Source organism: Companilactobacillus bobalius (assembly GCF_009764355.1).
Genome location: NZ_LNUA01000032.1, coordinates 346,029 through 403,699 on the forward strand (window position 1 = coordinate 346,029; position 57,671 = coordinate 403,699).

Consider the following 57,671-nt stretch of genomic DNA (forward strand, 5'->3'; position numbering starts at 1 on the left):
GAACGATTTTTGAATCCTCAACGAGTGAATATGCCAGATATTGATTTAGATTTGCCTGATAATCGACGCGATGAAATGGTTATGTATATGCATGACAAGTATGGTTCTGACCATATGGCACAAATTATCACCTTTGGAACCTTGGCGGCTAAGATGGCTTTACGTGATATCGCTAGAACTTTCAGTCAAACACAATTTCAAATGTCGCAGTGGTCGAATGCTATTCCTAAGAAATTGAATATAACTTTACAAGAATCTTTTGATGAGTCAAGCACTTTGAGAAACTTGGTTAATAATTCTCGAGAAAATGAATTGATTTATCAAGTGGCCAAACGAATAGAAGGTATTCCACGTCATTATTCCAAACATGCAGCAGGAATTGTTTTAAGTAAGAAAAAGATGACTGATATTGTGGCGGTTCAGCTTGAAGATGATGGCATTAATCTAACACAACAGACAAAAAATAATGTCGAAAGTGTTGGGCTATTGAAAATGGATTTTCTAGGTTTAAAGAATTTGACGATTTTGGATAAAGCTATTCAAATAATTTCAAAGGATTATGGTCGTGAATTTATTCCAGAGAAAATACCTTTAAATGATCCTAAGACACTGGAATTATTCCAGAAAGGCGCTACAGACGGAGTTTTTCAATTTGAATCAGATGGTATTAGAAGTGTTTTAAGAAGGCTTGTACCGACTAGTTTTGACGATATTGTGGCAACTAATGCATTGTATCGTCCCGGTCCAATGCAAAATATTGCTACATTTATTGCCCGAAAACATGGTCAAGAACCTGTAACATATCCAGATAAGTCTTTAGAGGATTTGTTACGACCAACGTATGGCATTCTAGTATATCAAGAGCAAGTCATGCAGGCATCGTCGCAAATGGCTAATTTCTCTTTAGCAGACGCGGATATTTTACGTCGGGCTATTAGTAAGAAGAATGAACAGTTGATTGAAGAAAATCGACAAAAATTTATTAATGGTGCTGTCGGCCAAGGGCATAGTAAGGAATCAGCCGAAAAGGTTTATCAATATATCGAGAAATTTGGTAATTATGGGTTTAATAAATCCCATGCGGTTGCATACTCGATGATTGCTTTTTGGTTAGCCTACATTAAAGTCCATTTTGCGGATGCGTTCTTTGCCTGTCTGTTGAATTCTAATTTGAATAATGAGAATAAGGTTTCAACTTATGTGCAAGATGCCAAAGATCAACAAATTAAAATCTTGAATGTCGATATTAATTTGAGTTCCTATGAATTTAGCTCAGCTAATAAAGCAATACGTTTTGGATTGTTGAGTGTTAAAGGGATGCGTCGTGATTTAGCTCAATCGATTGTTGAACAACGAGAAAAGAATGGGCCATTTACGAGTGCTTTAAACTTTTTGCAACGAATAGATCCAAGATTTGTTAAGAATGATTATTTGGAACCATTGATTTTGGCAGGAGCTTTTGATTCATTCAATAAAAACCGCAAGGAATTACTGTATGACTTTCGAGATTTGATAGAGAGTATTCAATTGGCAGGTAGTAATTTGTCACTATTTGATGTTCTGGATCCGAAGAAACATGAAGTTGATGACTTTACTTTGACAGAGAGACTTAATCAAGAAAAAGAGTATTTAGGTGTCTACGTCTCTGGACATCCGGTTGAAAGGTATCGTAATAAGCTACTGAATATTTCTACTAAGAAGATATCTGAATTGAAAATGGTTCAGAATATTTCTGTAAAAATTTTGGGATTAATTAAAAATTTACGAGTTATACGAACTAAAAAAGGTCAGAGAATGTGCTTCATGACAATTGAAGACGAGTCAGGTAGTATATCAGTGACAATTTTTCCTAAAGTTTTTCAAAGAATTGAAAATATGGAATTAGATGGTAAAATTTTCTTGTTCGATGGTCACAGTAATGTGGGGCAACGAGGAGATTTAGAATTCATTGCTGATCGTTTAAGTGATCCTAAACAATACACTGTTCAATTACCAAGTGAAAAACTCTATCTTCGAGTTACGAAGAATCTTGATACGCCTGATAATTTAGAGAAACTGTATCGTTTGATCGAACATTACCCCGGGAAAATGCCAGTTATTATTTATCGGGATAAAAAGAAGCAAGCATTACTGTTGAAATCTAATCGTTGGATAGGCTTTAATAATAAAGTGCAGAGCCAATTGAAAAATTTCTTAGGCGAAAAAAGTGTTTTCTTAAAAAAAGACTAACAAATTTGCTTGAAAAACGTTTTCAGCTCTACAAACTAATCTATAAAAATGTTATATTTGATTAGGTTTTGTTTTAGAAACAAATAATTTTGGAGTGTGAACAAATGAAGCGTATTGGTATTTTAACCAGTGGTGGAGATGCCCCTGGTATGAACGCTGCTATTAGAGCAGTCACACGTAGAGCCATTGATAAAGGACTCGAAGTGTTTGGTATCAATTATGGATATGCTGGTTTGGTTGCTGGTGATATTTTCCCACTAACAAGCGAAGACGTATCTGACCGTATTCAACGTGGTGGTACATTCTTGTATTCTGCAAGATATCCTGAATTTGCTAACGTAGAAGGTCAACTCAAGGGTATTGAGCAATTAAAGAAATTTGGAATTGATGCATTAGTTGTTATTGGTGGAGATGGTTCTTACCATGGTGCATTGCGTTTAACAGAACATGGTTACAACGCAATCGGTCTACCAGGAACAATTGATAACGATATTCCATTTACTGACTTTACAATTGGTTTTGATACAGCCGTATCTACTGCTGTTGATGCCATTGATAAGTTGCATGATACTGCTAGCTCCCATGAAAGAACATTTATTGTTGAAGTAATGGGTAGAGGTGCTGGTGACGTGGCTCTTTGGGCTGGTGTTGCCGGTGGTGCTCAAAAGATTATCGTTCCAGAACGTGATTTTGACATCAAGGAAATTGCTGAAGAAGTTAAAGAAGGCCGTCAAAACGGTAACAAGAACATGATTATTGTTTTGGCCGAAGGTGTTATGCATGCCGATGACTTCAAGAAGGAATTAGATAAGTATGGTGATTTTGATTCACGTGCTACTGTCTTAGGACATGTACAACGTGGTGGTTCACCAACAGTTAAGGATCGTGTCTTAGCAAGTAAGATGGGTGCTTATGCTGTTGATTTACTTCTTGACGGCAAGGGTGGTCTTGCTGTTGGTATCGAAAACAACAAGATTACTTCTCATGACATTCTTGATTTGTTCGATAGCAAGCACAAACCTGATTTATCATTATATGACTTAAATGAATCTTTAAGCAGATAAGTTAAGCATATAACGTTTTAATTTGTTACAATAAACGATGAAAACAAGAAAAGGGGATTCTCGATGAAAAGAACTAAAATTGTAAGTACACTTGGACCTGCCAGTAACGATGTTGACACAATCGTTAAGTTGATTGAAGCCGGAGCTAACATCTTCCGTTTCAACTTCTCACATGGTGATCATCCAGAACATAAAGCTCGTATGGAAATGGTACACGAAGCTGAAAAGATTACAGGTAAAACTGTAGGTATCGTTCTTGATACTAAGGGTGCTGAAATCCGTACTACTGTTCAAGAAGGTAACAAGTTTGAAGCTAAGATTGGTCAAACAATCCGTATCTCAATGGATGACTCATTAACAGGTACTCCTGAAAAGATTGCTTCTACATACCCTGGTCTATACGATGATACACATGTTGGTGGTCACGTATTGATCGATGATGGTCTTGTTGACTTGAAGATTACTGAAAAAGATGACAAGAACCGTGAATTGGTTACTGTTGTTCAAAACGATGGTATGATCGGTTCAAGAAAGAGTATCAATGCTCCTGGTGTTGAAGTTCGTCTACCAGGTATCACAGAAAAAGATTCAGACGATATTCGTTTTGGTTTGGAACAAGGTATTAACTTCATCTCAGCTTCATTCGTTCGTAAAGCTCAAGATGTCCTAGATATTCGTGCAATCCTTGAAGAAAAACACTGTGAATACGTACAAATCTTCCCTAAGATCGAATCACAAGAAGGTATCGACAATATCGATTCTATTCTTAAAGTTTCAGATGGTTTGATGATTGCTCGTGGTGACATGGGTGTTGAAATTCCATTCGAAAACGTACCATTCGTTCAAAAATCATTGATCAAGAAGTGTAACGCTCTTGGTAAACCAGTTATCACAGCTACACAAATGCTTGACTCAATGCAAGAAAACCCACGTCCTACACGTGCCGAAGTTACTGATGTTGCTAACTCTGTTCTTGATGGTACAGATGCTACAATGCTTTCAGGTGAAAGTGCTAATGGTGACTACCCTGTTGAAGCTGTTGCTGCTATGGCTCGTATCGACGAACGTACAGAACAACAATTAGACAAGAACAACTCACTTGCAATCCAACGTTTCGAAGATTACAAGGGTTCAAACGTTACAGAATCAATCGGTGAATCAGTTGTTAGAACTGCTGAAGAACTAAACATCAATACAATTGTTACAGCTACTAAATCAGGTTACACTGCACGTATGATTTCTAAATACCGTCCAAGTGCTGATATCCTAGCTCTAACATTTGATGAAACTACACAACGTGGTTTGACAGTTAACTGGGGTGTTGATCCAGTTGTTGTTGACAAGCCAGAAAACACTGATGAAATGTTTGACTTAGCTGCTAAGAAAGCTCAAGAACTTGGCTTTGCTAAGGAAGGCGATTTAATTCTTGTTGTTGCCGGTGTTCCTGTTGGTGAAACAGGTACAACTAACTTGATGAAGGTTCAATTAATTGGATCAACATTGGTTAAAGGCCAAGGTGTTGGTGAAGAATCAGTTGTTGGTAACGTTGTAGTTGCTAACTCAGCTGAAGAAGCTAACAAGAAGGTTAACGAAGGCGACATTCTTGTTACAAAGATGACAGACAAAGATTACCTACCAGCTCTTGAAAAAGCTAGTGCCGTTGTTGTTGAAAACGGTGGTTTGACATCACATGCAGCCGTTGTTGGTATTGCTATGGGTCTACCTGTTGTTGTTGGTGCTAAGAATGCTACATCACTTGTTAAAGATGGTGACACTGTTACTGTTGATTCAAGACGTGGTGTTGTATACAAGGGTGCTTCACGTTCACTTTAATTTTTAAATGAAATTAAACACGCTTTAAAACATAAATTGACTGAAAGAAACTGACGAGTTTCTTTCAGTTTTTTTGTGTTTGCGTTAATATCGTATTAATAAAGATACTGAGGTGAAAAATTGTCAAATAGAGATGTTTTAGTATTTGAGATTGAGCAGGCTAAAGGGAAGCCACGAGATATTAAGAAAAAGAAAGACTATTGTCCTTTCTGTGATCGAGAAAACTTAACTAATATAATTGAACAAAAGGGGGACATGATTTGGTTAGAGAATAAATTTAAAACACTTAAAGATACTAATCAAACGGTGTTAATTGAATCTAGTGATCACTATGGTGATATTTCCAATTACTCAGTTGCCAAAAATCGAGAAGTTTTTGAATTTGTTTATAATTGTTGGAATGAAATGATTCAGAGTAAAAAATACAAGAGTGTTTTATTGTATAAAAATTTTGGACCTATGTCCGGCGGGTCTTTGCGCCATCCACATTTCCAAGTGATAGGTTTAGATAAAGTTGATGGATATAAACATATTGAGGCCGAGAATTTTACTGGAATGGATGTATTTAATTCAAAACATATTAATGTCAATGTTTCGGAAAAACCAATCATGGGTTTTGTAGAATTTAATGTTGTCATCAATAATCCTAAATATATTGACGATTTGGCTGAATTTACACGTGTAACAGTTAAATATGTCTTAGATGACCTTTATGGTGGTAAGTTTGATTCTTACAACTTGTTCTTCTATAAAGTTGGTCGAAAAATTATTTGTAAGATCGAGGCTAGATATGTAGTATCTCCATACTTTGTAGGTTATCGTTTGTCACAACGTGATGGCGATAAGCAAGTAAGAGGTATTGCGGACGTTTTATTGCAAAGACTGCAAGAGAATGTTCATAGCTCAGAAATTGAAAATCCAGAATAAATTAAAGGATGGCTCATGTGAACCATCCTTTTTGTTAGGTTTATTTTAACTTCGGAGTAGAAATGTTATGTAACTTTGATAATTAAATAAAAAAGGATTAATCAATCCAATTATTTTTTTGAGCCACATTTAGGGCTTCAATTCGAGAGTGAGTACCGGTTTTACTAAGAATTGAGGAAATATAGTTTCTGACTGTTCCATTAGAGAGAAAGACACTATCAGCGATCTCTTGGGTTGATTTTCCTTGAGAGAATTCTTTCATGATTTTCAATTCTTGAGGAGTTAAGGGGTTCTTCACTGCAGTTAAAATGGTTGAAACCAAATTTGAATCATAAATAGTTTGACCGTCTAAAATTTTATGAATTGTATCAACTAGTTTATCAGTAGGACCATCTTTCAAAAGGTATGCATCCACTTGGGCAGCTACGGCTAGTTCAAAATAAGTTTTACGAGCGAATGTCGTAAGGATGACGATTTTTAAATCCTGTTTTGTTAAACGAAGTTCGTTAGCGACCTCCAAACCAGTCATTTGAGGCATTTCAATATCGAGAATTGCTACATCTGGCTTTAAAGAAATTATTTCTTTAAGTGCTGTCTGGCCGTCAGTTGCGTTACCAATAACGGTAAAATCATCCTCTAAATTAAGGATTGCAGAAAGTGCTGAGTTAAGCATTTCTTGATCTTCAGCAATATAAATGGATGTCATAATTACTCCCTTTTTGGAACAGATATTTTTAGTGTTACACCACGTTTGGATTCTATTTCAAGTTTACCATCAATTTTATTAAGACGTGTTTTCATACCATTTAAACCAAATGTTTGACGATCATCCGATTTTTGAAATCCTATGCCATCATCTTGAATTCTTAGTAAATAATTGTTTTGATCTTCCTCAAAAATAAGATTCATCATATTAGCTTTACTGTATCGGATGACATTGGTAGTGGCTTCTTTAATAATTGCCGAAAGGACATGTTGAACTGTCTTTGGCCATTTGGCAGATATTTCTTCATTAACCGAATGTTGCCTTATATCAGCAACTTGTAAATTGTTTTCTTCTTCGATCATGGCACTGGCAATGGTTTTCTCATTAAGGTCAGCAACTATTTTACGAACCAAATTTAAATCCTCACGAGAAGTTTTAGATATATCTTGTAACTGCTGCTGGGCTTTTGTAGGATCTTTGTCGATTAATTTAGAAGCAAGTTCAGCCTTGAGGGTAATGATGGAAAAAGATTGACCAATGTTATCGTGTAAGTCTTTAGCAATTCTGTCACGCTCATTTTGTTTAATAATTGATTCTAAACGTTTATTATTTTTCTTTGCTTGGTAGCTACGACGATAACTATTGGCTAATGATCGAGCAGCAAGGGGTGAACCTATTGTAAAAGTTAAAGTAATAATTACACCTATGAATCCATAACTATTCATCACTGGACTTAAAAGGACAAATGAAGTAATGCAGCTTAGTGAAATTATTAGAAACATAGCATAATATTGAAAGAATTTTTTTGATTTCAACGGTAATGAACCGATTTCCCATGCAGTATAAATGAAGAGAGTGCCACCTCCGTCGGGAAATAAAATGACAAAATAAACAGCAATAGATAATTGTACGAGAAGATCTAGCCATAGATATGGATTAATCCAGTAGCCATCACGATAAAATTTAAGAAAAATAATCATTAAGGTTAAATGCCACCAGTTGAAATGGGGTTCATGAGCTAAGAGTTGAGTTGCCATAAGAAATAACGAAAAAACCCAAAAATAGGGCATAAAGCCCAATCTTTTTGGGAATAAAATGTGTTTTTGCATGAAATTCTTCATTGCGTAACAAGTCCTTTTTCTTTTTGAATTTTGTTTACTATAAATAGAATTAAGAAAATAATGAGGGACCAAATCAACAGGTTAATGAAAGGACCAATGTGTTGAGTTGTCTGATGTAGAATGTTTTTATCGATGACTGATAATTGATAAGTGGGCATTACTTTACCGATATTTTGTAACCAAGTAGGCATGATATTAATAGGCCACCACAATCCACTTAGAATTGCTAAAGGAAATACTATCAAGTTTGTTAGCAAATTAACAGTATTGGGCTTTTTAGCAAATGAGATCAGTACACCAATTAAAATTAATAATATAGTGCCTAGAAGATTGATTGAAATTAATTCAAATAGTAGACCAATTGAGATATTGACATGATTGACGATCATTGCTACAGCAGTAAGTGCGATAGAGGATACTAAATTCAAAGTGATAAGTACAATTGCCATGGATCCATAGTATTGAAAGTTTGAAAGGGGACTTAGTGTGACAAATAATTTAAAGTTAGACATTTCGTCTTCTAAAAGTGTATTTGCTGTAGTGATAATGCCACCTAACATGCATGCATAAATCATCATACTAACTAAATAATCTTCATTCCAAGCTTTGAGATAACTAGCAGGAACATTACTAACGAGAATTTTAGTATACAGGATATAAAAAACGATTGGTAGTAACATATCGAAGAAAAAGAAAGCCTTATTTCTGAAAACTATACGTTTGAAGTTGATTTTAGTTTGAAAGATAAATTTATTCATGATTATTCTCCTTGTAGTTAAGTAATAGCGTATCTAGAGTACTTTGTTTTACTTGTAGATTGTCAATCGCCTTTAAGTAAGGGGTCAATTCAGTGACTAATTGATTAACATTGTTAGTGATGATTTGAAAGTGATGTCCAACCAAATTGATTGAGATTACATCTGGCAAATTTTTAAAATCTATTTGATTCAGTTCACTGTCGAACTCAACCAAACTTTGACCTTCACGACTGCGAAGTTGTTTGATTGTGCCATCAAAAGCAATGATTGAGTTTTGTAAAATTAAGAATCGATCTGCAATATTTTCTAGTTCTTCTAGATAATGACTGGTAACAAAAATTGTTTTACCGGATTTTTTCAATCGATCAATTTCTTGCCAAAAATCATTCCGGGCGTTGCTATCCATGCCGACGGTAGGCTCATCTAGGAAAAGTATTTCTGGATCACCGGCCAATGCCAATGCGAAGGCCAGCCGACGTTTTTGACCACCAGAGAGTCCAGTCATTAGGTTATTTTGATGATCTTTTAGACCAGAGATATTTAGGAGTTCTTCGTAAGAAAGTGGCTTATCGAAATAACTGCGAGTTAGGTTGATAATCTCTTTAACAGTGATTCGATGTAATACGATGTTGTCTTGCATCATGACGCCGGTAATTTGTTTCCAATTTTCATTAGTTAGAAATTTTACTTGACCAGAAGTTTGAGGAATCAGATTTAGAATGATATTGATTAAAGTAGTTTTTCCAGCACCATTTGCACCAACTAAGGCAATGATGGACGATGATTCAATTTGAAGATTGATATCTTTTAAAATAATTTTTTTGCCAAAAGATTTGTTTATATGTTGAATTTCTAAAATAGTCATGTGATTAACCTCGTCTCTTAATTGAATAACTTTATTTTAAGAGAATTGGCTGTACAGTAATAGTAAGCAATGTCATTAGTTAATATGACAAATGTCATGTTAATTTGTATTATTAAATGTTTTACGAAAACATAAGCCGATAAAAACTCTCCAATCCTAAAAAAGGACTGGAGAGTTTGATGAATTATTATGCTTCAGGTTTGTAATCTTTATCAATAACCAAAACAGGTTTGATAGTCTTACCACTAACTGAATCAGCATCAGCTTCATTGATTTGGTCGAAGTCATAAAACTTCTCAGTTAGATCAAATGGGAAAACACCCATCTTATAAAATTCGATTAGACGAGGAATATCAATTTGAGGAATTGAATCACCCATATTGACACCAACGATCTTCTTGTCATCAACACAGAGATCGTTCCAAGTGCTCAAAGTAATGTTATGTGGAGTAACCGCAATAGTTGCAGTTGTACCACCTTGTGTTAAAGCAGCAATAGAGTCTTCCATAACTTTCTCAACACCAGTTGTATCAACAGCCCAGTCAACACCTAAGCCATTAGTAATCTTCTTGATAGCTTCAACAGCATCTTCGTTCTTACTATTAACAGCGTCAGTAGCGCCCATCTTCTTAGCTAATTCCAAACGTGAATCAACAATATCGACAGCGATAACTCTGACACAGCCAGAAATCTTACCAGCCATCATAGCTGCTAGGCCAACGGCACCTGTACCAAAGACAGCAATCGTATCACCAGGTTTTGGTTGAAGGGTATTGAAGACTGTACCACTACCAGTTACGTAGCCACAGCCAAGAGGTCCTAATTTTCTCAAATCAAGGTCATTAGGAACTTTAACAGCATTTCTCTGTGAGATTACTGTATGAGTTGTGAATGAAGATTGATTAAACATATCACTAACATGATGGCCATCTTCAGTGAAGTGATCAGTGCCATCAGGACGTGTTCCTGAAAGATTTGATTTAGCGTAATTACGACATTGTGTTGGTTTACCCTTTAAACAATTGTCACATTCACCGCATGAATAGAAGGACATAATAATGTGGTCACCAGGTTTGAAGTTCTTAACATTTTTACCAACTTTTTCGACAATTCCTGAACCCTCGTGTCCTAAAACAACTGGAAAACTAAAGGCGGCATCACCTTTACGTAATGCTTCATCAGAATGACAAATACCAGATGCAACAACTTTAACTTGTAGACCGTCGTCCTCAAGATCGGCCAATTCAACGTCATCTTTAATAACAAATGGATCATTTACTTTATCAACAACAGCAGCTTTAATTTTCATAACAAGGAACCCTCTTCCGTAAAATAAAATACTTTTGAAAACGTTTACTACATAAGAAATTATTTCACAATATTTAAAATAATTCAAATAGGTTTTAAAAATTTTGCTATTAAAGAGCTATATTTTATAAATTTTTATCGTGAAAATAAAATCAATCTCTTCATGAGATAGTAGGGATTTTAAAAAGAAGAATTAATTTATGAAAATATTAAAATCTTAAAAGTATTATGTAACGTAAACTGGTAAAATATAATAGCAAAGAAAATTAAAATAAAGAGTATGGTGAATATGGATATAACAGAAATGTATGGTCAAGTATTGACGGGTATTGTGACCGATTTAAACAAAGATGAAGTCTTTGTTCAAATTGACGGTAAGACGTTTGCTTTAGACTTAAATGAATTAACAGAGATCCCTGAATTGGGTGACGAAATTAGTGGTTTTCTTTATGAGAATCAAGCCCACAAAAATAAAATGACGACAGTAGTACCTTTTGTTGTGCAAGGCGTTTGGGATTTTGCTGAAGTAACTGATGTTAGAACCGATCTTGGTGTGTTTGTTAACATTGGTTTGGATGATAAAGATATTGTTGTTTCTTTAGATGATTTACCTTTTGAACATTCTGAATGGCCTAAAAAGGGCGATAGTTTAATGGTCAAATTGGATATTGATCACAAGGGAAGACTTTGGGGTAAATTAGCCGATATTGAACTTTATACGCAGATTGCTCGTAGTCCTGGTGCTGACGTTAAGAATAAGGACGAAGAAGGTACGATCATCGCTATTAGAGAGAGTGGTGCCTTTGTTATGACGGAAAGTTATTACATTGGTTTCATTCATGTGGAAGAACAATCACAACCACTACATATTGGTCAACATGTTAAAGCTCGTGTTATTGGTACTAGTCACCGTCGTTTGAATCTATCAATGAGACCTCGTGCTTATGAAGAAATTACTCCGGATGCTCAAATGATCGTCGCCGTTTTGGAACATTCTCGTGATAAGAAAATGCCTTATACTGATAAGAGTGATCCTGATGATATTAAAGAATACTTTGGTATCAGTAAGGGTAGTTTTAAGCGTGCTTTGGGTAATCTTATGAAACAAAAGAAGATTGAACAAAAAGACGGCTACACTTATCTCAAATAGAGGTAACAATTATGAGTGAGAAATTATCAATTAAGAACCAAAAGATGATTGATACGATTGCTGATTATGAGCGTTACCTTCGGTTGGATCGAGGACTGTCACAAAATACAATTGTTTCGTATCAACAAGATTTATTAGAATTCAGTAGTTTTTTGGAAAAGAAGCAAATACCTTTTTATCCAGAAGATCATTTTGTTGTAACACAATTTTTTGTTAGTCAAGATAAGGAAAATAAGTCCAAGACTTCACAGATGCGGATGTTTTCTTCGTTGAGACGCTTCTATCAGTGGATGGAAGTTATTGACAAGATTCATGCCAATCCGATGAATGAATTGGATGCTCCGAAAAAGGGAAGCCATTTACCAGTAGTTTTGTCGATGGACGAAGTGAACTCGTTGATTGAATCGCCAGATGTTTCGACGCCTTTGGGTATCAGAGATCGGACAATTTTTGAAGTGATGTATGCGACTGGCTTACGTGTCAGTGAACTGGTCAATTTGAGTATGGATGATTTACATTTGGACTTAGGATTGATCAAGACTTTGGGTAAAGGAAACAAAGAACGCCTCTTGCCAATTGGCGATACAGCAATTAAATGGTTGAAAAAATACTTTGCGGAAACTAGAAAAGATTTAGTGGCTAAATATGGTCAACAGAAAGAAGTTTTTTTGAACTTTCGTGGTAAGAAATTAACTCGTCAATCAATTTGGCGTATGATCAAAAAATATATCGCTCAAGTTGGAATTAAAAAGGATGTTACACCGCATACTTTACGACATTCGTTTGCCACCAACTTATTAGAAAATGGAGCTGATCTTCGAGTTGTCCAAGAGTTATTGGGACATTCCGACATTTCAACGACACAAATTTATACGCATGTTAATCAAACGAGAATGAAACAGGTCTATAACAAGGCCTTTCCAAGAGCTTAGATAGGGGGATAGGGATGCTTAGTAAATATAGTGATGAAAATAAGAAGATTGCTATGGGCTTTTTATCTTATATCAGTGACCTCAAGGATCTGAACAATCTGGAGCAAGAATTGCAGCTCTATTCTGAAGATGAAAACCGTCAGTTATATCTTTGGAAGAGTAATATGGAAGATTATTCAGGTATTGTAGCGTTATCATTTTCGGATAATACTGTCTTTATCGAATACGTTTCATTGAACCCTTCATATCGATCACAGAGTAATGTTTTTAAAATTTTTGACGATATTCAACAGAAGTTTCCTAATTTAGTGATTTTGGGGAATTTTAACTTGAGTAAACAGATTCAACAGTGGCGTCAAAATAAACAAAAATTAGAAAAAGATATGAAAGAAAAAGAAAACAGCTAATGCAAAAATTGAATTTAGTTTTAACTGATTTTGAAGGTCCAATTGATTTATTATTGCATTTGATTAAAGAATCCAAAGTCGATATTTATGACATTCCAATTGCACAAATTACGCAACAATATATTGATTATTTAAATAGTATGAAAGTTTTACAGTTGGATGTTGCAGGTGACTATTTGGTCATGGCGTCAACTTTGATGTCGATCAAGAGTAAAATGTTGTTACCACAAGCACCGGATGAAATTGAAGACGAAATTCAAGAAGATCCGCGTGATGAATTGGTTTCTCAACTTTTAACCTATCAAACATACAAACGAGTTGCGGCTTATTTTGAAGAAAAAGAACAAGTTAGAAAGCAACAGTTTGATAAGGAAGTCAGTTTACCTAAAGAACAATTGGATCAATTTTTAAAACCTGGTTCAGTAGTTTTAGATGATTTAGCAGCGACGTATTCTGAATTGTTACGTGCTCAAAAGAATCATCAACCAGAAATTGAAACAATTGAAAATGAAACTTTGTCAATTGAAGATGCAACTAATAATATTATGGGTGAATTGAGATCAGTTAAAAAAATGACTTTTAGAGCCCTTTTGAAATTAAATAATAATATTGAAGAAATAGTTACCGACTTTATGGCCATTTTGGAATTAGCCAGTAAACAATTAGTTTCGGTTAGTCAGGATGGTTTTCAAAGTGAACTATTCATTGAATTGAGGAATTAATGTGTATCAAGCAAAAATAATGGCATTATTATTTGTGGCCGGAGATCAAGGTATTAAAGAAAGAGATCTCGCTGGACTTTTGGAAATAGATAGTGCAGCCTTAAGACAGAATATTGAAGAGTTAAAAGTAAAATTAATGACCGATGTCGATTCTGGGGTCGAGTTAGTTGAATTTAATTCGAATTATAAATTAGTTACTAAAAATGAATTCAATGAATTATTAACCAAGTACTTTAAGACTGGCTTGGCCACTAAGTTGAGTCAAGCAGCGCTCGAAGTGTTGTCGATTATTGCTTATCGTCAACCAATCACGAGAATTGAAATTGATGAGATTCGAGGAGTACAGAGTTCTGGTAGTTTGAATACTTTATTGATGAGAAAATTAATTAAAGAAAATGGGAAAAAGGACGTTCCTGGTCACCCTAATCTTTATGTAGTAACTGATGAATTCTTCGATTATTTTGGAATCAAAGATTTAAAAGAATTGCCAAAAATAGAAAATTTTGAGGATAGTTCCGATATAGGAGATATAAATGGAGAAAGTTAGATTACAAAAATTCATGGCTGATGCCGGGGTCGCTTCTAGACGTAAATCAGAAGAATTGATTGCCAAAGGCCATGTTAAAGTAAATAACAAAGTAGTTACCGAAATGGGTATCAAAGTTGACCACAGCGATAAAGTGGAAGTTGACGGGATGCCTCTAGAAACAGAAAAGAAACGTTACATTCTAATGTACAAGCCTCGTGGAGTGATTTCAGCCGTTAAGGATGATAAGGGTAGAAAGGTAGTTACTGACTTGTTGGAAGAAGACGTACAAGAACGTGTTTACCCAATTGGTCGATTAGATTACGATACTTCAGGTTTGTTGTTACTAACAAATGATGGTGAATTTGCCAATCATTTAATGCATCCACGTTACCATGTTGATAAGACTTATGTTGCTAAAATTGAAGGTATTTTAGAGACTGAAGAGATCAAGAAATTAGAGTCTGGAATTAAGTTTAAGGACTATACAACATCTCGTGCCAAAGTTAGGGTCATGTCTAAGGATAAGAAGAAAAACTCTTCAATCGTTAGAATAACTATCCATGAAGGACATAATCATCAAGTTAAGAATATGTTCGATGCTGTCGGTCATAAGGTTGAAAAATTGGCTCGTGAGAACTATGGTTTCTTAACTCTTGACGGTTTAGTTTCTGGTAAGTACCGTGATTTGACAAGACAAGAAGTCGCTCAGTTGAAACAAGATAATCGTTAATAATTGAATTGGTTAGATTACAATACCGATAGTTTTTATCTGAAACATACATAATAGTTAAATAATTAGCAAAAGACCCAAATGTTGAATTATCAGCATTCGGGTCTTTTTTATGTTGTTATATCATTGCAAATAGCTAGTAGATAGTGGCACATTTTTGGCATATTGAAATATAGTATAAATATTTATGTGGCTATATAATATACATGTTAAGAATAATTTGAAGGAGAAATGATTTTGGGAAATAGATTATCAACAAAAGAAGCGCTTAAATCAGTTGATGCAGCAAAAAAATTAATAAGTTCAATTGGTTCTCTGGGAAAACAAAATATCACAGTATATAAGAATGGCTCTACTGTTTTTTCTGGATTATACACTGTGACAGTGGATAAATACTTTTCATATGATTGTACAATTAATATTATGTGGGAAGACGGATCAGATAAAAGACCGGATTATAAAAACTTAGATAATTTACATGGTATCTATAGTACTGGTTATCAAAAAATGTCCTTTGATGATGCAAATCATATTTTTGAAATAATTGATTCATCTGGAAGTATAGTAGCTATTCAAGTATAGGTTCTATCAATCCTTATATAGAATTAATTGTTTGACGATTTCATCTGGATAATTCTGATAAGGATTGATAGCTTTTTATCTTTCAAAAGATGAACGTAGACTTTTGAGGTCATCAAAGTACTGGAGTGCCCTAAGTGTTCTGAAACATATTCAAGGCTAACGTTTCTTGAAATCAATATGGAAGCATGCGTATGGCGCAGAGTATGGAGAGTAAGATGATTACCTGGTTTTGTATTTAATTTTGTTTGAAGATAGTTTAGAATCATATTTGCAGAGCCATCATTAGGAACATGATGCTGAGAATTTATGAACACTAAATTATCTTTATTTTGAAATTTTTGTTTTAAAAATAATTTTTTTTACTCATATTTAAGATTCTTTAACATTTTCACAGTAATAGGATCAATGTCCAATTTTCTGATAGAAGAATGGATTTTAGTTGGTTTAAATCCGGTTCGATATTTATAGCCATGTGTGTTATTGATATCAATAGTATGTTTATCAAAATTAATATCCTTCCAGGTTAAACCGATGATTTCTCCATAGCGCATGCCGGTAACAAGAGATAAGGCAATTTCATATTTACCTATAGCAGACATAGATGCGTGTTTCAAATAATAATCTCTAATTCTATATGCTTCCTCAACTACAAAGTATTTGATATCCCTTGAGGATTTGTTAAACTTTTTAATTTGGTATCTCCAAAGTAATTATGGATAAATTTCCCGATGGCGGAGTATTGAAGTGTCCTAAAATTGTTAGACCTAATCTAACAACTTTAGGAGCACTTTTTTTATGACCAAATACTCTTTAGATTTCAAAGTTAAATTAGTAAATGAATGTATTGATAGACAAATTTCTATACTTGGATTATCAAAAAAATATGGAATGCCCAATAAATCACCGATTTATAGCTGGATCCATGAAGCGGAGGCGAATGGACTTAATTATTTGATAACTAAGAAATCCTATAAAGAATATTCTCAAGATTTCAAATTATCCGTGATAGAATATTATAAATTACATGAGATCAGTCGCCTTGATAAGGCAATTTATTTCAAGATATCACCTAGTCAAGTTAATTTATGAAATAAGGAGTCGTCCCAGAGGGAGATGACCGTTAATAGCCAAGAAAAGAGAAATTTAAACAAGAAATTCTTGATTTAAAACATGATGCTGAAATGGACCCTGATATTTTAAAAGCACTAAAGACCTTGCGGGAAAATGATTCCAATTCGAAAAACCAAAATTAGTCAAATCATTACTTAAAAAGTACAAGTTGAACGACTTATTAACTAAGATCGACCTGCCAAGATCAGCTTATTATGAACGCCTTAGTAAAACAGATAAATACGCTCAACTAAAAGAGTTCATTGTTAAAACATATCACGATTCAAACTCAACCTACGGTTATCGTCGAATCTGGAAAGAGTCTCTCAAGGTCGGATTCAAGAATTCTCTAGAAACAATTCGGTATTTAATGACTAAACTTAAATTAAAAGTAGTTATTTTTACAAAATATATATCTGGCTACTGTTCCTATAAAGGTAACCTTGGAAAATTAACTCCTAATACAATCAAACAGAAATTCATTGAGACAGAACTATTAAAAGTATTACATACAGATGTAGCTCAAATCCGTTTGCGCAAAGACAAGTGGGGGTTATATTATCCAGCCATGCTGGACTAAGTTAGCAGCAAAATATTATCTTGTTCAATAAGTTTGAGCCCTAATAAATTATAATATTAGATACTCTAGAAAGCTGAAGCAAAATATAGTTCCCTCTTTAAAGCCAATTCTTCACTCTGAGCAAGGATGGCATTATCAACTTAAATATTATCGAGGTGCTTTAAAAACAATGGGCATTAAACAAAGTATGTCTCGAAAGAGCAATTGTCACGACAATGCCCCAATTGAGAGTTTCTTTAATCTGCTCAAAAGAGAATGTCTTTATAGGTATAATATTGATGATCTAACTGAATTAAAAAAATGGATTGTCCCTGTAGAATACGGGGAACAATCCAAGATTTTTTAAAACTTATAAAAATGTCTAATTTTTTATTGTACTTCAATGAGTGGTTCTTTTTTTATTGGGGGAATTTAGCCATGAATTATAAAGTGATCAATAGAGTGTGCCTATTTGTTAGTATATTTTTTTATTATTATCCATTTTTTTAGAAAATGGGATAGTACTCTGTGGACCACAGTGACATTAATTTGTTGTTTATTATTTTTCAATACGCAATAAGTAATATGATATATGTATAATATTCCATGAGGGGAGTGAAATGTTGTGCTTAAAGTAAGTATGTTTGATCGCAATCTCTTATTAAAAGCTGCTGGTACCGTTGGGACTTTGTTTGGAGTTGTAGGAACGGCTGTCGGCTTTTTTGATTTTAGTGTAAAGACAAGATATCATATTTTTATTTTATTTTTTATTATTTGTTTTCTGTTTTATATTCTTGAGTGGCTTAGTGCCAATAGAATAAGTGATTTGGTATTAAAATATGATGAATCGACAATAGAAATAAAGAGTGGTGATATTTTTTCTGGCAAGTATATAAACGATGATACTATTAGAATATTTGCTTTTAATGAATATTTTGATACAAAAGTTGATAATGAAATTATTTCTAAATCATCATTAAACGGTCAGGTTATTATTAAAGAGGTTTCCGATATTGATGAACTGGATAGGAGAGTTTCAGATGATAAACATTTAAAAAAGAATGAAGTTGGAACAAATAGGGACAGATCAAATGGCAAAAAGAAAAAATATAAGTTGGGGACTATATTTAAGTATAATGACAATACTATGTTCACAGCAATGACACATTTTGATGATGAAAATAAAGCAAATTTGACAATACAGGAGTACATAAGGTTTCTTATTAATTTTTGGGATGAGGTTAATACAATATATGCGGGAAAGACAGTAGTTATAACTCTTTTAGGCAGTGGAATAACGAGATTGGATAATAATACTTATACATCAAATCAAATCTTAGAAATAATATTGTGGACATTTTATTTAAGACGAATTAAATTTAAGAAACCTGCACAATTGATTATACTTATGGATGATAATACTAATAAAGGTATTAATTATTATAAAATAAGGGGTATGTTCAATGGCTTACAAAAATAAAATCTATATTGCTTTTGATGGGGATAATGACATTAGATATTATGATTTGATGTTGGCGTGGAAAGCTCAGAATGATGATTTTAACTTCTATAATGCGCATGATTTGCATACGGCTAGCGATTCTAGTAAAGAGGAGTCCATTAAGGCCTCATTGAGAGATAGATTTGCCAATTCAAAAATGTTTATTTTAATTATAGGTGAACACACAAAGTATTTAACCAAGTTTGTTAAATGGGAGATTGAAACTGCAATAAGATTAAAATTACCGATAGTTGCTGTCAATATAAATAAATCAAGAATTTCGGATGAATTGTGTCCTCCTATTTTAAAAAATCAATTAGCTATTTTCGTTCCATTTGAAAAGAAAATAGTAAAATTAGCAATTAACACTTGGTCAGAAAATGATAAAAATTATCGTAAAAAAGGAGAAATTAGTAATTTTTATTATAAAGGTTCAGTATATAAAGATTTAGAAGACTAAATAATAAATTAGTAAATAAAAAATCACATCGGCTGATGTGATTTTTTTATTTTGTAGGAAACGATATAAAAGATAATGAAGATTACGTTAAGGATGTCATTGAACTGCTTGAATCGAACAGTGTAAAAGAAATTCATTCTACATTTTTTAAGCAGAGATTTGGTCTTGGAGGTACAAAAAATAATCAATTATTAGAGGAGCTTGAGCTAGGAGGAACAATTAGCAAACCAAATGAAGATAGAACCAGAAAGATATTGGTGGATTAATATATTTGCTTTATTTACACTCATTTTCTTTGTAGCAAAGATTTTAGGATGTATTAGTTGGTCATGGTGGGTTGCTATTTAGTCAATTGCTAATTAGGCTAGTGGTAATAGATATTTGGAGAATTATCATGGCAATTATTGCATGGCATACTAATCGCAAGGCAGATAAGATTTTAAAGAAGTCTAATGATGAGTTTAGAAGCTTGGTTCCATGAAGATGATTAAAACATCATGTGGATTGATGACACCAATGAAAGCTAAGATAATTGGTGATGTTGACCGTGAACCGGAGCAAAAAAGAAGTCACAAAAAGTAACTTCAAAAAACAAAAGAATTTAAAGCTTTATCCTTGTTTTTTTTGTAGGTAAAATAAGTACAAACGTAAGGCATGAAGCTGTAGTTATAAGAAAAACGTAAAATAACAGATAGAACACTTGGGCATACTGAGCAAGCATATTATTAAAGACAGTTGATGTTATCGCCCATATTGTTATACCTAATAAAATAGCAGAAATGGATATAAATATTTGGGATACATACAAGAGTATATCCCATAAATCATCAACGTTTTTAAATGATGAATTGATAGTTATTTTCATAACAGCAAAAAAATATCCTAAATAAGCGTAATAAGAAATCAAGATAAAGCACGCTAAAGCGATTATTGGACTATTTTGAGGAATTCTTTGTATAAAGAGGGAAGAAAAGGCTATTATTGGAGCCGAGAAAAACAATATTACATTTGGCATAGTTTTTATAGTAACTTTGGATCTGTATGTGAATTTGTATTTATAATGTTCCATTTTTTGGAACCTCCTTTTTTGATTATAAATTAACTATATAACAAAGAAACAAGTAGAAGATTTTTCCATTTTATAAAATTGTGAAAACAGGTGATGGCGTTGGCTAAGTTTGAGATTGATAAATGGGTTACATCAGAAGGGTTGATACAGCTCGAAGGTTGGGCAAGGGATGGCTTAACCGATGAGGCATATAATATTGGTATTGGAACTACACTTTGTATCGTTGGAAAAATAAGAAACGGGAGATTTGGGAGACCCTAAAAAAGGTAAATCTGTTGTTGATCGTGAAATTGAGAATGCGAAGTTTCTATAAGCCTAATCGTAAGTATCTAGTTGATTTATGTAATGACTTAGAAAATTTTTTAACTAGTGGTGATCAAGTGCTAATAGTTAATGAGCCACCACGTCATGGAAAGTCTTTGATAGCTACTGATTAGGTTGAATGGCTGCTTGGTGGGGATAGCACCGAAAGAATTATGACAGGCTCATATAATGAAACATTATCCACTGTGTTTTCCAAGTCAGTTCGTAATATGATTCAAGAAGTTAAAGCCGATGACAGTATTCTTGTTTATAATGATATTTTCCCAGACACTCATATCAAATACAAATATGGCGACGCTGCTATGAATATGTGGAGTCTTGAAGGCGATTCAGTTAATAATTATCTTGCTACGTCTCCAAGTGGTACAGCTACTGGTTTTAGCGCTGATCTAATCATTATTGATGATGTTTATCAAGTTAGCTCAAGAAGCTAATAACGCTAATCGTTTAGATGATATCTACCGTTGATATATTGATACAGTGCTTTCACGTTTGGAAAAAGGTGGCAAAGTATTGATAATCATGACACGGTGGGCCAGTGGTGATTTAGCTGGACGTGTACTAACTGAAACGCCTATCAATCGTTTATGGGATATACAAGTAAGAACCTTATATCTTAGATGTAAGTCATGACACGAGAACCTATGTAAGTCACTAAATTCTTAGTAAATGAAAGCTACTATCGAAACAGGGCTAACCTTGCTGGAATTGAATCTAATAATGGTTGTAAAGAATCTACACGATGATGCATCCGATACTTTGACTGGTTTTACTGGATTGATCATGTCAATGGAAACAGAAGCATCAGCACCATCAATCAATGATTAAGCTAGTTATTTAGACAACTTAGGATTTTAAAGAAAGAAAGGCGAACTAATGGCAATTGAAGATAATGTGATGGAATATATTCAAGTCTTCCGTATTCGAATAAGAGGACTGTCCATATGTTAAGTGGCAGACTTTTCTCGCACTTGATTCAAGCGAGCAGTATATAAGATGCCACAAGAAATATTTGACGTTATCAATGATGATTCAATGCTTGATGAAGATGGAAGGACTATTTATCGTCGAACTCCGGATGTACATACTCATAAAGGTAAAATCTGGTTAAAGCCAGCAATCGTAAAAGACGATATTAGCTCAACACAAATTGTTATTCCACCAACAGCACATATCTAACTAAGGAGTTTTATATATTGATGCCTTCAATATGGGAATCATAAGGACACAAATACGCCTGATACATCAGATGTTAATTTCGCATCTAATGCTTCAGGCATTACTGTGACTTGTAAGCTTTGGGATAACAATCAGGAATCACTATATACGCGTGGATTGAGGAGACTACTTGGAAACTACTGGGGAGCAGATTAGAAAGTATTTCTAGTGCGGATATAGTAGAGAATATCAATTCAATTTATACGCCGAACCTTCCTAAGAATGATACCGAGATTATGCAGAACGTAACTTCACTTGTTAATACTGGAAAAGTATCGGATGAGACTGTATTGGATATGGTTGAATCGATTACCGGAGTAAATTAAACAGCTGAAAAGGAACGTCTCAAGAATCAACACAATGAAGAACTTAAAGGTAGTCCAGTTGATAAGTTGTTCAACAGAAAGCTAAACGATAATTCAGATGGCAGTGAGGATGATTCTGATGAGGTAGATGCAAATGAAACTAACGAAAATTCAAGCGATTAGAATTGCTCAAAAAATTTATGTTAAGCAGGATGAACTTGTGCTTGAGATTGAACACATGTATCAATATACTTAATCTAAAGTTATTGATGATGTTGATGCCAATTTATACAAGTCAACTCATAATGCTGTATTAGATAGTCACGTTGATTTTGGGATGTTTTTATCAAACTATGCAGACATTAAGAAAAGTACGTGAAGTTACTGAGAAGACTGCTAAAAGCCCCCAAGAGTGCTATTAACTGGAAGAATGAAGTGGCGACATCTTGACTGGTGGAAGTAAAGCAACGAATGGGCAAATGGGTCGTGCTGCTGGTATGATTCGGAATGCTACCGCTCAAGCAATGAATCGAACTAGACTACAGGATTTAGAATTGAGTCATGTTAAAAAGTATAAATGCGTTTCACTCGTATCACCAACGACATGTGTTGATTGTGATGCGCTAGATGGTCAAGTATTTAATGTTGAAGATGTTGAAGAAGGTGTTAGTTTTCCTTTGATGCATTACAATTGTCAATGTATTGTTATTGAGGTTAATGATAACGATGATTGGGATACAAGTTGATCACGATGTTAGTGAAGAACTTGAAAAACTATGATTTGATAAATTCGTCTGTTGTTTCGTCGAGGTACTGTTTGAATCGTGAGTCCAATTCCTTTTTTAGTGATTTTAATGACTCTATGGATGAACCAGATGAATTGGATGAAGCTAATCGGCCAACTCGCAATAATTCCAGTTGACTATTATTAGTTGCTGTCAAAATTTTGTTATCTAACCAATTATTATAGTCATTAACGGATATGAATAAAAAAGTTTTTATTTGCCCCATGGAGGTGTTGTTTTTTATTGCGAAAATATTAGTGTCTAAAAAATTATTTATAACTCGGTAAATCAAAATAATATCTTCCAATTGTTGCTTGAGTAAATACTTTTTATTATTTTTGGAATTAGAATTAGAAATATATAAAGCAATTATCGCTGCTAAAGCGGAAGTAACTGCAGAAATAGCACTTATCCAATCGGTGGGTTTCATTATTTTGCCAACTTTCATTAAATATTTAATAGTTAAACAATATCATTTAACGAGGCGTTGTGCGTACGTAAATTGTACGATTGCAAGGTCTATTTTTATTGCCTTCAGACGTGTATCAGGCGTTAAAAAGCCATAGATATAGTTAACGGACTCTAAATGGAAATTAAAGCCGACGGGCTTAAAGCAGGAGGATAATTCCTGAACCTAAATAGTCAAACGAACGGCAATGAGTCTAGGGAGGTATCTGATGATAAACAGCAAGAAAAGGTTGCCAGTATTCCTGATTTAATCAAGAACGCTAATGCTAAACATGATGCTGAAGCCAATATGATTGGTAAAGAAAAAGCTGATACTGAAACAGCCGACTTGAAGAGTTGAAAGCTGAGAATCAGCATTGGAATCTAATTAACTTAGCTACTAAAATGGTTGAGGTATGAAGTTGCCATTGTCGTTTGCTGGACTATTTGTTGGTTCTAATGATGACGAAACAAAGCAAAACTTTGAAAGCGTCAAAACTAAATTAGATAATGCCATGCAAAAAATGTTAAGAATCGCCTATGGATACAATATATTAACAATGACACTACTAAGACCAATCGTCTTTTAACCTCCGGTGCTGTTCCATCTGATGATGTGATGGGTTCACATCATCAAGAACCGGGTAGGACTAATAAACATTCCTGTATTAAACGACCTTAGTGGTGATCCACAAGACTGGAACGATACATCAGACATTGAGATTCGAAGAGTTACTATGTCGGTCATGGTAATTTGTGGAAGTCAGTAGCCAAATACCCATCTAGAGATAAGATGTCATCTGATATCTACGCCAATACTGAATCAGAAGATGGATATGAGTACATTCAAGCTTTCGAAAATGATCTGAAAGATAGAAATTATCTGTTTCAACACGTCATGCATGATTCTGGTATGCAACTTGATGTAGATAAGTATTCAGATGAAATTATTAAGAATTCAATTAAGTAGGTGGTTAATTTTATTTCACCACAATGTGACTTAGTTACTAGTGCTATCAAAACATTGGGTATCATCACTGATATGCCCGTGTTTGATTCAAAAGGAAATACTTTTCAATGCACTGATTGGGTTTATTTCTGTTGGGGTATGGCAAAAGCAAAAAATATTTACCGATGTCGGGTGTTACTATGACATATGTTCTGTTGGTACAAATTTTGGAGAATTTCTTAAGTCGAGCGGTGTTTCGATTGGATTTCCCATTATTCGAGATGAAAATTCTAAGTTGAATTGGATGGTGCTATAAAGTTGCTAACGATGAATATCTACCTATTAAGTATACACAAGGGTCTGGATTCATTGGATAATATATAAAATGGCACATTTTTAGTGAATATTGGAAAAATTGAAGATAAAATTTAATTCCTTTGAACCGCAAAAAGACTGCCAAAACGTACTTTTTGGGTACTTAATAATGGAATGGTATCGATGTTAGAAAAACTCCACAGTTGTCTTATATCAGGCGTTCTGCTATATTGAGAGTATAAAATTAAATAATTGGTTTTCAGGGCAGGGTGAAATTCCCGACCGGCGGTAAAGTCCGCGACCCAGCATTGCTGGTTGAATTGGTTAGATTCCAATACCGATAGTAAAGTCTAGATGAAAGAAAACAGAAGGTTAAGGTCTGTTTTGGTGTGCCCAAAATAGGTCTTTTTTCTTTGGAAATCAATTGGAGAGGTTGATTTTAATGGGGAAAAGTTTAGATAAGATGCATGAGGTAATAGGAGTAGCTGTTTTTGCAGCATTGGGAACGATTCTGATGTTTTTCGAGTTTCCAATTCTGTTTTGGTTACCTTTTTTGAAAGTTGATTTAAGTGATGTAGTAACACTGATTGGAACTTTTGCATTTGGTCCCGTAGGTGGAGTTTTAATTGCATTACTGAAGTCAATGGTGCACGTAATCGTCACAGGTAGTGGTGTGGCAGGCTTGATCGGTAATGGAGCCGCCTTTGTGGGGTCAGTTGCTTTGTTATTGCCTTTCAATTACTTCTGGAAGAAGAATAAGAAGGTTATGGCAGTGATTGCAGGAACAGTTGTAATGACGGTTATTATGTCATTATTGAACTACTTCGTTGTAATGCCACTTTATATGAACGTGATTGGAATGAAACTAAATATGAGTTTGGCCGAATATGTGGCAACAGGTGTGGTACCATTTAATATTGTCAAGGCACTGATCATTTCAGCGGCTACGATGATTGTTTATCCACGTATCAAAGGACATTTCTCAATAAAATGAGAAACTAACAGAATTTTATAAATCTTTAAAGAAAAATTTTAAACTTTTATGATATGCTTTAAGAGATAGAAATTAGGAGGTTGGTTTTTAATGGCCGATAAGGATAAAAACAATATGTCTGGCGATTCTCGCGTTCCTAAATCCACACAAGGACTTGAGGGATCCGTTAGTCTCGAAGATTTGAAGAAATATCATCTAATTAGTGATGGCACAAGTGATGAAGTTACACCTACTAGTGCGGTTTCTGACGATCAAACTTCTAATGATGCACCTGTAGAAGAAAATACTGATGACTCAACAATAAATGAGAATCAGGAGTCTGCAGATCATCTTCAATCTGAAGAAAGCCAAGATCATTTAAGCGAAGCAAAACAGGATAATAATCCGGAACCAAATTATGACGATAATAATTATGACTCAGCACCAGAGGACGATCAGTCTGTTCCCGAAACACCAATACCTACACCAGTAGCACCCGAAGCACTTGATCAATCTGAATCAGAAGATTCAGTTGATGATGAAGCTGAAGATGATGATAAGAAGAGTAGTAAGCCTTGGGAAAACAGTTTCGATACTGATACTGACGATGATGGACATGTGTCACGTGCTGTAACTAAAGAAAAACAACGTGGTAATCATACTTTAGTTGTTACCTTGGTTATTGCCTTAATTATTATTATGTTTACACCAGTGGTTATCAATGCTGTTAAAGGTAGTAGTAGTGGCGACTTGGATAGTACTCAATCTGCTAAGTCAGTAGAAAACAAAGACAAGTCAACTAAGAAAAAGAAGAAATCTACTAAGAAAGCTACACCTAAGAAGAAAGCTGCCAAGAAGACAACAACTAAGAAGTCAACAAGCAACAACAATTCTTCAAGTAATGATAGTAATAATAATTCTGATACAACAGATAATGATAGTTCTAACTCAAATGCTACAAATGATGACAACAGTACTACTTCAAATAGTAGTAACACTACAGCAAGTGATAACAATACAGCCAATTCAACAACAAGCTCAGATTCACAATCACAAGCTAGCCAATCAAATAGTACTGATAGTTCCAACAGTTCAGATACTTCAAGCACTACATCAAATAGTAATGCTAATAGTGGAGCTTCATATTACACTGTTAAGGCCGGTGATAACTGGTTCAGAATTGCTTACAACAACAATTTAACAACAGCTCAATTGAAGAGTTTGAATGGTAATGTTGGTACATTGACACCAGGTACAACATTAAGAGTAAAATAGATTAAGTAATTAAGGGTCTCTGACAATTTTGTCTGGGCCCTTTTATTAAGGAGAGAAAAATAGATGCAAATTGCAATCGATGGACCAGCCTCAGCTGGTAAAAGTACTATTGCCAAATTAATTGCTAAAAATTTAGATTTTGTTTATTGCGACACTGGTGCGATGTACCGTACAGTAACATTACTTGCAAAAAAGAATAATGTAGGGTATGGTGATACTTTCAATATTTTGAAGTTAATGTCTGAACACAAGATCCATTTTCTTAATAAAGAAGATGGTCAACACGTTTACTTAGATGATGAGGATGTTTCAGATGCTATTCGAACAGAAGAGATAACTAATAACGTTTCTCAAGTCTCAGCAATCAAAGAAGTTAGAACGGAATTAGTTCAAATGCAACGAGACATGGCAAACGACATTAATATCGTAATGGATGGTCGTGATATTGGAACGACTGTTTTGCCTAATGCCGAAGTAAAAATTTTCTTAATTGCTAGTGTAGAAGTACGTGCGCAAAGACGTTATAAAGAAAACCTTGAACGTGGCATCAATACACCTTTGAAAGAATTGCAAGATGAAATTGCTGCTCGTGATTACAAGGATTCACATCGTGAAATTTCGCCGTTGAAAAAGGCTGACGACGCTATCGAAGTTGATACATCAGATATGACCATTGAAGAAGTTGTTAAAAAAGTTACAGAAATTGTTAATGAACATAAGTAGGGAGGCAGATTATGGCTGTTCCAGTAGTTGCGTTAGTAGGACGCCCCAATGTTGGTAAATCTACTATTTTCAATAGAATAATTAATGAAAGATTATCTATTGTTGAAGATACACCGGGTGTAACTAGAGATCGTATTTATTCACGTGCTAGTTGGCTTGGAAAGGAATTCCGTTTGATCGATACCGGTGGTATTGAAATGAGCGGAGAAAAGATGTCAGTGCAAATCAAGAACCAAGCTGAAATTGCGATTGATGAAGCTGATGTTATTGTCTTTATCGTTAATGGACAAAATGGTGTTACTAAGGAAGATGAGGATGTTGCAAAAATCCTTTATCGTACTAAGAAACCAGTTGTTTTAGCGGTTAATAAGGCTGATAATCCAGAACAACGTGAGAATATTTATGACTTTTATTCACTAGGATTTGGCGATCCTAATCCTATTTCTGGTTCACAGGGAACTGGTTTAGGTGATTTGTTGGATGAAATCGTAAAGGTATTTCCTAATGATGATAAAGATATAGATGACGAATCAATTAAATTTAGTTTTATTGGTCGTCCTAATGTTGGTAAGTCATCATTAGTTAATGCTATTTTAGGCGACGAGCGTGTTATTGTTTCTGATATGCAAGGAACGACACGTGATGCTGTCGATACTAAGTATCATGATGAGAAGCTCGACAAAGACTTTACAATGATTGATACTGCTGGTATTAGAAAACGTGGTAAGGTCTATGAAAATACAGAGAAATACTCTGTATTGCGTGCGTTGAGTGCAATTGATAAGTCTGACGTTGTCTGTGTTGTTTTGAATGCTGAAGAGGGTATTCGTGAACAAGATAAACGTGTAGCTGGTTATGCTCATAATGCTGGTAAAGGTGTTATTATCGTTGTTAACAAGTGGGATGCTTTGAAGAAAGATACTCACACTATGCAGGACTTTGAAAACCAAATTAGAGCAGAGTTCCAATACTTGTCATACGCTCCAATTCTCTTTACTTCAGCAATTAAGGGACAACGTTTAGATCAAATTCCAGAATTAGTAACACGTGTCTTCGATAACCGTCACCGTCGAATTCAATCAGCTGTTCTGAATGATCTATTGTTGCGTGCTACTTCAATTGCACCAACACCATTAGTTAATGGTAAGAGATTACGTATTTACTACATGACACAAGTAGCTATTCAACCACCAACATTCGTTGTTTTCGTTAATGATAGTGAATTATTGCATTTTTCATATGAACGTTTCTTGAAAAATCAATTACGAGATACATTTGACTTTGAAGGAACACCAATTAAGATCTTGCCAAGAAAACGTAAATAGAGCCTAAAACGGTGCTATTTTACACGCTTTTATAAATATATTTATATTTAAAGAAAATTATCGTAAAAAACGGCTTAAATGCTTGCCACATCGACATTCCTATGGTAGTTTTGTAAATAGAATAATGAACGCATTCAAATAGTTCATGTGTTCTAAATTTTTTACAAATTTCGGAGGTATTTTTACATATGGCAAATAAAGCTGAACTTATCGATAGTGTAGCAAGTAAAACTGGTTTGACAAAGAAGGATGCAACTTCAGCTGTTGATGCAGTCTTTGAAACAATCCAAGAAAACTTATCAGAAGGCAACAAAGTTCAATTGATTGGCTTTGGTAACTTCGAAGTACGTCAACGTGCTGCTCGTAAGGGTCGCAACCCACAAACTGGCGAAGAAATTAAGATTCCTGCAAGCAAGGTTCCTGCATTTAAACCAGGTAAGGCTTTGAAGGATTCAGTTAAATAATTCTTTTTAATTAGGGGCGGTCATTAGACCGTCTTTTTTTACGCAAAAATATGGAGGTAACAATTTGAGTAAAGCAGATGAAGTTATAGAAACAATTGATGATGGTGACTTTTCGAAAGTTGATTCTTTAATTCAAGAATCAATTGTACAAGATGATGACCAAACTCAATTCTCACTTGCAGAGACTTTGATGAGCCGTGGTTTATCCGTCCAAGCTAAGACTGTCTATGACCATTTATTAACGATGTATCCAACTGAAGGGCAAATTTTGTCTCGTTTAGCGGAGATTTCTGTGTCTGATGGAGATACCGATCAAGCTTTAAGCTATATTTCTCAAATCACGCCCGATTCACCAGCATATGCCGAAAATTTGCTGGTTTCAGCCGATATATATCAATCTCAAGGTTTGTATGAAGTTAGTGAACAAAAACTATTAAGTGGTATCAGAGAATTCCCTGATGAAGAAGTATTCAAGTTTGCTTTAGCTGAAGTTTATTTTGATGAGAATAAATTCAGTAAAGCTTTGACATATTACGATATGTTATTAGATATGGGCATTAAAAATTACTCTGGTATCTCAATTGTTTTACGTAAGGCCAGTTCCCTTGCTGGGGATGGTCAGTATGAAGAAGCTATTGACGTTTATGAAGATTTGAATGCGATTGAGTTGAATGAGGACGCTCAATTCCAATTAGGCTTCTTGTATAATCAAGTTAAAAACTATAACAAGTCAATCAGTATCTTGGAAAAACTTTTGGAGACGAACCGTGATTATCCAACTGCTTATTCAATTTTGGCCGAGGATTATTTGAACATTAAGAAGAATTCCGATGCCTTCAAGTATGCACAATTAGGTTTGAATTTGAATGAACTAGATGACAATCTTTATCAGATAGCTTTTGATGCTGGAACTGCGGAAGATCCAACCGGGGCAATCAAGATACTTGAAAAAGGAATTCAAACAGTAGAGAATCCTTTGCCTTTGGTAATTAAACTGAGTGATTATTATGTAACTAAAGGCCAATTCAAGAGTAATCTTGATTTATTGAACGGTCGTGACATCAGTAATAATCCTAAGTTGGTTTGGAATCTAGCCAAATCAGAATTTGAAACTGATGATGTAAATAAGGCTCAGGAGAATATTTTGCTAGTTCTCGACGATTTTAAGGATAATTTGGATTACTTATCAGATTTAATTGAAATCCTTCGTAGCACGGGTAATAATGATGTTCTCAAGCCAGCCATTCAACTGTACTTGAAACAAGATCCTGATAATGAAGAAATGCATAATCTATTGGATCAAATATAGAAATTAGTAATAACCTCACTAGGATCAATGTATATCTTAGTGAGGCTATTTTTATAATTTTAACCGCATTATAAGGTCTTTATTTAGTAACATTCATGATTGGTATATAATAAATAAAGACTTTTATGATTATGTGAGGTAAAAATATGCAAATCAAACAACTTCCTGAAGATTTTAAACAGGCGTTACCAGTACTAGAAGAAATTGAGCAAGCCGGATTTGAGGCTTATTTCGTTGGGGGAAGTGTGCGCGACCATATTTTAGGATTACCGATCCACGATGTCGATATTGCTACAAGTGCTTATCCGGAAGAAATCAAGAAAATTTTTAAACGTACAATTGATACCGGAATTCAACATGGCACAGTCACGGTATTATTGAATGATGCGTCATATGAAATTACTACTTTTAGAACAGAATCCGGTTATCAAGATTATCGTCGTCCAGATAAAGTAACTTTTGTGAGATCACTAGCTGATGATTTAAAGCGCCGTGATTTTACGATCAATGCTTTAGCAGTTGATTTGAATGGTAATGTGATTGATAAGTTCGATGGGTTAAAAGACTTGGACAAGAAAATCATTCGAGCAGTTGGTCAGGCTGAAGCTAGATTTCACGAGGATGCTTTGAGAATGATGCGAGCAGTTAGATTCCAAGCCCAATTGAACTTTCAAATTGAAGCTCAAACGGCTCAGGCAGTGGCTGATAATGCACCATTGTTGTCCAAAATAGCAATTGAACGTATTCGAGAAGAATTCGTTAAATTGCTATTGAGTCAATCGTGGAAAACTGGTTTTGCTGACTTTCTCAAGTTGAATTTGAGTGAGTATTGTCCTGGTTTCAAAGACCAGCGGGTGGAATTGTCTGAATTATTGAATGCTGAGGGTACTTTTGTCGATGAGGATGCAGCTTGGACAGCAATTGGCTACGCTTTAAATATGAATCATCCCGAATTCAACAGATTTTTACGTGATTGGAAGGTTTCCAATAAGGTTCGTGAGGCTAGTGTGAATAGTCTGGATATGCTGCATTTGTTTGAGAATCAGGATTACGATTTGTGGAATATTTATAAATTTGGCTTGGATAATTTTGAACGTGTGCTTCAACTTTGCCAAATGCTTCAAATTGAATTTGATTATGTAGATTTAAAACAAAAAGTAGAGCAAATTTCTATCAAAAATAGTCATGATTTAGCTATTACAGGAAAAGATATTTGTGAGATTCTAGGTGTAAAACCAGGTCCAATTATTGGAAAATCAATGTCTCAAATAGAGCGTGCTGTCGTGGAAGGAAACGTTTACAATAATTTTGATGAATTAAGACATTATTTGTTAAGTAATCAATAACCCTGTGTTATTATGAAATCAGTAAGTATTTTATGATTGAAAGGGTGGTAATATGACTAAGCATGTTTTTAAAGAATTGAAATTCTACTTCAGAAATGATGATACTTGGACAGTTAATCATGGAGAAATGAGTGATGTTTGGATTTCTCGTGTAACTACAAGTTATGGACGTATCGCGGGTGGACGTATGCAAGAGATTCACCCATGTAAACGTTTTAGAATTGAAATTTTACCTGCAGCTGACTACATTAAGGATACTGATGTTTCTACAGCTGCTTTGGCAGATGGTATGTTCAACCGTATTATTAAGTATCAAGATATCGAAAAGTGTGACATTGTTTTTGAAGATGACGAAGGCAAGGAACCAATGGAGATTTACTTCCCATTCAAGCAAAAAGATGCTGAAGGCTTAGACAATGCTTATCAAACTTCAACAATTTCAAGCAAGAGTGGAAACTTATTTATTTCAATTGATCCAGAAAATACGGTATATGACTTATATAAAGAAGAATTATAATTAAAAATACGGGACATTGGTTAATTTATTTTGACTTGTGTTCCGTATTTTATTGGGAGAAATTAATATGGGGAATTTAAAAATAGGATCGATGGTTAAAATTGTTGATCAAAAAGATGCTATGAAAGATCAAATTGGGGCAGTCGTTTATTTTGATGAAAAACGTGAAAAAATTTTAGTCAGGTTTGGCGGAGTCCAACAGCTATACTATGCATTGGATCAGTTAAAAGAGTACTAAGAGGTTTTACAATCGACGGGTTACATGTGATAATAAATATTGATAAGTTTGATACCTCTATCTACATGGGTAGAGGAATTTTTTATTTACAGTGGTGAAAATTAATTGAAAACCTTAAATATAACTAATGCATCAAAATCCTTTGGAGAAAGAACACTCTTTAAGGATGTTACCTTTACAATTAACGAAGGTGACCGAATTGGTCTTTTAGGCCTAAATGGTACTGGTAAGACAACACTTTTGGACGGTATTGTTAATAATAGTGATTTGAATACAATCACAGTCGATAAACCAAAAGATTATAAAATCTCTTATTTGAAGCAGCAACCTGATTTGGATGAAAATTCATCTGTTATTGATGCTGTCTTCAATGGTAGTGGCGAAAAATTCCAATTAATTCGTCAATATGAAAATTCATTGACTAAGTTTAACGCTAATTCGACTGATACTAAGATTCAAAATGAATTCTTCAAGTTACAGGAGCAGATGAACGCATCTGAAGCTTGGCAGATGGAATCAGATGTTAAATCGATTTTGAATAAGCTTGGTATTACAGAATTGGACAAGAAGATTTCAGAATTATCTGGTGGTCAACAAAGACGTGTGGCTTTAGCCCAGACCTTAATCTCTGAAGCTGATCTTTTAATCCTTGATGAGCCAACTAACCATTTGGACTATGAAGCAATTGACTGGTTGCAAGCATATTTGAGTAAGTATAAAGGATCCGTTCTATTTGTAACCCATGATCGTTATTTCCTAAATGAGGTTGCTACAAGAATTTTTGAAATTGAAAATCGTAACATAACTGAATACGACGGTAACTATGAGAAGTATCTTCAACAAAAAGCCGATAATGAAGACATTTATGCTTCAGAACAACATCACAAAACCCAACTCTACAAACAAGAATTGAAGTGGATGCGTGCCGGCGTTAAAGCTCGTGGAACTAAACAGCAAGCTAGAAAAGATCGCTTTACTAATTTAAAAGAAGATCTTCAAGATAAACCAGATGTTCAAAAAGAAATGTCAATCGATATTGCCCAACAACGTTTGGGTAATGATGTTTTTGATATTAAAGATGCTAATTTGAAATTTGCTAAACACATTATCTTAGATGATTTCAGCTATCTAGTATCACGTGGTGACCGTATTGGGATAACTGGTTCAAACGGTTCTGGTAAGACTACCTTTTTGAATGCTATTGATAAGCAAATCCCATTGGATTCAGGTGAGATAAAAACTGGTCAAACAGTAAAGATTGGCTACTATACACAACATACGCGTGATATGGATCCTGATAAGCGTGTAATTAGATATTTGGAGAGTATCGGCCAAGGTGTGAGAAATACTGACGGTGAACACATGTCAGCTTCACAAATGCTAGATACCTTTAAGTTTGATCATCAAATGCAGGGTGCATTTGTTCGTGAGCTATCCGGTGGTGAAAAACGTCGTTTATACTTACTAGCCATTCTAATGGACCAACCAAATGTACTTTTGCTTGATGAGCCAACTAATAATTTGGATATCGAAACTTTGACAATTTTGGAAGATTACTTGAGTAGCTTTAAAGGAACTGTTTTGGCAGTATCCCATGATCGCTATTTCTTAGATAAAATTGCTGATAAATTGTTGATTTTTGAAGGCCAAGGTCAAATTGAAGAGAGCTATGATTCTTATTCAGCCTACTTACAAAGAGCGACTGCTAAGAAACAGGCTCAACATCATGAGGCTAAGGAACAAAAGCACGTTGAAGCTAAGCAAAAGGCTGAACAAGAACAAAAAGCTGAGCCTAAGAAAAAGCTGACTTATGCAGAACAAAAAGAGTACGAAAAGTTAGAACCTCAGATCGACAAATTGGATTCTGAAATATCCACCTTACAAGATGAATTGAATAATCCAGACAATGGTTACGAAAAATTAATGGATTATCAAAGAGAACTTGATGAAAAGAACCAAGCAGAAGAAAAACTGATGGAACGTTGGGAATATTTAAGTCAATTTGCCTAGGAGAAGAAAATGCACAACGAACAACAATATTTAGATCTTTTACAATATGTTTTGAATCAAGGTCACAAGAAAAGTGATCGTACAGGAACAGGAACGATTAGTACCTTTGGTTATCAGATGCGCTTTAATTTACAAGAATCATTTCCTCTTTTGACAACTAAGAAGATTCCTTTTGGTTTGATTAAGAGTGAACTATTGTGGTTCTTGCATGGCGATACTAATATTAAATACTTATTGGAACATCACAATCATATTTGGGACGAATGGGCTTTTAAGAACTATATTGAAAGTACTGATTATACTGGACCTGATATGAATGATTTCGGACGTCGCAGTTTAGTGGATACTGATTTTGCCAAAGAGTATAAAGTTCAAAAGAACAAGTTTGATCAAGCTATTTTAACTGACGATGCTTTTGCTCAAAAGTTCGGTAATTTAGGGGATGTTTACGGAGCTCAATGGCGCCATTGGCAAAAACGTGATGGTGGTTTTATTGATCAAATTGCAAATGTGATTGATCAAATCAAAAAAACTCCTGATTCACGCCGTTTGATTGTTAGTGCTTGGAATCCAGAAGATGTGCCAACAATGGCTTTACCACCTTGTCATACGTTGTTCCAATTCTACGTAAATGATGGTAAACTGTCCTGCCAGCTCTATCAAAGAAGTGGGGATCTCTTCTTAGGGGTACCTTTTAATATTGCTAGTTATGCGCTTTTGACACATTTGATTGCAAGAGAGACTGGTCTAGAAGTAGGAGAATTTATTCATACTTTAGGTGACGCTCATATTTACTTGAATCATTTGGATCAAGTTAAAGAACAACTTAGTCGTAAACCAGCTATGGGACCACAATTAGAGATCAAGAGTGATAAGAGTATTTTCGAAATAGAAGCTTCAGATATAATCGTGAATGACTACAATCCACAACCTGCCATCAAGGCACCAGTGGCTGTTTAGGAGGAACTGTAAATGATAAGTTTTGTTTGGGCTGAAGATAAGAATCACATCATCGGTGAAAAAGGACACTTACCATGGTCATTACCTAATGACTTACACCATTTTAAAGATGTAACGATCAATCATCCCATCGTTATGGGACGAAAGACTTTTGAAAGTTTTCCTAATGGTCCTTTACCTAAGAGACTAAATATTGTTATTTCTAAAAATCCTGATTATCAGGTACCTGATTCTGTAGTTTTAATCAATGATAAGGCTGACTTGAAAAAATATGTACAATCTGATGATGAAGTTATGGTTATCGGTGGAAGTGGTATTTTTAAGCTATTCCAAGACGATGTTGATAGACTATATCTGACTAAGATTGATCATGAATTTACAGGTGACACTAAAATGTGTTCAATCGACTACAGTAAGTTTAAATTAGTCGAAAAAAAAGAAGGCCATATGGATGATAAGAATATCTATCCATATACCTTCGAGACTTGGGACAAAATTTAAACTACGTAAAAGTATACTGAGAAGTACATTAGAGCTGTACCAATCATAACGAAAATGTGCCAGATTACGTGAATGTATCTAATGTTTTTCATTAAGTAGAGACAAGCTCCTAACGTAAAGGCAACGCCACCAGCGACCAACAAAGCAATACCGGTTCCGCCAATTGCATAGTAGAGTGGCTTCATGGCGACGATAATAGCCCAGCCCATAAGAACGTAGAGCAATGTTTCAAAATACTTAAAACGACCAACATTAAAGATTTTGTAGAGAATACCACCAATGGCTAATAGCCAAATGAATGCTAGAATAACGATTCCAAATGTAGAATGTAAAGCAATCAAACAGTAAGGTGTATAAGTACCTGCAATCATCAAGAAAATTGAACTGTGATCGAATATCTGAAAGACGCCTTTAGCCTTAGTGAAGTATAAACTGTGGAATAGGGTTGAACTTAGATATAAGAAGAACAAAGTGAATGCGTAAATAAAATAGGCTGTGATGTTCAAAGGCTTTCCCTGCTGAAACCCTTTGATCAATAAGAATATGGCACCAATAATTGCTAAAATGATGCCGATACCATGAGTGACAGCACTGAAGACTTGATCTGTAATTAAATAAGCTCTAGAAAAGTTGTGTTTTTTCGTCATGTTAAAACCTCAATTATTTGGACTGTTTACTATAATTATTATAAACGTCTTAGAAGGCTTTTCATATGGTTATGGTATTGTATAATTAATAAAGATTCAGCATATTTATTTTAGTAAAATGATTAGTTATTTATCATTAGACCCTATTAAGTTTGTTATAATAATTAAAAGTAATAGGAAACAAAACCCTATGAAAGAGGGATAAAATGAGCAAAGTAAAGATCCTTACCGATTCATCGGTACAGTTAACACCAGAGGAAATAGAAAAGTATAATATTAGTGTCGTTCCTTTGACAATTAGTATTGACGAAAAAACTTATGTTGATGGCGTTAATATTACACGCGAAAAATTCGTTGAAGAAATGGATTCTTCAAAGGATTTACCTAAGACATCTCAACCATCAATTGGAACTTTTATGGATGTTATTGATAAGGTTCCTGATGATTATACGGATATCTTAGCCTTGATTATGACACCAGCCATTAGTGGTACCATTAATGCAGCTAGACAAGTAGAAGATATGGTTGACCGTAATATGGAAGTCATCGATACAGAATTTACAGATCGTGCCCAAGGCTTCCAAGTAATTAGAGCCGCTCAAATGGCCCAAGAAGGTAAATCTGTTGAGGAAATTAAACAGGCCTTGGATGAGCTTCGTGCGCATACTTATCTTTACATGGGTGTAACAAGTATTGAAAATATTCTACGTGGAGGTCGTTTGAGCAGATTTGCTGGAACACTTTCAACTTTGTTGAATATTAACTTGGTTCTAACAGTAAAGAATAATAGTCTAGATATTGTTAAGCGTGGTCGTGGTCGCAAGACAATTGAAAAATATATGAATAACGTAATGGAAGAAATCAAAGGTTTAAAGAATATCAAAGCTGTAGGAATTTCTTATGTTGACAAGATGGACTATGTTAATGAGCTAAAGGCTAAGCTGGAAGAAATTATTCCTGATGTGCCGTTGCTTATAAGAGTGACAAGTCCAGTTATTGCTACACATGCTGGTTCTGGAGCCTTTGCAATTGAATTTTATACAGAGTAAAAGCTGATGAATGCATCAGCTTTTTTTTGAAAGATGGATTAATTAATGAAGAAGAAAAGTATTTGGATCATAGTCGTAGTTTTAATATTGATAGCTGTTGGTGGTGGAGCTTATTATTTCACTAACAATAATCAAAGTGAGCAGTCTACTGCCCAAGTAACTAAAACAACCAAGAAAATAATAAAACCAAAGAAAAAAGTTATTCCTAAAAAGAAGCAAATCAGTATTGTTGCAGTCGGAGATTCACTGACACAAGGGGTTGGTGATTCTTCCAAAGCTGGTGGTGGCTATGTGACTCGTTTGCAGTCAAAAGTGCAGTCGAAGTTCAATGTTCCCACACAGTCGCATAATTATGGTGTTTCAGGTGATACTAGTAGCCAAATTATGGCTCGTATCAAGTCTGATAAAAAGATGCATCAAGATCTACCCAAGGCTGATATTATCACGGTGACAGTTGGTGGTAATGACTTCATGCACCTCTTGCAACGTAAAGGAATTGATCTGACAGCGGGTGACATTGCTGATGAACAAGTTAAATTCGACAAAAGATTAAAACAATTATTGACTGATTTGAGAAATTATAATGAATCGGCACCAATTTATCTAATAGGTATTTATAATCCTTTTAGTATCTATTTATCGAATGTAAAAAATGCTAAAATAGCATTCATTAACTGGAACAAAGCATCTGCCAAAGTGGCTAGTGGATTTAATAAAACCTATTTCATTGATATTAATAATTTATATCAAAATAAAACTATCGATAATAAGGTTAAAAAGACCGGAACTAATCCTTATCTTTACAAGAAGGATCACTTCCATCCTAATGGAACTGGTTACGATATGATGACGCAAAAAGTGTTCGATGAAGTTAGTGTTACGAAAAAGGAGTGGCTTTTTAAATAATTATGAAGAATAAGAATTATTGGAAATATGCATTTATTGCTTTAGTAGCAATTTTAGTAGTGGGATTTGGTTATTTGGGTACTAAAGTACTTAGTTCACCAACTGAGAATTATCAAGTCAGTTCTAAAATCAATAATGATGATAAAGTTTTTACCGTTAATATGAACAAAGAAGAAGCCAATAAAATGGCTCAATACTATTTAAAGAATACTTTGAATAATGGTAAGACGGAATATCAATTAATATTGAAAAAGGATGCTGAATTATCTGGTGCTATTAAGTTTTTAGGAGCCAAAATTCACTTTACAATTTTGATGCAACCATATGCTAAAACTAACGGGGATGTACTCTTAAAGGCTAAAGAAATGAAGATTGGGGACTTATCGTTGCCAATTTCCTTTGTAATGAATTATATTAAGAATAGTTTTAAGACCCCTGATTGGGTAAGCATTAACGGCAAAGATAAGACAATGTTGTTGAAATTTACTAAATTTACTACCAAAGAGGGATATGGCATTCGTGCAAAGAATATTGATTTGAAGCATGACAAGTTATCGTTTGAGGTAATGAATACAAAGATCACCGACAATCAATAGAAAGGAGCAAAGATGCGAAGAAGTTTTTATGAATTTTTAATGACACTAAGAAACGCAGACAGTGTTGAACCAGATGCAGAATTTGCAAATAACGCATTTCATGATCAATCTTTTCCTAAACATGAGGAGAATTATCAAAAAATCTCAGATTATTTAGAATTGAATGCAGGTTATTTACCCAGTATGTCAATTTTTGATGAGGTATATCAAAAGTATCAAGAAATAGATAGAAAATAGGTGAAGACAATGGCATTACAATGGTATCCAGGACATATGAACAAAGCGAAGAACCAAGTGCAGGATCGTCTAAAATTAGTCGATATCGTACTTGAAATCGTTGACGCAAGACTACCTTTTTCATCCAGAAATCCAGTTTTAGAACAAATAATTGACCAAAAGAAACATATTATTATTCTTAATAAATCAGATTTGGCAGATCCTAAGGTTACAGCCGATTGGAAACTCAATTTTGAACAAGAAGGCACTAAGTCGATTGAACTAGATGCTAAGCACAATAAAGGTCTAGGTAAAATTAAAAGCTTGATTCGTTCAGAATTGTCAGATAAGATTGACCGTTATGAACGTAATGGTGTACAAAATTATCGGATCAAAGCAATGTGTATTGGAATTCCTAACGTTGGAAAATCTACTATTTTGAATCGCTTTGTTGGAAAAAATGTGGCTATTACTGGTAATAAACCTGGTGTAACTAAAAATCAAAATTGGCTAAAAACTAATATTGGAATTGATTTATTGGATACTCCAGGTATCTTGTGGCCTAAAATTGATGATCCTAAAGTAGGGATGAAGTTGGCTTTGTCAGGTGCAATTAAGGACAAAATTTACGCACCCGATGATGTGGCTATTTATGCGCTTAATTTTATGGAAACTCACTACATGGATCAATTGCTTGAAAGTTACAAATTAGATAAGTCCGATATTTTTAACCATACAACACCAGAAGTATTGATGAATTTGACGAAAAAATTTGGTTATAAGGATGACTATGATCGTGCTTCCAGAAGAATTATCGATGACGTTAGAAAATTGAAATTAGGACGTCTTACATTTGATATTCCTGGGGAGTTTTATGAAGAGTAAATATACAATTGCCGAAGCAAGAAATATTCTGAAACAAACTGATTTAAGTGAAGAATTATTAAATAAATTTTCACAAGATGAACGTAGCGGAATTAAAAAATTATTAGAGCGATATTATAAGAAGCAATTGAAACAAAAAGAACTAATTGAGAAGTTTCACAAAAAGGAGTTTCTCGAAAAGCCTTTTTGGGATCATGGTTTAGCAGTAGCGGGGGTTGATGAAGTAGGACGCGGTCCTTTGGCAGGTCCTGTTGTCACAGCTGCTGTTATTTTGCCACCCGATAATACTTTGTATGAGGTTGATGATTCTAAGAAGTTGTCGATTGCAAAGCGTGATGAGCTTTATAAATTGATTTGTGCGCAAGCAATAGATATCAGTGTAGCAGTGGGTAGTCCGCAATTAATTGATCGAGAAAATATCTATCATGCAACGGAATTGACGATGGGAGATTCAATTAATAATCTTTATTTGAAACCTGATCATATCTTAGTTGATGCTATGACGATTCCTGTTGACATACCTCAAACAAAGTTGATTAAAGGTGACTCCAAGTCCTTGAGTATTGGCGCTGCTAGTATTGTTGCCAAAGTTTCACGTGATAAGTTGATGACGATGTATAGTAAAATCTATCCAGAGTTTGGCTTTGAAAATAATGACGGTTACGGTACAAAGCAACATTTGAAGGCTTTAGATGAGTTTGGTCGTACTAAAATTCATCGTTTGAGTTTTTCGCCTGTTAGAAAAATTTCTAAATTATATTAAAATAGAAACATCACTTTCGTAATTTAAGTTAAGGGAGTGATGTTTTTATTATGACTGAATTAACTAACTTTTTGATTAAATGTCGTTTAACAGGAATGATTTCGAATCAAATAATGCTAAAAATTATAAAAAAATCTATAAATAGTGCTAACCTAATAACTGAATCCTTTGATTTATTAAAACAGGAGTGGGGCTTGGATAAGTTTCAACGCTTTCGTTTCCTATTTGATAAGCAGAAGATCGGTTCGTTAAAGGCTATAAATTATTTGGACTTTGAGTATCCAGAATTGTTAAGAACGATTTATAATCCGCCTGCACTCTTGTTTTTTGAGGGGAATATTGCTTTACTTAAAACTGAGTGCATCGCAATCGTTGGTGCTAGGCAAGCATCAGATTATAGTTTTCGTTGTATAAGTGGTCTTGTTCCACGACTTGTAAATCGTTATACTATTGTGAGCGGTTTAGCTAAGGGAGTCGATTCTTGGGCTCATCAGGCCGCACTAAAGAATCAGGGACAGACGATTGCAGTGGTTGGTAGTGGTTTAGATGTAACTTATCCTAAAGAGAATTTTCACTTACAAGCGGAAATTATGAAAAAGGGATTGGTTGTTACTGAATACCCACCAATGACAAAAATCGAACCTTGGCATTTTCCTCAACGAAACCGGATAATTGCCGGTCTCAGTCAAAAGGTTGTTGTTACTGAAGCTAAGAAACGCAGTGGTTCCTTAATTACTGCGGATTTGGCTTTAGAGAACAATCGGGATGTTTTAGCTATTCCCGGTAGAATCGATGTTAACCTTTCAGCTGGTTGTAATAAACTAATTGAAGAGGGTGCCATCCCTTTGATTAATTTCAATGATTTATAGACTATATTTGGAAGATAAATTTATCTTTTGAATTGACAAAATAAAATTCTGTGATTAATATATTGAACAGTTTTAATTGATTCATTTTGGAAAGGAGCACTTTGCGTGCCATCAACACAAAAGAATTTGGTGATTGTTGAATCACCATCAAAAGCAAAAACAATTGAGAAGTATTTGGGACGTAATTATCACGTAGTTGCTAGTTTAGGTCACGTTCGTGATTTACCTAAGAGTCAAATGGGTGTCGATATTGAACATGACTATGAGCCAAAGTACATTTCTATTCGTGGTAAAGGTCCAGTTATTAAAGATTTAAAGAAGGAAGCAAAAAAAGCTAAGCGAGTTTACCTGGCAGCCGATCCGGATCGTGAAGGTGAAGCTATTGCTTGGCATGTTTCCCACTTATTAGGATTAGAAGATGATGGTAAAAATCGTGTCGTCTTCAATGAAATTACCAAAGATAAAGTTAAACAAGCATTTAAAACTCCAAGATCAATTGATATGAATTTGGTTGACGCTCAACAGGCCAGACGTGTATTGGATCGATTAGTAGGTTATTCAATTTCCCCAATCCTTTGGGCTAAAGTTAAAAAGGGTTTGAGTGCTGGACGTGTGCAGTCAATCGCTTTGAAACTTGTAATTGAAAAAGAAAATGAAATTAAGAGTTTTGTTCCTCAAGAGTATTGGACAATTGAATCAGTTTTCAAACATGGCAAAGATAAATTCAAAGCCAATTTCTATGGATTAGATGGAAAGAAAGCTGAATTAAAAAATAATGATCAAGTTCAAGAAGTATTAGGTCGTGTCAACAAAAAGAATGACTTTGAAATTGATAAGGTTACTAAAAAGGAACGTAAGAGATTCCCTGCCGCTCCATTTACAACTAGTTCGCTACAACAAGAGGCTAACAAGCGTCTAAACTTTAAGACTAGAAAAACCATGATGATTGCTCAACAATTGTATGAAGGAATCAATTTGGGACGTAAGGAAGGTACCGTAGGTTTAATCACTTATATGCGTACTGATTCCAAACGTATTTCTAAAGTTGCCGAAGCAGAAGCTTCGAAGTTTATTCATGAAGAATATGGTGAACCATTTGCAGCTGTCAAAGAACGTAAGGATAAAAACCAAGAAGGGGCTCAAGATGCCCATGAGGCTATTCGTCCTTCATCTACTATGAGAACACCTAAGTCCCTAAAAGACGTTCTTAGTCGTGATCAATATCGCTTGTATGACTTGATTTGGTCAAGATTCGTTGCCAGTCAAATGACACCAGCTGTTTTTGATACTATGACAGTTGATCTTTCTCAAAATGGCGTTATGTTTAGAGCTAATGGTTCTAAGATGAAGTTTGAAGGATATCGTAAGGTCTATCAAAGTACATCTGAAAACAGTAAGAAAGATAACATCTTGCCAGAAATTTCTGAAGGTGACAAAGCTAAGTTGCAATCTAACGATCCAGCTCAACACTTTACACAACCACCTGCAAGATTTACTGAAGCCTCACTAGTTAAGGCTTTGGAAGAGAATGGTGTAGGCCGTCCTTCAACCTATGCTCCAACTATTGATACAATTCAGAGACGTTATTACGTTAAATTGAATGGTAAGAGTTTTGAACCAACTGAACTTGGTGAGATCGTTGACAATTTAATTCAAAGTTATTTCCCTGATATCGTAAATATCGACTTCACTGCCAATTTGGAAGATGAATTAGATAATATCGAAGAAGGTAAAGAGAATTGGGTTAAGGTAGTTGATCGTTACTACAAGCCATTCGCTAAAGAACTTGAATCTGCTGAAGATAAGATTGAAAAAGTTCAAATTAAAGATGAACCAGCAGGTATGGATTGTGATATCTGTGGTGCCCCAATGGTAATTAAAATGGGACGCTATGGTAAGTTCTATGCTTGTTCACGTTTCCCAGATTGTCGTAATACTAAGCCAATCGTTAAGGAAATCGGTGTAATTTGCCCTAAGTGTAAAAAAGGTCAAGTTATCGAAAGAAAATCTAAGAAGAATCGTATTTTTTACGGTTGTTCAAGATATCCGGATTGTGATTTCGTCTCATGGGATAAACCAGTTGGACGTGATTGTCCAAAAGATGGTCACTACTTAGTTGAAAAGAAGGTTAAGGGTGGTCGTCAAATACTCTGTCCAAACGGTGATTATGAAGAGGACATTCAAAAATAAATGATAGAACAAGAATTAATCGATAAATTTGTTGATAATTTAATGGTTAATCATCATTACTCAAAAGAAACAAAAAAATCTTATTTAGAAGATATAGATAATTTTGTTTCTTTTTTGTCTAAAAATGGTGGTTTTACTGGATTCACTAAAATTGGACGAGTTGATGTTGAAACTTACCTGACATATTTAGATGAAGAAAACTATGCTACCGATACTGTGGCACGAAGAATCTCGGCTTTACGTTCTTTCTATAACTTTTTAGTAAGAAATAAGTTCATTAAGCAGAATCCTTTTGATTTAGTACAAATACGTCACAAAGGCCGCAAACTGCCACGTTTCTTTTACGAAAAAGAAATGGAAGAACTGTTCGAAGCAGTTAAAGGGGATGATCCACTGTCCCAGAGAAATTCAGCTTTGTTAGAATTGCTCTATGCCACTGGCATGCGTGTGAGTGAATGTGCTAATCTAGTATTAGACCAGCTTGATTTCGCTAACAATATTGTTTTGATACATGGTAAAGGGGACAAAGATCGTTATGTTCCCTTTGGAAGTTATGCCAAAAATGCGTTAGAGAAATACTTCAATGATGGTCGTAAAAAATTAATGCAAAAGAATCATCAGGATCACCAATATGTTTTTGTAAATAGTCGTGGTAAAGGTTTGACAAGTAGAGGAATTGAGTATATCTTGAATCAAATTATCAAGAAAACCAGCCTAACAGCTGATATTCATCCGCACATGATTCGTCATACCTTTGCTACACACATGTTGGAACATGGTGCTGATTTAAGAACTGTCCAAGAATTATTAGGACATGCCAGCTTGTCAACGACGCAAATATATACGCACGTGACAATGGAACATTTGCAAAAAGATTATAAAAAATATTTTCCAAGATAGAAGGTAAATAAATGACTACAATAGTTGCTGTAAAACATGATGGACACACTGCAATTGCCGGTGATGGCCAAGTTACATTAGGTGAAAAATATATTATGAAGGGCTCAGCTCATAAAGTAAGACGCATTTTTGATGATCAAGTTGTCATTGGATTTGCTGGTGGTGTAGCTGATGCCATTACACTTCAAGATTGGTTAGAAAAGAAATTAAAGGCTTATTCAGGCAATCTAAAACGTGCTGCAGTTGAATTGGCACAAGATTGGCGCAAAGATCCAACTCTACAAAAACTTGAAGCTATGTTAATTGCTATGGATAAAGATAATCTTCTTTTAATTTCTGGTAGTGGTGAAGTTATTGAACCGGATGAAGATGTTGTAGCAATTGGTTCAGGTGGTAATTTTGCTCAAGCAGCTGCCATCGCTATGCAACGCCATGCTAAAGATATGGACGCCCAAGAAATGGCTGTTGAAGCTATCAAGATTGCTTCTTCAATCGATATCTTTACCAATGAGAATATTATTTCAGATAAATTTTAATTAGAGTGAGGATTAATAAATGACAGAAGTATTGACACCAAAACAAATTGTTGCTCAATTGGATAACTATATTATTGGTCAAACTGATGCTAAAAAGGCCGTAGCGATTGCTTTATATAATCGTTACCGTCGTATGCAAGTACCTGAAAAGTTACAACAAGAAATCACACCTAAGAACTTAATGATGATTGGACCTACAGGTGTTGGTAAAACTGAAATTGCCCGTAGATTAGCTAAGATTGTTAATGCTCCTTTTGTTAAAGTAGAGGCTACTAAGTTTACTGAAGTTGGTTACGTTGGTCGTGATGTTGAATCAATGGTTCGTGATTTGGTTAGTGTTGCCGTTTCAATGGTTGAAAAGGAAAAATTTGATGATATCAGACCAGAAGTTCGTCGTGACGTTGATAAGAAATTAGTTAAATTATTAGCTCCTGGTGTTAAAAAGGAACAAAAACAAAATAACAATGACTTCATGAGTATGCTTAACAACATGCAAAATGGTGGAGGCCAAGCTTTAGGCAATATCTTTAATAATGCCGATACAGTTGACGACGATCCTGATGCTAATGCTGAGGTTACAGATGATATTCGCAATCAACGTTTGTCAGTTAAGGAACAATTAGATAAGGGCTTGCTTGAAGATGAAGAAGTAACTATTAAGGTTGAAGAGTCTAAAAAAGTTGGTCCTATGGATGATCAAATGGGACAAATGGGTCTTGATATGAGCGGCATGATGGATTCATTAATGCCTAAGAAGACTATTACTAGAACTTTACCTGTTAAAGAAGCACGTGAGTTATTGATTCAACAAGAATCTCAAAAACGTGTTGATCATGATGAAATTTATCAAAAAGCTATTGAAAGAACTCAAAATAACGGAATTATCTTTATTGATGAGTTCGATAAAATTGCTGCCGGAGATAAAAAGACTTCTGGTGAGGTTTCTCGTGAGGGTGTTCAACGTGATATTTTGCCTATCGTTGAAGGTTCACGAATTAATACAAAGTATGGTCCAGTAGATACTGATCATATTCTCTTTATTGCCAGTGGTGCCTTTGCTGAAAGCAAACCAAGTGATTTGATTGCTGAATTGCAAGGACGTTTCCCAATTCGTGTTGAATTGCAAGACTTGACTGAAGATGATTTCATTCAAATCTTGACTAAACCGGATAATGCTTTAACAAAACAATATGTTGCGCTTACAAGAGCTGATGGAATACATTTAACATTTACTAAAGAATCAGTTGAAGAGATTGCAAAAATTGCTTTTGAGTTAAATAATAGTAACCAAAACATTGGTGCAAGAAGACTTTCAACCGTATTAGAGAAGATCTTAGCTGATATTCTTTATGAAGGTCCAGATATGCAAATGGGAGATATTACTATTACACGTGAATATGTTCGTGAACAAGTTGGTAAGATTGCCAGCGATCAAGATCTTTCACGTTACATTCTATAGGGGGCAATTATGACAGTCTATCAATTAAAAAATGATTTTTTAACAATTAAGGTGGAGTCTCTAGGTGCTGAGGTAATCAGTGTCAAGAATACTAAAGGGGTAGAATTCATGTGGCAAGCTAACCCTAATGTTTGGGGAAGACATGCTCCAGTACTATTCCCAATTGTTGGTCGTTTAAAAGATAATCATTATTATGTTAATGATAAGGAATATCAAATGACACAACATGGATTTGCCAGAGATCAAGAATTTGCACTTGATTCTCAATCAGATTCTAAATTGGTTTTGAGTTTAACAACAAGTGAAGCCAGTTTGGAAAAATACCCATATCACTTTAAGTTAAGAATCGTTTATCAATTAGTTAAGGGAACACTTCAAATTTCCTACTTAGTTGATAGTTTGGAAGAATCAGAAGATATGTACTTCTCAATTGGTGCACATCCCGGATTCTCAGTGCCTTTTGAAAAGGGACTTAATTATGAAGACTTTACTGTCAAAGTTGATCCCAAAGAATCCAGAACTTTGATTCCAATTAATGGAGAAACAGGAAATATTGATCTTAACAATGAAAAGAAAGTTGATAATCAAGATTTCCCATTGAGTCATGAAGCTTTTGTTAATGATGCAATCGTTTATCGCTTGAATGAACCCACACAAGTGACAATTTCAAGTGATAAAAGTGAACGTCAGGTCATCCTAGATACAGGTAACGCTAAATTCTTTGGTATGTGGTCCTCATATCCCACAGAAGGCAATTTTATGTGTATCGAACCCTGGTGGGGGATTGCCGATAAAAACGACAGTGAAAATCAATTGAAGACCAAATACGGTATTAACCGTTTAGCACCTAATGAACAATTTGAAGCATATTTCAGTATATCAGTGAAATAGATTTGGATATTAAAAATAAAAGGACAGTTAATTTCATGATTCATTTAGAATCTGGAATTAACTGTCCTTCTCTTTTTTAGGCAATGAAAAACACCTCATAGTAAATTATCTACTATAGGATGTTTTAACGCCCGAATAAATATGGGGATTTTCAACTTATAAGCGCAGGATAAAACGATTTTATGTTAGTGGTAAAAGTTATTTTAATCCTGTTTGACTTTTACCACTAACATTACCATTAGTGAAATTGATCGTGCAATTAGCACCATCTTCGCCATCTAATCCGGTTGTATACTTATATGTTGTATTTGTAGTACCATCGATATTTGTTTCAGAGTAATAATTAGGTTTTCCAAGTGTTTGAGTAACTTGATCAGTTGTTTGATTGTTATCGATTTTGGCATAATCAGCTAAACTAATCTTAGAACTTCGATTAACTGTAAGACCAGAGATAATCTTTTCAATAGCATGATCATTGTAAAATTGTACGACCAGTTTGGAATCCTTAGTACCATTGGCAACTTTAGACCACGTTTCCATATTAGTCTGTTTATCATTTACCTTGCTTACAGTACTAGTTACTGATTTACCGAAGAATTTCGTTAAAACATCTAAGGATAGGCCATCCTTGTCACTGATATAAATACTATTGTACTGTTTTAAAGTTATCCCTGAAGCAGTTACTGATTTTTTCTTCTTTTTAGGTTTAGCCTTTGAAGTAGTATTTTTCTTTTGAACATTCGAAGCATTCTCTTGGGAATGAGAGTATAAATAATAACCGCCAGCGCCTCCACCAACAATTAAAAGAATAATTATGATCCAGAACCACCATCTTTGATAGAAAGATTTTTTAAGACCATTAGAACGACGATATTCGGATCTACTAGGATATTTTTTATCCATTGTCATGTTCCCCCTAAACGGTGCTAATCACTTTAATCATATTTTATCAGTAACTAGGACTTTTGACGTTGAATTTAAAGAAAATAAAAGAAAAAAACGGCCAATTTAAATGGTCGTTTTTTAGAAGTAGTAATTATTTTTGCTGTTCCTTTTGTTGCTTCTTATATCTCAAACCAATTGGAACTAAATTTTCTTTTCCTTTGAGCAGTCGCTTAATATTTGGAATATGACGCACATAAATAATGACAGTAATAATAGCGGCGACGGTAGTTAAAATCCAATCGTGAAGGAATAAAGTAGCAATCGTAAAGAATAAGATTGTAGTCAAGCTGGCAACGCTAACCATACTGGTTGTATAAACGATTATGGCAAGAAAAGCAAAACAGATGACAAATAGTAGAGGATTATAAGCCAAAAGTATTCCTGCACTGGTTGCAACGGCTTTTCCACCGCGGAATTTAAGAAAAATAGAGAAACAATGTCCAATTACGGCAAAAATTCCAATAAATAGAATCCAATGACGATCTAAATTAAAGAAAACTGGCATTAATGCACCTAAGGTTCCCTTCAAAATATCGATAACTAGAACAACTGTTCCGGCAAATTTGCCGAAAACACGATAAGCATTGGTAGTTCCGACGTTTCCACTACCGTAATCAAAAATATTTTTATGAAAGAAAACTTTTCCAACGATATAAGCAGTTGGAAATGAGCCAATTAAGTAGGCTAATATTGCACAAATGAGAAGTTTCATCAAAAAATCACTCTCTTAGCTTTATTTTTTTGGTATATTGTATTTCTATGGTGCTTTTATTAGAGAATTATAAATACCAACCTAGACATTATCCACTATTTTACTAGAAATTAAAAGATTTCTTATGTACGAACATATATTCGTGTTAAGGTAATAGTGTTATAATATTGAAATATTGCACTACGTAGCAAATGAAAAGGAATGATATAAATGCCAAAATCATCTTATGATGATTCGTCAATTCAAATCCTTGAAGGATTAGAAGCTGTACGAAAAAGACCAGGTATGTACATTGGTTCCACTGATTCACGTGGTTTACATCACTTGGTATATGAAATTGTCGATAATGCAGTCGATGAAGCTCTATCAGGATTTGGTAAAGAAATCAACGTTACTATCAATGAGGATAGCAGTATTACTGTTGTAGACCATGGACGTGGAATGCCGACAGGTATGCATGCCAGCGGGAAGCCAACTATTGAAGTAATTTTGACGGTTTTACATGCCGGTGGTAAGTTCTCAGAAAATAGTTACAAAACGTCTGGTGGACTGCACGGTGTTGGTTCTTCAGTTGTGAATGCTTTGTCAGAATGGATGACAGTTCGTGTTGTTCGTGATCATAAAGTTTATGAAGAACGTTTTGAAAATGGTGGTCACCCAGTTGGAACCTTGAAAAAGACTGGTACTACCAAAGAAGATAGTGGAACAACCATCAGTTTCAAACCTGATGCTACTATCTTTCAAACAACTAAATTTAACTACGATACGTTAGCTGAGAGATTACGTGAGTCAGCTTTCTTACTAAAAGGTGTTAAATTTACTATCACTGATAAACGTGGTGAAGAAGAAAAACAAGATATTTTCCATTATGAAGATGGAATCCAATCATTTGTAAAGTACCTGAACGAGGGAAAAGATGCTTTAGGCGGAATTTTCTATGTTGAGGGTACTAATTCTGACATTGAAATTGAATTTTCTGGCCAATACAATGATGGATACTCAGAGAACATCATCTCGTTTGTTAATAACGTACGTACTGCTGATGGTGGGACACATGAAGCCGGAATGAAGTCTGGTTTGACAAAAGCCTTCAATGACTATGCTCGTAAAGTAGGTTTGCTAAAGGAAAATAGTAAGAATTTGGAAGGTAGCGATGTTCGTGAAGGTCTATCAGCTATTATCTCCGTTCGAATTCCTGAAGAAATTCTTCAATTCGAAGGTCAAACAAAAGGTAAATTAGGAACTCCTCAAGCTAGATCAGCTGTTGATCAACTAGTTTATGAACAAATGAGCTTTTATCTATTGGAAAATGGTGAACAAGCTCAAATGTTAGTTAAGAAGGCTTTAAAGGCTCGTGAAGCCCGGGATGCAGCTCGTAAGGCTCGTGAGAGTACTCGTAGCGGTAAAAAGAATAAAAAAACCGACGGTTTACTTTCTGGTAAACTAACGCCTGCTCAATCTAAGAATCCTGATAAGAATGAATTGTTCCTTGTCGAGGGTGATTCAGCCGGTGGCTCTGCAAAACAAGGACGAGACCGTAAGTTTCAAGCTATCTTGCCTTTACGTGGTAAAGTTTTAAATACTCAAAAGGCCAAATTAGAAGATATTTATAAAAACGAAGAGATCAATACTATGATTTATACAATCGGTGCCGGTGTTGGAGCTGATTTTAAATTAGAAGATCGTAATTATGACAAAATTATTATCATGACTGATGCTGATGATGACGGTTCTCATATTCAGATCTTGCTGTTGACCTTCTTCTATCGTTACATGCGTCCCCTAGTTGAGTCTGGACACGTTTATATTGCTTTATCACCACTTTACAAGCTTCAAAAGGGTAAAGGTGCTAAGACTAAGATTGAATATGCCTGGACTCCAGATGAGCTTCAAAAAGGCATTGAGAAGATGGGTAAGGGCTACGAATTACAACGTTTCAAAGGTTTAGGTGAAATGAATGCCGATCAACTTTGGAAGACAACAATGGATCCAACAAATCGTATCCTGATCAGAGTTAATATCGATGATGCTGCTTTGGCGGAGCGTCGTGTAACAACTTTGATGGGGGATAAAGTTAAGCCTAGACGTGATTGGATCGAAGATAATGTTCGTTTCAATGGAACTGAAGAAGGCGACAATATCTTGGAAAAAGTTGATGATGATACTGATCCAATTGATAGTAAACTCGTTGACGATTTATTGAATAAGGAATAGGTGATACATAGTGACTGAAAATTCTCCTAAAATTCAAGATATCTCGCTCGAAAAAATCATGGGAGATCGATTTGCGAGATATTCAAAATCAATTATTCAAGAAAGAGCGTTACCAGATATCCGTGATGGTTTGAAACCCGTTCAACGGAGAATTCTTTATTCAATGTTCTTGGATGGTAATACTTACGATAAAGGTTTTCGTAAATCAGCCAAAGGTGTTGGTAACGTCATGGGTAATTTTCATCCCCATGGTGATTCTTCAATTTATGAGGCTATGGTTCGTTTGTCTCAAGATTGGAAATTGCGTAATCCTTTAATTGAAATGCATGGTAACAATGGTTCGATGGATGGTGATCCACCGGCTGCTATGCGTTATACAGAAGCACGTTTAAGTAAGATTTCGACTGAAATGTTACGTGATATTAACAAAGATACCGTTGATGAAGAGTGGAATTTTGATGATACTGAAAAGGAACCCAAGGTTTTACCAGCACGTTTTCCTAATTTATTAGTTAACGGTGCTACTGGTATTTCGGCTGGTTATGCAACAGAGATTCCACCTCATAATTTGGGTGAAGTTATTGATGCAACAATCAAAATGATTGATAACCCTGATATTACTTTGGACGAATTGATGAAGATCGTTAAAGGTCCAGATTTTCCAACTGGTGGTATTTTACAGGGCAAGCAAGGTATTAAAGATGCTTATACCAATGGTCGTGGACGTGTTTATATTCGTTCTAAGACTTCAATTCAAGAGATCCGTGGACATAAGTCTCAAATTGTTATTACTGAAATTCCTTATGAAGTTAATAAAGCCCAATTAGTTAAGAAGATGGATGAAATTCGTGTTCTTAAAAAGGTTGAAGGAATCGCGGAAGTACGTGATGAGAGTGACCGTCAAGGATTGTCGATCGTTGTTGAATTAAAACGTGATGTTGATGCTAATGGTATTTTGAACTATTTGTTTAAAAATACTGATTTGCAAGTTTCATACAACTTTAATATGGTTGCCATTGCTGACATGCGTCCTCAACAGGTCGGTTTGATTCAAATCTTGAAGGAATATATTAAACATCAAGAAGACGTCGTCCTACGTCGTAGTAGATTTGACTTGAATAAGGCTAAGAAGCGTCTTCATATTGTTGAAGGTTTAATTAAGGCTTTATCAATTCTGGATAAAGTTATTAAGACTATTCGCTCTAGTAAGAATAAATCTGATGCTAAGAATAATTTGATTAAGAGCTATAAATTCAGTGATGAACAAGCTGAGGCAATCGTTTCCTTGCAGCTATATCGTTTAACTAATACCGATGTAACGGAATTGGAAAAAGAAGATGCAGAACTTCATAAGCAAATTGATCATTTGAATGGAATCATTGATAATCACACTACTTTGATGACATTAATCAAAAAGGAATTGACACAAGTACGTGATACTTATGCTGATAAGCGTCGTACTAAGATTGAAGCTAAAGTGGCTGAGATCGAAGTTGATACAAAGGTTATGGTTGCCAGTGAGGATGTTCGTCTATTGGTCAGTCATGATGGCTATGTTAAACGAAGTAGCTTACGTTCTTATCAAGCTTCTGACGCTGGTGATAATGGTCTGAAGAATGAAGATTATCCAATTATTGATGAAAATGTTAATACATTGGATCATGTCTTTATTTTCACTGACAAAGGTAATTTGATTTATCGACAAATCTTTGAAATTGAAGATAGTCGTTGGAAGGATACCGGTTCACATCTTTCTCAAGAAATTGGATTGGATACAGATGAATCAATTCTTAAAGCTTTTGTTTTCAAGAAGCTAGAAGAAGAAACTGGTAATTTCTTGATAGGGACCAATGAGAACTACATCAAGCAAGTAGCTTTTAATGATTTATTACCAGGAAGAACTTACAAATCTAGAGCTTCCAAGTATTGCAAATTGAAGGCCGATACTTCACGAGTAATGGATGTCTATTATGTACCGAATGATTCTAAACAATTGGTTTATGTCTTTACGGAGCATTCTTATGCTTCAGCCTTTCCAATTGAAGAAGTGCCAGTTGTTAGTGGAAAAGCAATGGGTGTTAAATTTGTTAGTTTGAAAGACGATGATCAATTAGCTGGTTATTTCTTGGCTGATGACGACAATGATAAAATTGCAGTCTTAACTCAACGTGGATCATATAAACAAATGAAATTGTCTGAAATACCTGTAACTAGTCGTGCTCGTCGTGGCGTTCTAACTCTCAGAGAATTGAAACGTCAACCACATCGTATTTGTTTAGTAACGAATATTAGTAATGATATACAACTATCAATCGTAACTGATTCGAATAAAGAAATTGAAATTGATCCGTCAATACATCAGAATGCTGACCGTTATTCCAATGGCTCATTTATTATGGATCCAGAAACGGATGGTATTCCACTCAGATTTGTGAAAAAAATGTTAGAAAATGAGTGATATAAATAACAGATTTTCATTTTATATAGTATTATTATCTTATTGATTACATTAATTTTTACTTTCACAAATTAGGAGGATCTTCTTATTGTTAGATGAGAAATCGAGACGTGTTTTTAGTTCTAAAGCATTAAATTATTTTGATGAATTAACTAAGAATATGAGTTATACAAAAACTGCTCAATTGTTAGGAATCACACAACCCGCATTGACGCAACAGATTAAAAAGATTGAAAGAGTCGTTGGGGCGCCACTATTCTACAGTATCGGTAAGAAGATTTATTTAACCGATGCAGGTACTTTACTTTTAAAGTCAACGCATCAAATGTTTGACTTGATCAATGATGTAACTGATCAAATTCAACAAGAGTCCTCAGAAAGATCTGGTACAATTAGTATTGGACTTTTGTCGACCGCTGAATCAGTTGTAATTGAAGATTTTATCGTCGAGTACAATCGAGTTAATCCTAATGTTGTTATTGATTTAAATTTATTAACTCGTAAGGAACTTTGGGATAACATTCAAAATAATAAAATTGATTTAGCTATTATGTATTTACCTGATAAAAGTATTAAGAGCTGGAAGATTTATCGGTCTAAGAAGATTATGAGCGATAATATTATGTTGGTTCATAATGATGAAAAGATTAATAAAAAGAAGAGCGTTAGTTATAAAGACGCCACAGCTAAACCTTGGGCTACTTATTTGAAGAGTTATTATTTTTATGAATTGATCAGTGAAAGATATCGAGATGCTTTAGTCGATTTTCCTAAGGTTATTGCTCGGTTCTCGGCACCTTATCAATTATTGAAATTTGCACAAGAATCATCTGATGTTTATACGGTTTTGCCATTGAGTTTTTGTATTGCGCATCAATCAATGTTTAAACTTTATCAAACACCACTTGAACCAGCTATAACAAGTGATTTATCATTTGTATATCGAGAGGACAAAGAAAAGATTCCAAGAATTGAAGATTTCCTCAATGAATGGGATAATTTCTTAGATAAGATGAGCTATGTTGATCGTCTTAAGTCTTCAAGATAAATATTAAAAAGGGGCGCACAATTCATGCCAAAAGAAAAAGAATTAGTTTTTGGACACAGAAATCCTGATACAGATGCAGTTTCAGCTGCCGTTGCTTATTCATATTTACAAAATCAATTAGGATACAATACTGAAGCTGTTGCTTTGGGTGAACCTAACCTAGAAACAAAATTTGTTTATAATCATTTTGATGCTAAATATCCACGTATCATCTCAGCCATTAATGGTGAAGTTAAAAAAGTTATGTTAGTTGATCATAATGAAAAACAACAAAGTGTACCTGACATCGATGATGTTCAAATTACACACGTTGTAGACCATCATAGAATTGCTAATTTCGAAACAAAATTGCCTCTATACTATCGTGCAGAGCCACTTGGTTGTGTAAGTACAATTATTTGGAAGATGTATAACGAAAATGATGTTGAAGTACCTGCTAAGATTGCTGCATTGATGGCTTCATCAATTATTTCTGATACTCTATTATTGAAATCACCTACAACAACTGATGAAGATAGAGCTGCTTTGAAGAGCCTAGCTAAGACAGCTGGCATCGATTATGAATCATACGGTCTTGAGATGTTGAAAGCTGGTACAAATCTTGACAGCAAGTCAACACAAGAACTAATTGATATGGATGCTAAGAGCTTTGATATGAAGGGTAATAGCGTACGTATTGCTCAAGTTAATACTGTTGATATTGACGATACTCTAAAACGTGAAGCTGACTTTGTTAAAGACATTAAGGCTGAAAGTGCTGACAAGGGTTACAACTTATTTGTATTGTTGATTACAAATATCTTAACAAGCGATACAACAGGTATTATCATCGGAGACGATAGTGCTATCAAGACATTTGAAGAAGCACTTAATACTAAGGTTTCAGATAACAAAGCTAGTTTACCTGGTGTTGTATCACGTAAGAAGCAAGTTGTTCCTCCATTGGATGCTAAATTTTAATTTAATATTATGATTTTAAAAAGATAAGAAATCCTTTTGAAGGTTTCTTATTTTTTTTGTAGCTAGAATTTTTAGAAATCGTTATATTATAAGAAAGTAGACTATCAGAAACCAAAACACACGTTTTCACAATTATTTTTATGCAGAATAATGAAATGATCTAAAGAAATGCCATTGTTGTCAATGGTCAAATTTGTTTATCGAATCCTAAATATTGATAATAAAATTAATGAAAATGAACATTTTTCTTGAAAACGTATTCTTAAGTTTGATATAATGGCAACATTGCTGAAAATTTACTTTTATTTTAGAGTTAGAGGGAGTCTTTTTTTAATGAATGTAATAAATATTTTAATTGGTCTTTTACCAATGATCGGTTGGGGTGTTTTCCCAATCATGACTGGGAAGTTCGGAGGGAAGCCAGTCAATCAAATTATTGGTGCTACATATGGTACTTTGTTATCTGCTATTGTTGTTGCAGTTGCTATGCAAACACCTTTATTGACAGGTAAGAATTTCTTGTTCACATTTTTATCTGGTGCTTGTTGGTCCATTGCTCAAAGTTTGGTATTCTACGCCTTTGGTGAAATGGGTGTTTCTAAAACAATGCCGGTTTCAACTGGTTTTCAATTGATTGGTACTTCATTGTGGGGTGTCGTGGTTCTAGGAGAGTGGCCTTCAGTAACGGCTAAATTGATCGGCTTTTTCTCAATTGTTTTAATTATTATTGGAGTTTATCTAACTACGTATAGTGAGAAAAAGGTTACTGAGAGTGAATCAAGTGTTGTTAAAGGTATTTCTTTGGTACTAATTGCTACGATCGGTTATGTTGGATATTCAGCATTTCCACAAGCTGTTTACGTTGATAGTTTCCAAGCATT

Annotated in this window: 61 protein-coding genes, 2 pseudogenes and 1 riboswitch (2 of these 64 cut by a window edge); of the genes and pseudogenes, 52 read left to right on the plus strand and 11 right to left on the minus strand. The window is 34.6% G+C overall.

Features of this window, described 5'->3' with window-relative positions; genetic code table 11:
• From dnaE to ATN92_RS08800, 4 genes are all read left to right on the plus strand, one after another.
• Nucleotides 1–2,229, plus strand: partial view of a DNA polymerase III subunit alpha gene (gene dnaE / locus ATN92_RS08785; RefSeq protein ID WP_056952282.1) — the 3' portion only. Its footprint begins 1,095 nt before the window's first position; 2,229 of the gene's 3,324 nt are visible here — the last part of the coding sequence; its start codon lies off the left edge, out of view; the stop codon is at nucleotides 2,227–2,229.
• A 104-nt stretch (nucleotides 2,230–2,333) separates the two neighbouring features.
• Complete coding sequence (pfkA, locus tag ATN92_RS08790) at nucleotides 2,334–3,293, plus strand: 6-phosphofructokinase (protein ID WP_054642294.1); 960 nt, start codon at nucleotides 2,334–2,336, stop codon at nucleotides 3,291–3,293.
• Nucleotides 3,294–3,356: 63 nt separating this feature from the next.
• Nucleotides 3,357–5,126 (plus strand): pyruvate kinase, encoded by a 1,770-nt coding sequence (gene pyk / locus ATN92_RS08795; RefSeq protein ID WP_056952285.1) that lies wholly within the window; start codon nucleotides 3,357–3,359, stop codon nucleotides 5,124–5,126.
• A gap of 120 nt (nucleotides 5,127–5,246) precedes the next feature.
• Nucleotides 5,247–6,053: a DUF4931 domain-containing protein gene (locus tag ATN92_RS08800; RefSeq protein WP_056952288.1), complete on the plus strand. Its 807-nt coding sequence runs from the start codon at nucleotides 5,247–5,249 to the stop codon at nucleotides 6,051–6,053.
• 97 nt (nucleotides 6,054–6,150) lie between these two features.
• Here ATN92_RS08800 and ATN92_RS08805 read toward each other — a convergent pair whose 3' ends face one another.
• From ATN92_RS08805 to ATN92_RS08825, 5 genes are all read right to left on the minus strand, one after another.
• Complete coding sequence (locus tag ATN92_RS08805) at nucleotides 6,151–6,759, minus strand: response regulator transcription factor (RefSeq protein WP_056952291.1); 609 nt, start codon at nucleotides 6,757–6,759, stop codon at nucleotides 6,151–6,153.
• 2 nt (nucleotides 6,760–6,761) lie between these two features.
• The gene (locus ATN92_RS08810; RefSeq protein ID WP_158106688.1) at nucleotides 6,762–7,868 is read right to left on the minus strand and encodes a sensor histidine kinase; all 1,107 of its coding nucleotides are present in this window, start codon (nucleotides 7,866–7,868) and stop codon (nucleotides 6,762–6,764) included.
• Between the two features lie 8 nt (nucleotides 7,869–7,876).
• A complete protein-coding gene (locus tag ATN92_RS08815) occupies nucleotides 7,877–8,638 on the minus strand; it encodes an ABC transporter permease (RefSeq protein WP_056952296.1) in 762 nt (253 codons plus the stop codon).
• A complete protein-coding gene (locus ATN92_RS08820) occupies nucleotides 8,631–9,503 on the minus strand; it encodes an ABC transporter ATP-binding protein (protein WP_056952299.1) in 873 nt (290 codons plus the stop codon). The genes ATN92_RS08815 and ATN92_RS08820 overlap by 8 nt, the downstream gene beginning before the upstream one ends.
• Before the next feature lie 187 nt (nucleotides 9,504–9,690).
• Nucleotides 9,691–10,812 (minus strand): NAD(P)-dependent alcohol dehydrogenase, encoded by a 1,122-nt coding sequence (locus ATN92_RS08825; RefSeq protein WP_056952302.1) that lies wholly within the window; start codon nucleotides 10,810–10,812, stop codon nucleotides 9,691–9,693.
• A 288-nt stretch (nucleotides 10,813–11,100) separates the two neighbouring features.
• On the opposite strand from ATN92_RS08825, the gene ATN92_RS08830 reads away from it, so the two are divergent.
• From ATN92_RS08830 to ATN92_RS08860, 7 genes are all read left to right on the plus strand, one after another.
• Nucleotides 11,101–11,961 (plus strand): CvfB family protein, encoded by an 861-nt coding sequence (locus ATN92_RS08830; protein WP_056952305.1) that lies wholly within the window; start codon nucleotides 11,101–11,103, stop codon nucleotides 11,959–11,961.
• Nucleotides 11,962–11,972: 11 nt separating this feature from the next.
• Nucleotides 11,973–12,893, plus strand: a complete 921-nt coding sequence (gene xerD, locus ATN92_RS08835; RefSeq protein ID WP_179207677.1) for a site-specific tyrosine recombinase XerD — start codon at nucleotides 11,973–11,975, stop codon at nucleotides 12,891–12,893.
• Nucleotides 12,894–12,907: 14 nt separating this feature from the next.
• Complete coding sequence (locus ATN92_RS08840; protein WP_025085494.1) at nucleotides 12,908–13,300, plus strand: hypothetical protein; 393 nt, start codon at nucleotides 12,908–12,910, stop codon at nucleotides 13,298–13,300.
• Nucleotides 13,300–14,022: a segregation and condensation protein A gene (locus ATN92_RS08845; RefSeq protein ID WP_056952308.1), complete on the plus strand. Its 723-nt coding sequence runs from the start codon at nucleotides 13,300–13,302 to the stop codon at nucleotides 14,020–14,022. Before ATN92_RS08840 ends, ATN92_RS08845 begins: the two co-directional genes overlap by 1 nt.
• A gap of 1 nt (nucleotide 14,023) precedes the next feature.
• Nucleotides 14,024–14,569, plus strand: a complete 546-nt coding sequence (scpB, locus tag ATN92_RS08850) for an SMC-Scp complex subunit ScpB (protein WP_082604522.1) — start codon at nucleotides 14,024–14,026, stop codon at nucleotides 14,567–14,569.
• A complete protein-coding gene (locus tag ATN92_RS08855) occupies nucleotides 14,556–15,281 on the plus strand; it encodes a pseudouridine synthase (protein WP_056952310.1) in 726 nt (241 codons plus the stop codon). Before scpB ends, ATN92_RS08855 begins: the two co-directional genes overlap by 14 nt.
• Nucleotides 15,282–15,518: 237 nt before the next feature.
• Complete coding sequence (locus ATN92_RS08860) at nucleotides 15,519–15,863, plus strand: hypothetical protein (protein WP_056952313.1); 345 nt, start codon at nucleotides 15,519–15,521, stop codon at nucleotides 15,861–15,863.
• Nucleotides 15,864–15,886: 23 nt separating this feature from the next.
• On the opposite strand, the pseudogene ATN92_RS18825 reads toward ATN92_RS08860, so the two are convergent.
• Nucleotides 15,887–16,462 (minus strand): annotated as a pseudogene (locus tag ATN92_RS18825) (site-specific integrase).
• A gap of 680 nt (nucleotides 16,463–17,142) precedes the next feature.
• On the opposite strand from ATN92_RS18825, the gene ATN92_RS08875 reads away from it, so the two are divergent.
• From ATN92_RS08875 to ATN92_RS08890, 4 genes are all read left to right on the plus strand, one after another.
• A complete protein-coding gene (locus tag ATN92_RS08875; RefSeq protein ID WP_056952322.1) occupies nucleotides 17,143–17,553 on the plus strand; it encodes an IS3 family transposase in 411 nt (136 codons plus the stop codon).
• A 169-nt stretch (nucleotides 17,554–17,722) separates the two neighbouring features.
• Nucleotides 17,723–17,899, plus strand: a complete 177-nt coding sequence (locus tag ATN92_RS18830; protein ID WP_256970542.1) for an integrase core domain-containing protein — start codon at nucleotides 17,723–17,725, stop codon at nucleotides 17,897–17,899.
• A 258-nt stretch (nucleotides 17,900–18,157) separates the two neighbouring features.
• Entirely contained in the window at nucleotides 18,158–19,012 is an 855-nt protein-coding gene (locus tag ATN92_RS08885) for a macro domain-containing protein (protein WP_056952325.1), read from the plus strand.
• The gene (locus ATN92_RS08890; RefSeq protein WP_056952327.1) at nucleotides 18,996–19,493 is read left to right on the plus strand and encodes a TIR domain-containing protein; all 498 of its coding nucleotides are present in this window, start codon (nucleotides 18,996–18,998) and stop codon (nucleotides 19,491–19,493) included. Before ATN92_RS08885 ends, ATN92_RS08890 begins: the two co-directional genes overlap by 17 nt.
• Before the next feature lie 601 nt (nucleotides 19,494–20,094).
• On the opposite strand, the gene ATN92_RS08895 is transcribed toward ATN92_RS08890, so the two are convergent.
• Nucleotides 20,095–20,562 carry a hypothetical protein gene (locus ATN92_RS08895; RefSeq protein WP_056952330.1) on the minus strand — a complete coding sequence of 156 codons (468 nt, stop codon included), beginning with the start codon at nucleotides 20,560–20,562 and terminating at the stop codon, nucleotides 20,095–20,097.
• A gap of 296 nt (nucleotides 20,563–20,858) precedes the next feature.
• On the opposite strand from ATN92_RS08895, the gene ATN92_RS08900 reads away from it, so the two are divergent.
• The 6 genes and pseudogenes from ATN92_RS08900 (at nucleotide 20,859) to ATN92_RS08925 (ending at nucleotide 23,155) form a co-directional block, all read left to right on the plus strand.
• A complete protein-coding gene (locus tag ATN92_RS08900; RefSeq protein WP_156638748.1) occupies nucleotides 20,859–20,999 on the plus strand; it encodes a hypothetical protein in 141 nt (46 codons plus the stop codon).
• A 9-nt stretch (nucleotides 21,000–21,008) separates the two neighbouring features.
• A pseudogene (locus ATN92_RS08905) lies at nucleotides 21,009–21,468 on the plus strand (phage terminase large subunit); the annotation flags it as partial.
• A gap of 87 nt (nucleotides 21,469–21,555) precedes the next feature.
• A complete protein-coding gene (locus ATN92_RS08910; RefSeq protein ID WP_156638749.1) occupies nucleotides 21,556–21,714 on the plus strand; it encodes a hypothetical protein in 159 nt (52 codons plus the stop codon).
• 168 nt (nucleotides 21,715–21,882) lie between these two features.
• On the plus strand, nucleotides 21,883–22,065 hold the full coding sequence (locus ATN92_RS08915) for a hypothetical protein (protein ID WP_056952336.1): 183 nt from the start codon (nucleotides 21,883–21,885) through the stop codon (nucleotides 22,063–22,065).
• A 215-nt stretch (nucleotides 22,066–22,280) separates the two neighbouring features.
• Nucleotides 22,281–22,430, plus strand: coding sequence for a phage portal protein (locus ATN92_RS19530; protein ID WP_411762968.1), 150 nt, complete (start codon nucleotides 22,281–22,283; stop codon nucleotides 22,428–22,430).
• Nucleotides 22,431–22,855: 425 nt separating this feature from the next.
• Nucleotides 22,856–23,155, plus strand: a complete 300-nt coding sequence (locus ATN92_RS08925) for a minor capsid protein (protein ID WP_056952340.1) — start codon at nucleotides 22,856–22,858, stop codon at nucleotides 23,153–23,155.
• 28 nt (nucleotides 23,156–23,183) lie between these two features.
• On the opposite strand, the gene ATN92_RS08930 is transcribed toward ATN92_RS08925, so the two are convergent.
• Nucleotides 23,184–23,624: a hypothetical protein gene (locus tag ATN92_RS08930; RefSeq protein ID WP_056952343.1), complete on the minus strand. Its 441-nt coding sequence runs from the start codon at nucleotides 23,622–23,624 to the stop codon at nucleotides 23,184–23,186.
• Nucleotides 23,625–24,057: 433 nt separating this feature from the next.
• On the opposite strand from ATN92_RS08930, the gene ATN92_RS08935 reads away from it, so the two are divergent.
• From ATN92_RS08935 to ATN92_RS09000, 14 genes are all read left to right on the plus strand, one after another.
• The gene (locus ATN92_RS08935; RefSeq protein WP_156638750.1) at nucleotides 24,058–24,231 is read left to right on the plus strand and encodes a hypothetical protein; all 174 of its coding nucleotides are present in this window, start codon (nucleotides 24,058–24,060) and stop codon (nucleotides 24,229–24,231) included.
• A 203-nt stretch (nucleotides 24,232–24,434) separates the two neighbouring features.
• Nucleotides 24,435–24,611 carry a hypothetical protein gene (locus tag ATN92_RS08940; protein ID WP_156638751.1) on the plus strand — a complete coding sequence of 59 codons (177 nt, stop codon included), beginning with the start codon at nucleotides 24,435–24,437 and terminating at the stop codon, nucleotides 24,609–24,611.
• 545 nt (nucleotides 24,612–25,156) lie between these two features.
• A riboswitch (FMN riboswitch) is annotated at nucleotides 25,157–25,275 on the plus strand.
• Nucleotides 25,276–25,347: 72 nt separating this feature from the next.
• Nucleotides 25,348–25,899, plus strand: a complete 552-nt coding sequence (locus ATN92_RS08945) for an ECF transporter S component (protein ID WP_056952345.1) — start codon at nucleotides 25,348–25,350, stop codon at nucleotides 25,897–25,899.
• 90 nt (nucleotides 25,900–25,989) lie between these two features.
• Nucleotides 25,990–27,153: a LysM peptidoglycan-binding domain-containing protein gene (locus ATN92_RS08950; protein WP_056952348.1), complete on the plus strand. Its 1,164-nt coding sequence runs from the start codon at nucleotides 25,990–25,992 to the stop codon at nucleotides 27,151–27,153.
• A gap of 63 nt (nucleotides 27,154–27,216) precedes the next feature.
• A complete protein-coding gene (gene cmk / locus ATN92_RS08955; RefSeq protein ID WP_056952350.1) occupies nucleotides 27,217–27,876 on the plus strand; it encodes a (d)CMP kinase in 660 nt (219 codons plus the stop codon).
• Between the two features lie 11 nt (nucleotides 27,877–27,887).
• Entirely contained in the window at nucleotides 27,888–29,201 is a 1,314-nt protein-coding gene (gene der, locus ATN92_RS08960; protein ID WP_056952352.1) for a ribosome biogenesis GTPase Der, read from the plus strand.
• Between the two features lie 188 nt (nucleotides 29,202–29,389).
• Nucleotides 29,390–29,665: an HU family DNA-binding protein gene (locus ATN92_RS08965; RefSeq protein ID WP_010019909.1), complete on the plus strand. Its 276-nt coding sequence runs from the start codon at nucleotides 29,390–29,392 to the stop codon at nucleotides 29,663–29,665.
• A gap of 64 nt (nucleotides 29,666–29,729) precedes the next feature.
• Nucleotides 29,730–30,974, plus strand: a complete 1,245-nt coding sequence (locus tag ATN92_RS08970; RefSeq protein ID WP_056952355.1) for a tetratricopeptide repeat protein — start codon at nucleotides 29,730–29,732, stop codon at nucleotides 30,972–30,974.
• A 146-nt stretch (nucleotides 30,975–31,120) separates the two neighbouring features.
• Nucleotides 31,121–32,320, plus strand: coding sequence for a CCA tRNA nucleotidyltransferase (locus ATN92_RS08975; RefSeq protein ID WP_056952357.1), 1,200 nt, complete (start codon nucleotides 31,121–31,123; stop codon nucleotides 32,318–32,320).
• Between the two features lie 52 nt (nucleotides 32,321–32,372).
• Nucleotides 32,373–32,837, plus strand: coding sequence for a hypothetical protein (locus ATN92_RS08980; RefSeq protein WP_025086352.1), 465 nt, complete (start codon nucleotides 32,373–32,375; stop codon nucleotides 32,835–32,837).
• A gap of 67 nt (nucleotides 32,838–32,904) precedes the next feature.
• Nucleotides 32,905–33,075 carry a hypothetical protein gene (locus tag ATN92_RS08985; RefSeq protein WP_156638752.1) on the plus strand — a complete coding sequence of 57 codons (171 nt, stop codon included), beginning with the start codon at nucleotides 32,905–32,907 and terminating at the stop codon, nucleotides 33,073–33,075.
• 105 nt (nucleotides 33,076–33,180) lie between these two features.
• Nucleotides 33,181–35,085, plus strand: a complete 1,905-nt coding sequence (locus ATN92_RS08990) for an ATP-binding cassette domain-containing protein (RefSeq protein ID WP_056952359.1) — start codon at nucleotides 33,181–33,183, stop codon at nucleotides 35,083–35,085.
• A gap of 9 nt (nucleotides 35,086–35,094) precedes the next feature.
• Complete coding sequence (locus tag ATN92_RS08995) at nucleotides 35,095–36,045, plus strand: thymidylate synthase (RefSeq protein ID WP_056952360.1); 951 nt, start codon at nucleotides 35,095–35,097, stop codon at nucleotides 36,043–36,045.
• Between the two features lie 12 nt (nucleotides 36,046–36,057).
• Complete coding sequence (locus ATN92_RS09000; protein WP_056952362.1) at nucleotides 36,058–36,546, plus strand: dihydrofolate reductase; 489 nt, start codon at nucleotides 36,058–36,060, stop codon at nucleotides 36,544–36,546.
• Here ATN92_RS09000 and trhA read toward each other — a convergent pair.
• Nucleotides 36,543–37,193 carry a PAQR family membrane homeostasis protein TrhA gene (trhA, locus tag ATN92_RS09005; RefSeq protein ID WP_056952364.1) on the minus strand — a complete coding sequence of 217 codons (651 nt, stop codon included), beginning with the start codon at nucleotides 37,191–37,193 and terminating at the stop codon, nucleotides 36,543–36,545. The genes ATN92_RS09000 and trhA overlap by 4 nt on opposite strands.
• Nucleotides 37,194–37,399: 206 nt before the next feature.
• Here trhA and ATN92_RS09010 point away from each other — a divergent pair, with 206 nt between their 5' ends.
• The 12 genes from ATN92_RS09010 (at nucleotide 37,400) to ATN92_RS09065 (ending at nucleotide 48,453) form a co-directional block, all read left to right on the plus strand.
• Complete coding sequence (locus ATN92_RS09010; protein ID WP_056952366.1) at nucleotides 37,400–38,242, plus strand: DegV family protein; 843 nt, start codon at nucleotides 37,400–37,402, stop codon at nucleotides 38,240–38,242.
• A gap of 45 nt (nucleotides 38,243–38,287) precedes the next feature.
• Nucleotides 38,288–39,148, plus strand: a complete 861-nt coding sequence (locus ATN92_RS09015) for a DUF459 domain-containing protein (RefSeq protein ID WP_056952369.1) — start codon at nucleotides 38,288–38,290, stop codon at nucleotides 39,146–39,148.
• Between the two features lie 2 nt (nucleotides 39,149–39,150).
• Entirely contained in the window at nucleotides 39,151–39,744 is a 594-nt protein-coding gene (locus tag ATN92_RS09020) for a YpmS family protein (protein ID WP_056952370.1), read from the plus strand.
• A gap of 12 nt (nucleotides 39,745–39,756) precedes the next feature.
• Nucleotides 39,757–39,981: a YozE family protein gene (locus ATN92_RS09025; protein ID WP_025084931.1), complete on the plus strand. Its 225-nt coding sequence runs from the start codon at nucleotides 39,757–39,759 to the stop codon at nucleotides 39,979–39,981.
• A gap of 9 nt (nucleotides 39,982–39,990) precedes the next feature.
• The gene (ylqF, locus tag ATN92_RS09030; RefSeq protein ID WP_054642272.1) at nucleotides 39,991–40,845 is read left to right on the plus strand and encodes a ribosome biogenesis GTPase YlqF; all 855 of its coding nucleotides are present in this window, start codon (nucleotides 39,991–39,993) and stop codon (nucleotides 40,843–40,845) included.
• Nucleotides 40,835–41,608, plus strand: coding sequence for a ribonuclease HII (rnhB, locus tag ATN92_RS09035; protein ID WP_056952372.1), 774 nt, complete (start codon nucleotides 40,835–40,837; stop codon nucleotides 41,606–41,608). The genes ylqF and rnhB overlap by 11 nt, the downstream gene beginning before the upstream one ends.
• A gap of 50 nt (nucleotides 41,609–41,658) precedes the next feature.
• Nucleotides 41,659–42,477, plus strand: a complete 819-nt coding sequence (gene dprA / locus ATN92_RS09040) for a DNA-processing protein DprA (RefSeq protein WP_056952374.1) — start codon at nucleotides 41,659–41,661, stop codon at nucleotides 42,475–42,477.
• A gap of 105 nt (nucleotides 42,478–42,582) precedes the next feature.
• Nucleotides 42,583–44,667, plus strand: coding sequence for a type I DNA topoisomerase (gene topA, locus ATN92_RS09045; protein WP_056952377.1), 2,085 nt, complete (start codon nucleotides 42,583–42,585; stop codon nucleotides 44,665–44,667).
• Entirely contained in the window at nucleotides 44,668–45,567 is a 900-nt protein-coding gene (gene xerC, locus ATN92_RS09050; RefSeq protein WP_056952379.1) for a tyrosine recombinase XerC, read from the plus strand.
• An 11-nt stretch (nucleotides 45,568–45,578) separates the two neighbouring features.
• Complete coding sequence (gene hslV / locus ATN92_RS09055) at nucleotides 45,579–46,103, plus strand: HslVU peptidase proteolytic subunit (protein ID WP_054642268.1); 525 nt, start codon at nucleotides 45,579–45,581, stop codon at nucleotides 46,101–46,103.
• 19 nt (nucleotides 46,104–46,122) lie between these two features.
• Nucleotides 46,123–47,562 carry an ATP-dependent protease ATPase subunit HslU gene (gene hslU, locus ATN92_RS09060; protein WP_056952380.1) on the plus strand — a complete coding sequence of 480 codons (1,440 nt, stop codon included), beginning with the start codon at nucleotides 46,123–46,125 and terminating at the stop codon, nucleotides 47,560–47,562.
• 9 nt (nucleotides 47,563–47,571) lie between these two features.
• A complete protein-coding gene (locus tag ATN92_RS09065) occupies nucleotides 47,572–48,453 on the plus strand; it encodes an aldose 1-epimerase family protein (protein WP_056952381.1) in 882 nt (293 codons plus the stop codon).
• 198 nt (nucleotides 48,454–48,651) lie between these two features.
• Here the strand turns inward: ATN92_RS09065 and ATN92_RS09070 are convergent, their stop codons facing one another.
• The gene (locus tag ATN92_RS09070) at nucleotides 48,652–49,356 is read right to left on the minus strand and encodes a DUF3862 domain-containing protein (RefSeq protein WP_056952382.1); all 705 of its coding nucleotides are present in this window, start codon (nucleotides 49,354–49,356) and stop codon (nucleotides 48,652–48,654) included.
• A gap of 133 nt (nucleotides 49,357–49,489) precedes the next feature.
• Nucleotides 49,490–50,110 carry a glycerol-3-phosphate 1-O-acyltransferase PlsY gene (gene plsY / locus ATN92_RS09075; protein ID WP_056952393.1) on the minus strand — a complete coding sequence of 207 codons (621 nt, stop codon included), beginning with the start codon at nucleotides 50,108–50,110 and terminating at the stop codon, nucleotides 49,490–49,492.
• Nucleotides 50,111–50,320: 210 nt separating this feature from the next.
• Between plsY and parE the strand changes: the two genes are divergently transcribed.
• The 5 genes from parE to rbsU all read left to right on the plus strand — a co-directional run.
• Nucleotides 50,321–52,324, plus strand: a complete 2,004-nt coding sequence (gene parE / locus ATN92_RS09080) for a DNA topoisomerase IV subunit B (RefSeq protein ID WP_056952395.1) — start codon at nucleotides 50,321–50,323, stop codon at nucleotides 52,322–52,324.
• A 10-nt stretch (nucleotides 52,325–52,334) separates the two neighbouring features.
• Nucleotides 52,335–54,782: a DNA topoisomerase IV subunit A gene (gene parC / locus ATN92_RS09085; RefSeq protein ID WP_087721249.1), complete on the plus strand. Its 2,448-nt coding sequence runs from the start codon at nucleotides 52,335–52,337 to the stop codon at nucleotides 54,780–54,782.
• Between the two features lie 88 nt (nucleotides 54,783–54,870).
• Nucleotides 54,871–55,830 carry a LysR family transcriptional regulator gene (locus ATN92_RS09090; RefSeq protein WP_054642262.1) on the plus strand — a complete coding sequence of 320 codons (960 nt, stop codon included), beginning with the start codon at nucleotides 54,871–54,873 and terminating at the stop codon, nucleotides 55,828–55,830.
• Nucleotides 55,831–55,854: 24 nt separating this feature from the next.
• Nucleotides 55,855–56,790 (plus strand): manganese-dependent inorganic pyrophosphatase, encoded by a 936-nt coding sequence (locus tag ATN92_RS09095; RefSeq protein WP_025084917.1) that lies wholly within the window; start codon nucleotides 55,855–55,857, stop codon nucleotides 56,788–56,790.
• A gap of 333 nt (nucleotides 56,791–57,123) precedes the next feature.
• Nucleotides 57,124–57,671, plus strand: the 5' portion of a protein-coding gene (rbsU, locus tag ATN92_RS09100; RefSeq protein WP_056952396.1) for a ribose/proton symporter RbsU. It continues 337 nt past the right edge of the window; the window shows 548 of its 885 coding nt (coding positions 1–548); its start codon is at nucleotides 57,124–57,126; its stop codon lies off the right edge, out of view.

What these genes read in the sequence shown, in the direction of transcription:
- xerC (WP_056952379.1), top strand. Translation starts at nt 44,668, where the DNA reads ATGATAGAACAAGAATTAATCGATAAATTTGTTGATAATTTAATGGTT.
- ATN92_RS08915 (WP_056952336.1), top strand. Translation starts at nt 21,883, where the DNA reads ATGCCACAAGAAATATTTGACGTTATCAATGATGATTCAATGCTTGAT.
- ATN92_RS08830 (WP_056952305.1), top strand. Translation starts at nt 11,101, where the DNA reads ATGGATATAACAGAAATGTATGGTCAAGTATTGACGGGTATTGTGACC.
- parE (WP_056952395.1), top strand. Translation starts at nt 50,321, where the DNA reads ATGCCAAAATCATCTTATGATGATTCGTCAATTCAAATCCTTGAAGGA.
- ATN92_RS08950 (WP_056952348.1), top strand. Translation starts at nt 25,990, where the DNA reads ATGGCCGATAAGGATAAAAACAATATGTCTGGCGATTCTCGCGTTCCT.
- xerD (WP_179207677.1), top strand. Translation starts at nt 11,973, where the DNA reads ATGAGTGAGAAATTATCAATTAAGAACCAAAAGATGATTGATACGATT.
- ATN92_RS08825 (WP_056952302.1), bottom strand. Translation starts at nt 10,812, where the DNA reads ATGAAAATTAAAGCTGCTGTTGTTGATAAAGTAAATGATCCATTTGTT.
- ATN92_RS08945 (WP_056952345.1), top strand. Translation starts at nt 25,348, where the DNA reads ATGGGGAAAAGTTTAGATAAGATGCATGAGGTAATAGGAGTAGCTGTT.
- dprA (WP_056952374.1), top strand. Translation starts at nt 41,659, where the DNA reads ATGACTGAATTAACTAACTTTTTGATTAAATGTCGTTTAACAGGAATG.
- trhA (WP_056952364.1), bottom strand. Translation starts at nt 37,193, where the DNA reads ATGACGAAAAAACACAACTTTTCTAGAGCTTATTTAATTACAGATCAA.
- ATN92_RS08930 (WP_056952343.1), bottom strand. Translation starts at nt 23,624, where the DNA reads ATGAAACCCACCGATTGGATAAGTGCTATTTCTGCAGTTACTTCCGCT.
- ATN92_RS09010 (WP_056952366.1), top strand. Translation starts at nt 37,400, where the DNA reads ATGAGCAAAGTAAAGATCCTTACCGATTCATCGGTACAGTTAACACCA.
- ATN92_RS09025 (WP_025084931.1), top strand. Translation starts at nt 39,757, where the DNA reads ATGCGAAGAAGTTTTTATGAATTTTTAATGACACTAAGAAACGCAGAC.
- plsY (WP_056952393.1), bottom strand. Translation starts at nt 50,110, where the DNA reads ATGAAACTTCTCATTTGTGCAATATTAGCCTACTTAATTGGCTCATTT.
- ATN92_RS08845 (WP_056952308.1), top strand. Translation starts at nt 13,300, where the DNA reads ATGCAAAAATTGAATTTAGTTTTAACTGATTTTGAAGGTCCAATTGAT.
- der (WP_056952352.1), top strand. Translation starts at nt 27,888, where the DNA reads ATGGCTGTTCCAGTAGTTGCGTTAGTAGGACGCCCCAATGTTGGTAAA.
- ATN92_RS08940 (WP_156638751.1), top strand. Translation starts at nt 24,435, where the DNA reads ATGTCATCTGATATCTACGCCAATACTGAATCAGAAGATGGATATGAG.
- pfkA (WP_054642294.1), top strand. Translation starts at nt 2,334, where the DNA reads ATGAAGCGTATTGGTATTTTAACCAGTGGTGGAGATGCCCCTGGTATG.
- ATN92_RS09020 (WP_056952370.1), top strand. Translation starts at nt 39,151, where the DNA reads ATGAAGAATAAGAATTATTGGAAATATGCATTTATTGCTTTAGTAGCA.
- ATN92_RS08815 (WP_056952296.1), bottom strand. Translation starts at nt 8,638, where the DNA reads ATGAATAAATTTATCTTTCAAACTAAAATCAACTTCAAACGTATAGTT.
- ATN92_RS08890 (WP_056952327.1), top strand. Translation starts at nt 18,996, where the DNA reads ATGGCTTACAAAAATAAAATCTATATTGCTTTTGATGGGGATAATGAC.
- pyk (WP_056952285.1), top strand. Translation starts at nt 3,357, where the DNA reads ATGAAAAGAACTAAAATTGTAAGTACACTTGGACCTGCCAGTAACGAT.
- ATN92_RS08935 (WP_156638750.1), top strand. Translation starts at nt 24,058, where the DNA reads ATGAAGTTGCCATTGTCGTTTGCTGGACTATTTGTTGGTTCTAATGAT.
- ATN92_RS08855 (WP_056952310.1), top strand. Translation starts at nt 14,556, where the DNA reads ATGGAGAAAGTTAGATTACAAAAATTCATGGCTGATGCCGGGGTCGCT.
- ATN92_RS09015 (WP_056952369.1), top strand. Translation starts at nt 38,288, where the DNA reads ATGAAGAAGAAAAGTATTTGGATCATAGTCGTAGTTTTAATATTGATA.
- ATN92_RS08895 (WP_056952330.1), bottom strand. Translation starts at nt 20,562, where the DNA reads ATGGAACATTATAAATACAAATTCACATACAGATCCAAAGTTACTATA.
- ATN92_RS09095 (WP_025084917.1), top strand. Translation starts at nt 55,855, where the DNA reads ATGCCAAAAGAAAAAGAATTAGTTTTTGGACACAGAAATCCTGATACA.
- ATN92_RS08980 (WP_025086352.1), top strand. Translation starts at nt 32,373, where the DNA reads ATGACTAAGCATGTTTTTAAAGAATTGAAATTCTACTTCAGAAATGAT.
- ATN92_RS08900 (WP_156638748.1), top strand. Translation starts at nt 20,859, where the DNA reads ATGCGAAGTTTCTATAAGCCTAATCGTAAGTATCTAGTTGATTTATGT.
- hslV (WP_054642268.1), top strand. Translation starts at nt 45,579, where the DNA reads ATGACTACAATAGTTGCTGTAAAACATGATGGACACACTGCAATTGCC.
- ATN92_RS09070 (WP_056952382.1), bottom strand. Translation starts at nt 49,356, where the DNA reads ATGGATAAAAAATATCCTAGTAGATCCGAATATCGTCGTTCTAATGGT.
- ATN92_RS08805 (WP_056952291.1), bottom strand. Translation starts at nt 6,759, where the DNA reads ATGACATCCATTTATATTGCTGAAGATCAAGAAATGCTTAACTCAGCA.
- ATN92_RS08910 (WP_156638749.1), top strand. Translation starts at nt 21,556, where the DNA reads ATGAAAGCTACTATCGAAACAGGGCTAACCTTGCTGGAATTGAATCTA.
- ATN92_RS18830 (WP_256970542.1), top strand. Translation starts at nt 17,723, where the DNA reads ATGGGCATTAAACAAAGTATGTCTCGAAAGAGCAATTGTCACGACAAT.
- ylqF (WP_054642272.1), top strand. Translation starts at nt 39,991, where the DNA reads ATGGCATTACAATGGTATCCAGGACATATGAACAAAGCGAAGAACCAA.
- ATN92_RS09065 (WP_056952381.1), top strand. Translation starts at nt 47,572, where the DNA reads ATGACAGTCTATCAATTAAAAAATGATTTTTTAACAATTAAGGTGGAG.
- ATN92_RS08820 (WP_056952299.1), bottom strand. Translation starts at nt 9,503, where the DNA reads ATGACTATTTTAGAAATTCAACATATAAACAAATCTTTTGGCAAAAAA.
- ATN92_RS08975 (WP_056952357.1), top strand. Translation starts at nt 31,121, where the DNA reads ATGCAAATCAAACAACTTCCTGAAGATTTTAAACAGGCGTTACCAGTA.
- ATN92_RS09000 (WP_056952362.1), top strand. Translation starts at nt 36,058, where the DNA reads ATGATAAGTTTTGTTTGGGCTGAAGATAAGAATCACATCATCGGTGAA.
- ATN92_RS08810 (WP_158106688.1), bottom strand. Translation starts at nt 7,868, where the DNA reads ATGCAAAAACACATTTTATTCCCAAAAAGATTGGGCTTTATGCCCTAT.
- rnhB (WP_056952372.1), top strand. Translation starts at nt 40,835, where the DNA reads ATGAAGAGTAAATATACAATTGCCGAAGCAAGAAATATTCTGAAACAA.
- ATN92_RS08985 (WP_156638752.1), top strand. Translation starts at nt 32,905, where the DNA reads ATGGGGAATTTAAAAATAGGATCGATGGTTAAAATTGTTGATCAAAAA.
- hslU (WP_056952380.1), top strand. Translation starts at nt 46,123, where the DNA reads ATGACAGAAGTATTGACACCAAAACAAATTGTTGCTCAATTGGATAAC.
- ATN92_RS08965 (WP_010019909.1), top strand. Translation starts at nt 29,390, where the DNA reads ATGGCAAATAAAGCTGAACTTATCGATAGTGTAGCAAGTAAAACTGGT.
- cmk (WP_056952350.1), top strand. Translation starts at nt 27,217, where the DNA reads ATGCAAATTGCAATCGATGGACCAGCCTCAGCTGGTAAAAGTACTATT.
- ATN92_RS08840 (WP_025085494.1), top strand. Translation starts at nt 12,908, where the DNA reads ATGCTTAGTAAATATAGTGATGAAAATAAGAAGATTGCTATGGGCTTT.
- ATN92_RS08995 (WP_056952360.1), top strand. Translation starts at nt 35,095, where the DNA reads ATGCACAACGAACAACAATATTTAGATCTTTTACAATATGTTTTGAAT.